The organism is Pandoraea sp. (genome assembly GCF_004297875.1).
GTDB lineage: Bacteria > Pseudomonadota > Gammaproteobacteria > Burkholderiales > Burkholderiaceae > Pandoraea.
Genome location: NZ_SCSK01000035.1, coordinates 230,120 through 287,415 on the forward strand (window position 1 = coordinate 230,120; position 57,296 = coordinate 287,415).

At 64.2% G+C, this 57,296-nt stretch carries 52 protein-coding genes and 1 tRNA gene (2 of these 53 running past the window's edge); 24 read left to right on the forward strand and 29 right to left on the reverse strand.

The features are described 5' to 3' along the window. A protein-coding gene (locus EPN80_RS10275; RefSeq protein ID WP_293026392.1) for a DUF2322 family protein crosses the window boundary here: on the forward strand, window positions 1-48 show its 3' end. Its footprint begins 285 nt before the window's first position; 48 of the gene's 333 nt are visible here — the last part of the coding sequence; its start codon lies beyond the left edge, outside the window; the stop codon is at window positions 46-48. Between the two features lie 16 nt (window positions 49-64). Here EPN80_RS10275 and EPN80_RS10280 read toward each other — a convergent pair whose 3' ends face one another. From EPN80_RS10280 to EPN80_RS10300, 5 genes are all read right to left on the reverse strand, one after another. Beyond that, window positions 65-892 (reverse strand): spermidine synthase, encoded by an 828-nt coding sequence (locus EPN80_RS10280; RefSeq protein WP_293026394.1) that lies wholly within the window; start codon window positions 890-892, stop codon window positions 65-67. A gap of 18 nt (window positions 893-910) precedes the next feature. Beyond that, complete coding sequence (locus EPN80_RS10285) at window positions 911-1,387, reverse strand: DNA-deoxyinosine glycosylase (RefSeq protein WP_293026585.1); 477 nt, start codon at window positions 1,385-1,387, stop codon at window positions 911-913. Then, on the reverse strand, window positions 1,384-1,965 hold the full coding sequence (locus tag EPN80_RS10290) for a chorismate lyase (protein WP_293026396.1): 582 nt from the start codon (window positions 1,963-1,965) through the stop codon (window positions 1,384-1,386). The genes EPN80_RS10285 and EPN80_RS10290 overlap by 4 nt, the downstream gene beginning before the upstream one ends. Window positions 1,966-2,040: 75 nt before the next feature. Next, entirely contained in the window at window positions 2,041-3,930 is a 1,890-nt protein-coding gene (gene htpG, locus EPN80_RS10295) for a molecular chaperone HtpG (protein WP_293026398.1), read from the reverse strand. Between the two features lie 128 nt (window positions 3,931-4,058). Next, window positions 4,059-5,438: a PLP-dependent aminotransferase family protein gene (locus tag EPN80_RS10300; RefSeq protein ID WP_293026400.1), complete on the reverse strand. Its 1,380-nt coding sequence runs from the start codon at window positions 5,436-5,438 to the stop codon at window positions 4,059-4,061. A gap of 157 nt (window positions 5,439-5,595) precedes the next feature. On the opposite strand from EPN80_RS10300, the gene EPN80_RS10305 reads away from it, so the two are divergent. From EPN80_RS10305 to EPN80_RS10325, 5 genes are all read left to right on the forward strand, one after another. Further along, a complete protein-coding gene (locus EPN80_RS10305) occupies window positions 5,596-5,913 on the forward strand; it encodes a DUF2917 domain-containing protein (protein WP_293026402.1) in 318 nt (105 codons plus the stop codon). 74 nt (window positions 5,914-5,987) lie between these two features. Further along, window positions 5,988-6,689 (forward strand): VOC family protein, encoded by a 702-nt coding sequence (locus EPN80_RS10310; RefSeq protein WP_293026404.1) that lies wholly within the window; start codon window positions 5,988-5,990, stop codon window positions 6,687-6,689. 21 nt (window positions 6,690-6,710) lie between these two features. Further along, entirely contained in the window at window positions 6,711-7,607 is an 897-nt protein-coding gene (locus EPN80_RS10315) for a DMT family transporter (protein ID WP_293026406.1), read from the forward strand. A 58-nt stretch (window positions 7,608-7,665) separates the two neighbouring features. Continuing rightward, window positions 7,666-8,856: a PLP-dependent aminotransferase family protein gene (locus EPN80_RS10320; RefSeq protein ID WP_293026408.1), complete on the forward strand. Its 1,191-nt coding sequence runs from the start codon at window positions 7,666-7,668 to the stop codon at window positions 8,854-8,856. Between the two features lie 44 nt (window positions 8,857-8,900). Next, entirely contained in the window at window positions 8,901-9,356 is a 456-nt protein-coding gene (locus tag EPN80_RS10325; protein ID WP_293026410.1) for a RidA family protein, read from the forward strand. A 102-nt stretch (window positions 9,357-9,458) separates the two neighbouring features. Here the strand turns inward: EPN80_RS10325 and EPN80_RS10330 are convergent, their stop codons facing one another. The 3 genes from EPN80_RS10330 to EPN80_RS10340 are packed head-to-tail and all read right to left on the reverse strand — an operon-like array spanning window position 9,459 to window position 11,818. After that, a complete protein-coding gene (locus EPN80_RS10330; protein ID WP_293026411.1) occupies window positions 9,459-9,980 on the reverse strand; it encodes a chromate transporter in 522 nt (173 codons plus the stop codon). Further along, a complete protein-coding gene (locus tag EPN80_RS10335; RefSeq protein ID WP_293026413.1) occupies window positions 9,977-10,576 on the reverse strand; it encodes a chromate transporter in 600 nt (199 codons plus the stop codon). Before EPN80_RS10335 ends, EPN80_RS10330 begins: the two co-directional genes overlap by 4 nt. Before the next feature lie 3 nt (window positions 10,577-10,579). Then, entirely contained in the window at window positions 10,580-11,818 is a 1,239-nt protein-coding gene (locus EPN80_RS10340) for an MFS transporter (protein WP_293026415.1), read from the reverse strand. A gap of 100 nt (window positions 11,819-11,918) precedes the next feature. Between EPN80_RS10340 and EPN80_RS10345 the strand changes: the two genes are divergently transcribed. Continuing rightward, window positions 11,919-12,815 carry a LysR family transcriptional regulator gene (locus tag EPN80_RS10345; RefSeq protein WP_293026417.1) on the forward strand — a complete coding sequence of 299 codons (897 nt, stop codon included), beginning with the start codon at window positions 11,919-11,921 and terminating at the stop codon, window positions 12,813-12,815. 29 nt (window positions 12,816-12,844) lie between these two features. Here EPN80_RS10345 and EPN80_RS10350 read toward each other — a convergent pair whose 3' ends face one another. Next, window positions 12,845-13,750 (reverse strand): LysR family transcriptional regulator, encoded by a 906-nt coding sequence (locus tag EPN80_RS10350; RefSeq protein WP_293026419.1) that lies wholly within the window; start codon window positions 13,748-13,750, stop codon window positions 12,845-12,847. A gap of 133 nt (window positions 13,751-13,883) precedes the next feature. Here EPN80_RS10350 and hmgA point away from each other — a divergent pair, with 133 nt between their 5' ends. Then, window positions 13,884-15,224 carry a homogentisate 1,2-dioxygenase gene (hmgA, locus tag EPN80_RS10355; RefSeq protein ID WP_293026421.1) on the forward strand — a complete coding sequence of 447 codons (1,341 nt, stop codon included), beginning with the start codon at window positions 13,884-13,886 and terminating at the stop codon, window positions 15,222-15,224. An 11-nt stretch (window positions 15,225-15,235) separates the two neighbouring features. Then, entirely contained in the window at window positions 15,236-16,540 is a 1,305-nt protein-coding gene (fahA, locus tag EPN80_RS10360; RefSeq protein WP_293026423.1) for a fumarylacetoacetase, read from the forward strand. Window positions 16,541-16,586: 46 nt separating this feature from the next. On the opposite strand, the gene EPN80_RS10365 is transcribed toward fahA, so the two are convergent. The 6 genes from EPN80_RS10365 to EPN80_RS10390 all read right to left on the reverse strand — a co-directional run bounded on the left by EPN80_RS10365 (window position 16,587) and on the right by EPN80_RS10390 (window position 24,378). Next, window positions 16,587-17,039 (reverse strand): CopD family protein, encoded by a 453-nt coding sequence (locus tag EPN80_RS10365; protein WP_293026425.1) that lies wholly within the window; start codon window positions 17,037-17,039, stop codon window positions 16,587-16,589. A 36-nt stretch (window positions 17,040-17,075) separates the two neighbouring features. After that, on the reverse strand, window positions 17,076-19,409 hold the full coding sequence (gene parC / locus EPN80_RS10370) for a DNA topoisomerase IV subunit A (protein ID WP_293026427.1): 2,334 nt from the start codon (window positions 19,407-19,409) through the stop codon (window positions 17,076-17,078). Between the two features lie 49 nt (window positions 19,410-19,458). Beyond that, window positions 19,459-21,435, reverse strand: coding sequence for a DNA topoisomerase IV subunit B (locus tag EPN80_RS10375; RefSeq protein ID WP_293026429.1), 1,977 nt, complete (start codon window positions 21,433-21,435; stop codon window positions 19,459-19,461). Between the two features lie 177 nt (window positions 21,436-21,612). Beyond that, window positions 21,613-23,544: an ATP-binding cassette domain-containing protein gene (locus tag EPN80_RS10380; RefSeq protein WP_293026431.1), complete on the reverse strand. Its 1,932-nt coding sequence runs from the start codon at window positions 23,542-23,544 to the stop codon at window positions 21,613-21,615. An 83-nt stretch (window positions 23,545-23,627) separates the two neighbouring features. Next, a complete protein-coding gene (locus tag EPN80_RS10385) occupies window positions 23,628-24,101 on the reverse strand; it encodes a GNAT family N-acetyltransferase (protein ID WP_293026433.1) in 474 nt (157 codons plus the stop codon). 43 nt (window positions 24,102-24,144) lie between these two features. After that, window positions 24,145-24,378: a hypothetical protein gene (locus EPN80_RS10390; protein WP_293026435.1), complete on the reverse strand. Its 234-nt coding sequence runs from the start codon at window positions 24,376-24,378 to the stop codon at window positions 24,145-24,147. 779 nt (window positions 24,379-25,157) lie between these two features. On the opposite strand from EPN80_RS10390, the gene EPN80_RS10395 reads away from it, so the two are divergent. From EPN80_RS10395 to EPN80_RS10415, 5 genes are all read left to right on the forward strand, one after another. Beyond that, window positions 25,158-25,313: a hypothetical protein gene (locus tag EPN80_RS10395; protein ID WP_293026437.1), complete on the forward strand. Its 156-nt coding sequence runs from the start codon at window positions 25,158-25,160 to the stop codon at window positions 25,311-25,313. Then, window positions 25,298-27,010 carry a hypothetical protein gene (locus tag EPN80_RS10400; RefSeq protein ID WP_293026439.1) on the forward strand — a complete coding sequence of 571 codons (1,713 nt, stop codon included), beginning with the start codon at window positions 25,298-25,300 and terminating at the stop codon, window positions 27,008-27,010. The genes EPN80_RS10395 and EPN80_RS10400 overlap by 16 nt, the downstream gene beginning before the upstream one ends. Window positions 27,011-27,091: 81 nt before the next feature. Continuing rightward, entirely contained in the window at window positions 27,092-27,721 is a 630-nt protein-coding gene (locus EPN80_RS10405) for a hypothetical protein (RefSeq protein WP_293026441.1), read from the forward strand. Further along, on the forward strand, window positions 27,679-28,164 hold the full coding sequence (locus tag EPN80_RS10410; protein ID WP_293026443.1) for a T6SS immunity protein Tli4 family protein: 486 nt from the start codon (window positions 27,679-27,681) through the stop codon (window positions 28,162-28,164). The genes EPN80_RS10405 and EPN80_RS10410 overlap by 43 nt, the downstream gene beginning before the upstream one ends. Before the next feature lie 102 nt (window positions 28,165-28,266). Then, window positions 28,267-28,518 (forward strand): PAAR domain-containing protein, encoded by a 252-nt coding sequence (locus EPN80_RS10415; RefSeq protein WP_293026587.1) that lies wholly within the window; start codon window positions 28,267-28,269, stop codon window positions 28,516-28,518. A 390-nt stretch (window positions 28,519-28,908) separates the two neighbouring features. On the opposite strand, the gene EPN80_RS10420 is transcribed toward EPN80_RS10415, so the two are convergent. After that, a complete protein-coding gene (locus EPN80_RS10420) occupies window positions 28,909-29,439 on the reverse strand; it encodes a hypothetical protein (protein WP_293026445.1) in 531 nt (176 codons plus the stop codon). Between the two features lie 138 nt (window positions 29,440-29,577). After that, complete coding sequence (locus tag EPN80_RS10425; RefSeq protein ID WP_293026447.1) at window positions 29,578-32,169, reverse strand: MMPL family transporter; 2,592 nt, start codon at window positions 32,167-32,169, stop codon at window positions 29,578-29,580. A 104-nt stretch (window positions 32,170-32,273) separates the two neighbouring features. On the opposite strand from EPN80_RS10425, the gene EPN80_RS10430 reads away from it, so the two are divergent. From EPN80_RS10430 to EPN80_RS10450, 5 genes are all read left to right on the forward strand, one after another. After that, window positions 32,274-32,885, forward strand: a complete 612-nt coding sequence (locus EPN80_RS10430; protein WP_293026449.1) for a phospholipid-binding protein MlaC — start codon at window positions 32,274-32,276, stop codon at window positions 32,883-32,885. 152 nt (window positions 32,886-33,037) lie between these two features. Beyond that, window positions 33,038-33,997, forward strand: a complete 960-nt coding sequence (ispH, locus tag EPN80_RS10435) for a 4-hydroxy-3-methylbut-2-enyl diphosphate reductase (protein WP_293026450.1) — start codon at window positions 33,038-33,040, stop codon at window positions 33,995-33,997. Between the two features lie 17 nt (window positions 33,998-34,014). Next, entirely contained in the window at window positions 34,015-35,136 is a 1,122-nt protein-coding gene (gene hpnH / locus EPN80_RS10440; protein ID WP_293026452.1) for an adenosyl-hopene transferase HpnH, read from the forward strand. Next, the gene (hpnA, locus tag EPN80_RS10445; RefSeq protein ID WP_293026454.1) at window positions 35,137-36,138 is read left to right on the forward strand and encodes a hopanoid-associated sugar epimerase; all 1,002 of its coding nucleotides are present in this window, start codon (window positions 35,137-35,139) and stop codon (window positions 36,136-36,138) included. It begins immediately after the preceding gene. Next, window positions 36,135-37,298 carry a glycosyltransferase gene (locus tag EPN80_RS10450; protein ID WP_293026456.1) on the forward strand — a complete coding sequence of 388 codons (1,164 nt, stop codon included), beginning with the start codon at window positions 36,135-36,137 and terminating at the stop codon, window positions 37,296-37,298. Before hpnA ends, EPN80_RS10450 begins: the two co-directional genes overlap by 4 nt. Here the strand turns inward: EPN80_RS10450 and EPN80_RS10455 are convergent. From EPN80_RS10455 to hpnD, 3 genes are all read right to left on the reverse strand, one after another. Continuing rightward, window positions 37,283-37,996, reverse strand: coding sequence for a phosphorylase (locus EPN80_RS10455; RefSeq protein WP_293026458.1), 714 nt, complete (start codon window positions 37,994-37,996; stop codon window positions 37,283-37,285). The genes EPN80_RS10450 and EPN80_RS10455 overlap by 16 nt on opposite strands. Next, a complete protein-coding gene (gene shc, locus EPN80_RS10460) occupies window positions 37,993-39,951 on the reverse strand; it encodes a squalene--hopene cyclase (RefSeq protein WP_293026589.1) in 1,959 nt (652 codons plus the stop codon). The genes EPN80_RS10455 and shc overlap by 4 nt, the downstream gene beginning before the upstream one ends. Window positions 39,952-40,125: 174 nt before the next feature. Next, a complete protein-coding gene (gene hpnD, locus EPN80_RS10465) occupies window positions 40,126-40,971 on the reverse strand; it encodes a presqualene diphosphate synthase HpnD (protein WP_293026460.1) in 846 nt (281 codons plus the stop codon). A 273-nt stretch (window positions 40,972-41,244) separates the two neighbouring features. Between hpnD and EPN80_RS10470 the strand changes: the two genes are divergently transcribed. From EPN80_RS10470 to EPN80_RS10480, 3 genes are read left to right on the forward strand one after another with little or no spacing between them, the layout of a single operon-like run. Next, window positions 41,245-42,399 (forward strand): acyl-CoA dehydrogenase family protein, encoded by a 1,155-nt coding sequence (locus EPN80_RS10470; protein ID WP_293026462.1) that lies wholly within the window; start codon window positions 41,245-41,247, stop codon window positions 42,397-42,399. 30 nt (window positions 42,400-42,429) lie between these two features. Further along, window positions 42,430-43,431 carry an acyl-CoA dehydrogenase family protein gene (locus EPN80_RS10475; protein WP_293026464.1) on the forward strand — a complete coding sequence of 334 codons (1,002 nt, stop codon included), beginning with the start codon at window positions 42,430-42,432 and terminating at the stop codon, window positions 43,429-43,431. Between the two features lie 54 nt (window positions 43,432-43,485). After that, entirely contained in the window at window positions 43,486-44,280 is a 795-nt protein-coding gene (locus EPN80_RS10480; RefSeq protein ID WP_293026466.1) for a crotonase/enoyl-CoA hydratase family protein, read from the forward strand. 86 nt (window positions 44,281-44,366) lie between these two features. On the opposite strand, the gene EPN80_RS10485 is transcribed toward EPN80_RS10480, so the two are convergent. The 7 genes from EPN80_RS10485 to EPN80_RS10515 form a co-directional block, all read right to left on the reverse strand. Beyond that, on the reverse strand, window positions 44,367-45,080 hold the full coding sequence (locus tag EPN80_RS10485; protein WP_293026468.1) for an ABC transporter ATP-binding protein: 714 nt from the start codon (window positions 45,078-45,080) through the stop codon (window positions 44,367-44,369). Continuing rightward, window positions 45,077-45,817 carry an ABC transporter ATP-binding protein gene (locus EPN80_RS10490; RefSeq protein ID WP_293026470.1) on the reverse strand — a complete coding sequence of 247 codons (741 nt, stop codon included), beginning with the start codon at window positions 45,815-45,817 and terminating at the stop codon, window positions 45,077-45,079. Before EPN80_RS10490 ends, EPN80_RS10485 begins: the two co-directional genes overlap by 4 nt. Continuing rightward, window positions 45,814-46,764: a branched-chain amino acid ABC transporter permease gene (locus EPN80_RS10495; protein ID WP_293026472.1), complete on the reverse strand. Its 951-nt coding sequence runs from the start codon at window positions 46,762-46,764 to the stop codon at window positions 45,814-45,816. Before EPN80_RS10495 ends, EPN80_RS10490 begins: the two co-directional genes overlap by 4 nt. Further along, a complete protein-coding gene (locus EPN80_RS10500) occupies window positions 46,761-47,612 on the reverse strand; it encodes a branched-chain amino acid ABC transporter permease (RefSeq protein ID WP_293026474.1) in 852 nt (283 codons plus the stop codon). The genes EPN80_RS10495 and EPN80_RS10500 overlap by 4 nt, the downstream gene beginning before the upstream one ends. A gap of 140 nt (window positions 47,613-47,752) precedes the next feature. Further along, entirely contained in the window at window positions 47,753-48,946 is a 1,194-nt protein-coding gene (locus EPN80_RS10505; RefSeq protein ID WP_293026476.1) for an amino acid ABC transporter substrate-binding protein, read from the reverse strand. A gap of 453 nt (window positions 48,947-49,399) precedes the next feature. After that, entirely contained in the window at window positions 49,400-50,734 is a 1,335-nt protein-coding gene (locus tag EPN80_RS10510; RefSeq protein WP_293026478.1) for a sigma-54 dependent transcriptional regulator, read from the reverse strand. Between the two features lie 11 nt (window positions 50,735-50,745). Next, the gene (locus EPN80_RS10515; RefSeq protein WP_293026480.1) at window positions 50,746-52,674 is read right to left on the reverse strand and encodes an ATP-binding protein; all 1,929 of its coding nucleotides are present in this window, start codon (window positions 52,672-52,674) and stop codon (window positions 50,746-50,748) included. 191 nt (window positions 52,675-52,865) lie between these two features. On the opposite strand from EPN80_RS10515, the gene EPN80_RS10520 reads away from it, so the two are divergent. Next, a complete protein-coding gene (locus tag EPN80_RS10520; RefSeq protein WP_293026591.1) occupies window positions 52,866-53,717 on the forward strand; it encodes an oxidoreductase in 852 nt (283 codons plus the stop codon). 90 nt (window positions 53,718-53,807) lie between these two features. Continuing rightward, a complete protein-coding gene (locus EPN80_RS10525) occupies window positions 53,808-54,794 on the forward strand; it encodes an aldo/keto reductase (RefSeq protein WP_293026482.1) in 987 nt (328 codons plus the stop codon). A 42-nt stretch (window positions 54,795-54,836) separates the two neighbouring features. On the opposite strand, the gene EPN80_RS10530 is transcribed toward EPN80_RS10525, so the two are convergent. Together EPN80_RS10530 and EPN80_RS10535 are read right to left on the reverse strand one after the other, a co-directional pair. Then, window positions 54,837-54,911 (reverse strand) — tRNA-Arg (locus tag EPN80_RS10530). 303 nt (window positions 54,912-55,214) lie between these two features. Then, window positions 55,215-57,296: the 3' end of a DUF4781 domain-containing protein gene (locus EPN80_RS10535; protein WP_293026484.1), read on the reverse strand. The gene runs 6,396 nt beyond the window's last position; 2,082 of the gene's 8,478 nt are visible here — the last part of the coding sequence; the start codon falls outside the window, past its right edge; its stop codon occupies window positions 55,215-55,217.

A 57,296-nucleotide genomic window follows, 5' to 3' on the forward strand; every position in this document is an offset into this window, starting at 1 on the left:
CGCGACGGCGCGCCGCCCTATACCGTGCGGGTCGTACGCGCCGCCTGAATACAGCAGCCCCGCGTCACACCTCGCAGAGATCTGAGGCGAATGCATTAGCCGCCTTGAGGCCCTTGACCCAGCGCAGCGCCGGCAAACCGGTGCTTTGCATCAGCCCGCGGGCGCGCTGCTCGAGTTGACTCCAGCCGACTTGCAGCGGCGGCCCGTTGAACGCCAGCGCGACCACGTTGCCTTCGTGCACTTCCGGAAACACCAGGACGCGGCCGTCGAAGGCAGCACGCAGGCGCCGAATGTTCTTCGGAAAGCTATCGTGATCGCCAAACAGATTCACGCTCAGCACCCCTGGCGCGCGCAGCACGGCCCGACACGCCTTGTAGAACGCAGGCGTATCCAACACCGGACCGCGCGCCGTGGCGTCGTATAGGTCGATCTGCAGCACGTCGGCGCTCGCATGTCGCGCCGGATCGGCCACGTAGTCCCAGGCATCCATTTCGAGCACCTGCAGACGGCGGTCGTCGTCGGGCAAGCCGAACATGCTGCGCGCGGCCACCACCACGGCGGGATTCAATTCGACCGCGCTCACCCGGGTGCTCGGCAAATAGCGGTGACAGAACTTGGTCAGCGCCGCGGCGCCCAGGCCGAGCTGCACGACATGGCGAGGCGACTGCAAAAACAGTAGCCAGGCCATCATCTGCTGCGCGTACTCCAGCTCGATACGCTCGGGCTTCGATAAACGCATCGCACCTTGCACCCATTCCGTACCGAAGTGCAGATAGCGCACGCCGCCCTGCTCCGAGAACGTGACCGGCGCAAAGCGCGGACTGTAGCGCGGACGAGCGTCACCGGCAAAAGCTTGGGCTTCGATGGACTTCTTCTTGATGAGGGGGGTCATTGTCGTGTCGAAAAAAACTCAGGTCAGCAAATGCTGCCATTCGCGCAGCTTTTGCTCGAAAGTAAGCGCGGCATGCGCCGGGCTCGAGGAAGGCAGTACCAGCGTCGCATAGCCGGCTGCCGCCAGCTTTGGCGCAAAACGCCCGGCGGTCTTGCCGTTGAAGCACAATTTGCGCAGGCGGGGCGCGCGCGCCCGAAGCCAGTCGAAATCGTTGGGCGCGGCCTCACGTATCGCGGCGTCCAGGCTGCCTTCGCGACGGCACGCCGCCAGTACATCCCAGATGCCCATACGATGGCACAGCACACGTTCGAGCCTGGCCTCATAAGGCAGCGCCGCCAACGGCTCGGCAAGCACTTGTTCCAGCAGACGCCAGAATTGGTTGCGCGGATGCGCGTAGTATTGTGCCGCAGCCAGTGACGCCGCGCCGGGAAAACTGCCCAGCACGACCACTTCGGTATCGCCGCGCCATACCGGCGGCAAGCCCCGCAGCTTCATCGCGCCGCCAGCCATTGTGGTGAGTCCAGCATGTCCCAGAAGCGCGGCAAAAAAGCCTCGCTCACCAGCAGCGCCGCACCGTGCCGCTGGAACACCGAGCGGCGTGCCCATAGGCGGGGCGGCAGCGGCGCTTGCGCACCGCTTTGCCAGGCCAGACGATGCAGCATGTGCCGCCGGCCCAACGCGCGGCAGACCAGGATCGAACGCGTCACCGTGGTGTCGTGATAGAGCAGGTCGGCCAGCGGCCGGGTGTGCAGACGGCGCATCGCCTGCCAGACCGAGCGGCTATGCGCCAGTCGTGTCACGCTGTGCGCGACCACCATCGGCGAGCCCTCGACCGTCAGCATCACGTCGCGCGACCACAGCGGATGGCGCGGTGCAACACCCAGGCAACCGTGTTCGTCACCATCGGCGCCGACTACCGACTCATTCAACACGACGACCTTGACCCGCCCAAAGGCCTGCAGATGCCGGGTCAGGGAACCGCCGCGCGTAAGCCAATCTTTCTGCGCCGGCGAGAGTACAGGGGGAGGATGATCGAGCCAGCGATTGCCGGCCACATGAAAACGTCGAGACATGAGGCGCGATTATACGGCCTCGCCGGCCGTCGCACGACACGGGCCGGCGCCATGCGCGCCGCCCCGTTTGTCGCCTTAGTGAAAGTGCCCCAACAGCAGCGCGTTGGTGCGTTTGACGAACGCCGCCGGATCCTCGAGGCTGCCGCCCTCGGCAAGCAGCGCCTGATCGAACAGCAGATGCGACCACTCGGCCAGTTGGCTGTCATCGACCGACAGCCGGCGCACCAGCGCGTGCTCCGGATTGATTTCCAGGATCGGCTTGAAATTCGGCGTCTTTTGCCCGGCAGCCTTGAGCAGGCGCTGCAAGGTGCCGCTCATGTCGTGTTCGTCGGCCACCAGGCAGGACGGCGAATCGGTCAGGCGGAACGTCACGCGCACCTCCTTGGCCTTGTCCTTGAGCGCTTCCTGCATTTTCTCGATCAGCGGCTTGAACGTCTCGCCGACCTTCTCGCGCTCCTCCTTCACCTGCGCGTCCTCGAGCTGGCCGAGGTCGAGATCGCCGCGCGCGACGCTGACAAGCGGCTTGCCGTCGAACTCCTGCAGGAACGACAGCATCCACTCGTCGACGCGATCGGTCAGCAACAGCACTTCGACGTCTTTCTTGCGGAACACTTCCAGATGCGGGCTGTGGCTCGCGGCCTGCCAGCTCTCGGCAGTTACGTAGTAGATTTTGTCTTGCCCTTCCTTCATGCGCGCCACGTAATCGGCCAGCGACACGCTTTGCTCGTCGCTTTCCTGCCGCGTGCTGGCAAAGCGCAACAGCCTGGCCAGGCGCTCGCGGTTGGCGTGATCCTCGCCGAGCCCTTCCTTGAGCACCTGGCCGAAGGTACGCCAGAACGTCGCGTACTTTTCTTTCTGATTCTCCGCCAGATCCTCGAGCAGGCCCAGCACGCGCTTGGTGCCGCCCTCGCGAATCGCCTTGACGTCACGGCTTTCCTGCAGAATCTCGCGCGACACATTGAGCGGCAGATCGCTCGAATCGACCACGCCGCGCACGAAGCGCAGGTAGGACGGCATCAGTTGCTCCGCGTCGTCCATGATGAACACGCGCTTGACGTACAGCTTGATGCCCGACCGCTGCGAGCGGTCCCACAGGTCGTACGGCGCGTGCGACGGCACGTACAGCAGCTGCGTGTATTCACTGCGCCCTTCGACGCGGTTGTGCGCCCACGCCAGCGGGGCTTCGGGATCGTGCGCGATATGTTCGTAGAACGCTTGATATTGCTCGTCGGTAATCTCGTTCTTGCTACGCGTCCACAGGGCGCTGGCCTGATTGACCGTCTCGTCCTCGTCCTGCGGCACCATCTCGCTCTTCTCGGCATCCCAGCTTTCCTTGCGCATGACGATCGGAAGGGAGATGTGATCGGAGTATTTCTGAATAATCGACTTGAGGCGCCAGCTCGACAGCAATTCGTCTTCGCCCTCGCGCAAATGCAGCGTGATGGTCGTGCCGCGCGCCGCGCGCTCGATCGTCTCGACCGTGAAATCGCCCTCGCCGCCCGACTCCCAGCGCACGCCCTCGTTGCTCGGCAGGCCGGCGCGGCGCGACTCGACGGTGATCCTGTCGGCCACGATAAAGCCGGAGTAGAACCCGACGCCGAACTGCCCGATCAGCGCCGCATCCTTTTGCTGGTCGCCGGTCAGACGCTGAAAGAACTCGCGCGTGCCCGATTTGGCAATCGTGCCCAGGTGCGTCACCGCGTCGTCGCGGCTCATGCCAATGCCGTTATCTTCGATGAAAACGGTCCGGGTAGCCTTGTCATAGCCCACACGGATGCGCAATTGCGGGTCGTTTTCATAAAGCGCATCGTTGTTGATGGCCTCGAAACGCAGCTTGTCGGCAGCATCCGAAGCATTGGAAATCAACTCGCGCAGGAAAATCTCCTTGTTGCTGTACAGCGAATGAATCATCAACTGCAAAAGCTGTTTGACTTCCGCCTGGAAGCTCATGGTTTGTTGCGCCATGGGTTCAGTCCTCAATCATCGTTGCCAAAAAACGGGAATCGCGCGCCGGTCGGCGCGCGTGCAAAACCTGTCAGCCCAAATGGGGATGCACGCGCCGCTTTCAAGACCCGCAGCAGGCCGGACCAGGCCTAGCCGGCCCGTTCGATTTGCCGGGCCAGGAAATCCAGCACGGCCGGGTTGTCCCCGCTGCAGGCCACATTGAAGCGCATCCACGTGCTGGGCCCCTGGGTTGGCGAGAACAGGCTGCCGGGCGCCAGCAGATACCCCTCCTCGTGGCCCGCCGCCGCCAGCGCATTGGTATCGACACCCGTATCGACCCACAGAAACATGCCGGCCGGCGGCGCCACCAGCGCGCGGATGCCGATCCGCTCGAGCGCGCGGTGCGCCTTGTCGCGCACGGCATCCAGCCGGGTGCGCAGGCGTTCGGTGTGCTTGCGGTAATGCCCTTCGGTGAGCACGCGGTACAGCAGACGTTCGTTGATCTCCGGCGTGGACGAGCCGATCAGCATTTTGTGGTCGGCAATCGTCTTGGCATGCTCCGGCGCGCAGGCGATGAAACCGGTACGCAAATTCGAGGCGAGCGACTTCGAATAGCTGCCCAGGTAAAACACTCGCTTGAGCTGGTCGAGACTGGCCAGGCGGGTCACCGCGAGCCCCGGCGGGCACAGGTCGCAATAAATGTCGTCCTCCACCACCAGGAAGTCATACTGCTCTGCCAGCCGAAGGATCTGAAAGGCGCGCGCGGCCGACAACGAAGTGCCGGTCGGGTTGTGCAGAATCGAATTGAGGATCAGCAGTTTGGGCCGGTGCGCCTGCACCAGCGCCTCCAGCGCGGTCATGTCCGGCCCGTCTGCGGTGTAGGGCACCCCGATCGCCCGGGCTCCCTGGGCAACGATACGCCCGAACACCACGAACCAGGCCGGGTCGCCGACCAGTACGGTATCGCCGGGCTGCACGTGCAGGCGGAGGATGAAATCAAGCGCCTGGGTAACCCCCGAGGTCATGACGATCTGCTCGGGCTGGGCGCCGATTTCCAGTTCCGCCAAATGCAGTTGCAGTTGCTGGCGCAGCGGCAAAAACCCCTGAGGCGTGCCATTGCCCAGCAACTGCGCGCCGTTCTGCCGGCCCAGCGAGCGCAACGCGCTGGAGAGCAGATCGCCGTCGAGCCAGCTCGGTGGCAGGTATCCCAATCCCGGCCCGCGCTCGGGCGAGACCGTATGATGCATGCTGCGCAGCAGCCAGACCACGTCGATATTGCGCTTGTCCGGCAGCACCGATTGCGCCTGAACCGGCAACGCAGGCCGCGCCCGCACGTAGAAGCCCGAGCCGCGGCGCGACTCGAGATACCCCTGCGCCACGAGCCGGTCGTAAGCCTCGACCACGGTAAAGCGTGAAATGCCCTTCTCCTGCGCCAGCGCGCGAATCGACGGCATTCGCACGCCAGGGCGGAATACCCGTTCGTCGATGCGCAGGCAAGCCCAATGCACAAGTTGGTCCACCAGTGTCATGCCCCCTTGGGAGGGGCCGACGCCGGAAAATGTGCCAAGTGATGCGGCGGGCGGTCGATCCATGGTTTACCCCGACTGTACTGAAAACTAATTGCCAAACTGTACCGTTACTGTACAGGGTTTCATCGGTAAAGTGTTTTCTCAATCGGAGAAAACCATGAGAGAAATCCGCACCTTCGAGTTAGATGACCGCCAAGCCGTTCGCTGGCTTTCGACCGACCACCAGACCCTGCAGGTTTTGCGGGGCGAGTTGTGGCTCACTGTCGAGGGTCACGCCACCGATCACTGGCTACATGCCGGCGATTGCATCGAGGTGCATCCCGGCGAGCTGCTCTGGCTGAGCAACTGGCAGGGGGCCGTGCGGTTCCGCCTGAGCCTGCCTTTGGATAACCGGCAGGTTGGCGCGCGTGGTGGCTGGTTCCGCTGGACCTCCCCATTGGTCAGGCTGTCGTTGCGCAGGCGACTGGCCCGCTGACGGCGCAAATCCGTGCGAGGGCCCACGGTGGCGGGTAACATAGGCCCCTTTGAAATTTTGTCTCAGGTTTGTGCATGAACGCGACCCAACTCGATCACCTCGTCATCGCTGCCGCCACCCTGGAGGCCGGCGAGCAGTATGTCATCGAGCAGCTCGCACTCGACGAGCGTGACCGACCGGTGCGCGGTGGCAAGCATGCGGGCATGGGCACGCATAACAGCCTGCTCAACCTGTGGGGCGGCAGTTATCTGGAGATCATCGCCATCGACCCGGTGGCGCCTCCACCGACCCGGCCGCGCTGGTTCGGGCTCGACGAGCCGGCTACCGTGGCACGCCTGCAGGACGGACCGTTCCTGGCTCACTGGGTCGTCAGGCTGGCGCGACCGCGCCAATTGACACGCTGGCAGCAGCAATACCCTCAGCGCATCGCGCCGGTCATTCCGATGGCGCGCGGCGATCTGCGCTGGCACATCAGCGTGCCGGAGAACGGCGCATTGCCCGGCTGGCCCGGCCAACCGGATCAGCCGATGCTCGACGCGCATGGCGTGCTGCCGACAGTAATCCAATGGGATACTCCGGCCCATCCGTCGACCCGCTTGCCGGCCAGCGGCTGCGCGCTGAAGTGCCTGCGCGCCTTCCACCCGCAGGCCGAGCAGCTGCGCGAGCCGCTTCGCTGGCTGGGCGCGGATCGGCTGCTGCAGCTCGACGCCACGCTGGTCGAGCCCACGCTCGCCGCCGAAATCGAGACACCCGCCGGCGTGCGCACGCTGAAATAATCTCCCCCCAGGAAAGGACTTATGAATTCACACGAATCCAAAGGCATGTTGCTCGGTTTGCTCGGCGTGCTTATTTTCAGCCTGACGCTGCCGATGACGCGCATCGTCGTGACCGAGATGAATCCGATCCTGGTCGGTCTGGGCCGCGCACTGGTAGCGGCCGTGCCGGCCGCCGCGCTGCTCTGGTGGCGGGGCGAGAAGCGGCCAACGATTGCCCAGCTGAAAAGCCTGTCGATCGTCGCGTGCGGCGTGATCCTGGCGTTTCCCGTGCTGTCGGCCTGGGCGATGCGCTCCATCCCGGCTTCGCACGGTGCGGTGCTCAACGGACTGCAACCGTTTTTCGTGGCGATCTACGCCTATTTGCTCGGCGGCGAACGCCCCTCCAGGGGCTTCTGGGTATGTGCCGTGCTGGGTAGCGCGCTGGTGATGATGTTCGCGCTGCGCGAAGGCGGCGGCATGCCGCAACCGGCCGACGGCCTGATGTTGCTGGCTGTCGGCATCGGCGCGCTCGGCTATGCCGAGGGCGGCAAGCTCGCCAAGCAAATGGGCGGCTGGCAGGTGATATGCTGGGCACTGGTGGTGGCCGCGCCGGTGCTGGCGCTGCCCGTGGGCTGGCTGGCCTGGCACCAGGGCACACCGCTGAACCTGAAAGTGTGGCTCGCGTTCGGCTATGTCGCGATGTTTTCGCAGTTTCTGGGCTTCTTTGCGTGGTACGCCGGCCTGGCGATGGGCGGAATCGCCCGCGTAGGCCAAGTACAATTGCTGCAAATATTCTTTACCATTGCGTTGTCCGCCCTGTTGTTCGGCGAAAAGGTCGACCTCACGACCTGGCTGTTCGCCGCCGGCGTGGTCGCCACCATCGCGATCGGGCGGAATATGAAGATCGGCTCCGCTCAGTTGGCTCACAAGGCCTCCTGAGCCGCCCCAGCGGGGCACCACCCCTACCTCAATAGCAACGATATCAAGCGAGACAAGCATGAACGATTGGCCTTTTTCCCAGCGCGCGCGCAATCTCACCAGCTCGGCGATCCGAGAGATCCTCAAGGTGACCGAACGTCCGGAGGTGATCTCATTCGCCGGCGGGCTGCCCTCCCCGGCCACCTTTCCCGCCGATCAAATTCGCGCCGCCGCCAATCGCGTGCTGAGCGAAGCGCCCCACGCCGCCCTGCAATATAGCGCCACCGAGGGCTACCTGCCGCTGCGCGAGTGGGTCGCGGCCCGCTATTCGACGCCGCAGCACACCGTCAAACCCGACGACGTGCTGATCACGACCGGCTCTCAACAAGCACTCGACCTGCTCGGCAAGATCCTGATCGACGAAGGCAGCCGCGTGCTGGTCGAAGCCCCCAGCTACCTGGGCGCGCTGCAGTCCTTTTCGCTGTTCTCGCCACAGTACGTTTCCGTGCCGACCGACGACGACGGGCTGGTCCCCGAGGCGCTGAGCCCGGCCCTCACCGACGGCGCGCGCTTTCTGTACGCGATGCCGAACTTCCAGAATCCGACCGGACGCCGCCTGCCGCTGGCGCGTCGCCAGGCCCTGGCAGCGATTGCCCGCGACCGGGGCCTGCCGATCGTCGAGGACGATCCCTATGGCGCGCTCGACTATGAGGGCAAGAGCCTGCCGACCCTGCTTTCGCTGGCGCCAGATCACGTGATCCACCTCGGCTCGTTCTCCAAGGTCCTGGCGCCCGGCTTGCGCCTGGGCTACGTGATCGCGCCGCCACAGGTGCATTTCAAGCTGGTGCAGGCCAAGCAGGCGGCCGACCTGCACTCGCCCAGCCTGCTGCAGCGCGTCGTCTACGAGGTCGTCAAGGACGGCTTTCTCGATGCGCACATCCCAACGATCCGGCTGTTGTACTCGGCCCAGTGCCGGGCCATGCTCGACGCGCTGGCGCGCCACATGCCGGCCGGCGCACACTGGAACCAGCCCGCCGGCGGCATGTTCATCTGGGTGACACTGCCCGGCAACATCGACACCATGCAGTTGCTCGAGCAGGCGGTCGCACACAATGTCGCTTTCGTTCCGGGTGCGCCGTTTTTCGCCAACGGAGCGCCAAGCAACACGCTGCGGCTGTCATTCGTGACCGTGCCGCCGGCGAAAATCGAGCAGGGTGTCGCCACGCTGGCCCGCTTGATCACCGCTGCGCTCGACAAGCAAGCCGCCTGAAGCGTACTCCCTTTCACCGCCATCCATTCAACAAGGAAATTCGCATGTCCGTCTACGACACACTGAAACAACTCGGTATTGAACTGCCCAGCGCCGGCGCGCCGGCGGCCGCGTATGTGATGAGCGCGCAAACCGGCAACACCGTGTTCCTGTCGGGCCACATCGCCAAGAAAGACGGCAAGGTCTGGGCCGGCAAGCTGGGCAAGGACATCACTACCCAGGAAGGCGCCGCCGCCGCGCGCGCCGTGGCGATCGACCTGCTGGCCACACTGCATGCCCACACCGGCGACTTGAACAAGGTCAAACGCATCGTCAAGGTCATGAGCCTGGTCAATTCGACGCTCGAATACACCGAGCAACATCTGGTGACCAACGGTGCTTCCGAATTGCTGGCGCAAGTGTTCGGCGAGCGCGGCAAGCACGCCCGCTCCGCATTCGGCGTCGCACAAATTCCACTGGGTGCCTGCGTGGAAATCGAACTGATCGCCGAGGTCGAATAAGCCACCAACGGCAGTTCCCGAAAAAAATGCTGCGATGTCCACCAGGACCGCAGCATTTTTTATTGGGCTGCGCGGCCGTGCAGCAGCGGTTTCGTGATCCGCTCACAACCAGCCGAGCGCGCCGAGCAGCGCACCCGCGCCGATCATCCACAACAGGTTGATGCGGGTGCGCGCCCCGACTGCGACTGTCAGCAGGGTCAGCAGCACGAGCCGCCAGTTCACGTCGGCCGAGCGCGCCAGCACGTAGGCGGTCGCCAGCAGCAAGCCGATCGTCGGCGGCGCCAGCGCCCGGCGCACCGTGATGTGCCAGCGCGAGTCCTGGTGCCGACGGCCATACCGCTCGACGGCCAAGGCCAGCAACGAGGTGGGTCCGCACATCGCGAGCATCGACACCAGTGCACCGATGACGCCCGCCACTTGCCAGCCGAACAGCGCAACGAACAACACGTTCGGCCCCGGCGAGGCCTGCGAAATGGCATACAGGGCGACGAACTGGCTGTTGGTCAGCCAGTGCATCGATTCGACCAGGAAGCGGTGCATCTCCGGCAAAACCGCGCTGGCGCCGCCAAACGAGATCAGCGAGATGAGGAAGAAGTGCCCGGCCAGAGTCAGCAGAACGTTCATGCGCGCGCCCTCCATTCGACGCCAATCGCCACCGGAATCAGTACCGCCATCACCAGCGGCAGCGACCATTGCAGCCCGCCGACACATATCAGCGCCAGCGCCCCGAATAGCAGGCCGCGCCGAGTGCGGGGCTGCTTGCGAGCAAGCTTCAGTCCCGTGACGAAAATCAGCCCGGCGGCCACGGCGGTCATACCGCGCAGGGCGCCCTGCACCGCAGGCACATCACCGTAGCGATGATAAAGCCCGCCAAGCAGCAGCACGATGAAAAACGGCAGGCTGAGCAACCCACCGACCGCGGCGCCGGCACCGCGCACCCCGCTGCATCGATAACCGAACATGACCGCCAGATTGGTGATATTCGGTCCCGGCAGAATCTGCCCCAGGCTCAGCAGTTCGGCAAACTCGCGGTCGTCGAGCCAGCGCTTGCGCTCGACGAGAATGCGGTGCGCCCAAGGCATGACGCCACCAAAGCCGTAGAGCCCCATCACCGTAAACGTGCGAAACAGTTCAGCGGCAGTGATCGACACCGCAGCCTCGCCAACGCCTTGCGCCGGCGGCGTTTCGCCCGGTTCCGGCGACGATGTCCGATGCTCCATGGGCTACCCCCTGCGCATAAAAGCGCGGCGCATCGCCAGCGACACCGCCAAAGAAATCAGTAGCGCCACGCTCAACAGGGCAACCACGCCATGCCAGCCCGCGCCGTGCATCACCACACCCGTGTAGGTACCCAGCACCGTCGACCCCATGTAATAGAAGAAAAGATACAGGGCCGATGCAGCGGCGCGCCCTTCGCGGGCATGCTGACCGACCCAGCTGCTGGCGACCGTATGGCCGCCGAAGAATCCAAACGTAAATAGCGCCAGCCCGCCGATGACCCACACCAACTGTTGCGACAGCGTGAGCAGCAAACCGCACAGGGCCAGCGCCACGAGCAGCCACAGCATGCGGTGACGCCCGAGCCGGTCGGACAGCGGCCCGGCAATGAACGAGCCCATCACACCGATCAGGTACATCGAAAAAATCATGCCGATCACTGCCTGCGGCAGAGCGAACGGCGGCGCCGCCAATCGAAAGCCGAGATAGTTATAGACGCTGACGAAACTACCCATCATCAACCCGGCGAACAGGTACAGGCCCAGCAGTGCCGGGTCTTTCAGATGACGCCGGGCCTGGCGCACGATGTCGCTCACCGGCGCGCGGCGCGGCGCAAAGCGCTGCGACGGCGGCAGGCTGCGCACGAACTGCAGACTCATCAGAAAGCAGCTCACGCCGATCACAGCCACCGCCACACGCCATGAAAATACATCGGCCAACAGCGCTGAACCGACGCGCCCGACCATGCCGCCAAGGATATTGCCGCTGATGTACAGGCCCATCGACATACCCAGCGAGCCGTGCTCGACCTCTTCGCTCAGATAAGCCATGGCAATGGCGGGCAGCCCAGAAAGCGCCAGCCCCTTGAGTCCGCAAAGGGTGATCAGCGAAGCGAAACCGGGCGTAAAGGCCGACAGGATAGTCAGCAGCGACGAGCTGAACAGCGCCGCGCACATCAGGCGCTTGCGGCTGATGCTGTCCGCCAGCAGGCAGGTCACGAGCAGCCCGCCGGCCATGGTCAGCGTGGAAGCCGACACCGCCAGGCTGCTGCGCGCCGGCGTGATATCGAAATGGGCCGACAGCAGCGGCAGCAGTGACTGCATGCAGTAGAGCTGCGCGAAGGTCGCGAAGCCACCGAAGAACATTGCCCAACTGATGTGGGTATAACGCCGCGAGCCGCGCGTGACCCCGGCTGACGGCGTCGCGCCGGACGGAGCAAACGAATCGGTGGGGAGGGACGACATGCGCGCGCTGCGATGAAGACGATAACGAACTATATTAAAGTTGTACTTAATTCCAGTCCAATATATATTTTCACCGCTTTTCAATATATAAAAAATATCAATGGAACTGCGCCATCTTCGCTATTTCGTGACCGTGGCCCGCGAGCTGCACTTCTCCCGCGCGGCGGCCAAGCTCAATATCGGCCAACCGCCGTTGAGCATGCAGATCCGGGCGCTGGAACAGGAGCTGGGCGTGACGCTGTTCGAGCGCACGCGCCGCCGGGTATTCCTCACGGACGCCGGCCGCATTTTCCTGGCGCGAGCCGAGGCGATCCTGGCTGACGTCGAGAGCGCCGCCCACGAAGCGCGCAGCATCACCGGCTGCGAGAGTGGCGAATTGCGCATCGGCTTCACCACCTCGTCACCCTTCACGTCGCTGCTACAGCAGGTGCTCAGCGCTTATCGCAAGCGGTTTGCCCAGGTGACGCTCACGCTGCATGAAATGCCTTCGTCGCTTCAGGTCCAGGCGATCGAGCAGCGCCAGCTGGATATCGGCCTGGTGCGCCGCCCCGAGCACATCGGGCCCGCGCCTTCGGTGCAATTCTCGGTGCTGAGCAACGAGGCGCTGGTTTTGGTGCTGCATCGCGATCATCCGCTGGCCGGTCGCCGGACAGTGGCGATTCGCGAGCTGCGCGCAGAGCGCTTCATCCTGCATCCGCGCGGCTCAGGCACCGCCATCCACCATAAGATCGTGCAGATGTGCGAGCACGCCGGGTACACGCCGACCATCGTGCAGGAAGCGCGCGAATCCACCACCATCGTCGCGCTGGTGGCCACCGGGCTGGGAATTTCGATTTTGCCGGCCGCCATCCAGTGCATTCAGATCGACGGGGTGCGCTACGTCCGGCTGTCCGATGCCGACGCCATATCGCCGTTGCTGCTTGCACACCGGCACGACGATCCGAGTCCACTGGTGCGGGCCTTCGTCGAGCTATGCGCGGAACACGCGCCTCATTGACACCGCCGGCCGCGCCGCGGCGGCTGGTGTCATTCGGCGAAGCTGTCCGCCAGCAATTGCCGCAACCATTGATTACCCGGGTCCTGGTGCGCGCGCCGATGCCAGAACACATGCGTCTGCAGCGCCGGCAGCGGAATCGGCGGCGCCGCGTGGCGCAGTCCGAACGGTTCGGCCACGCGTTCGGCCAGCTTCTGCGGCACGGTCACGACCAGATCGGTGCTGCCGACAATAAACGGCACGGCGATCAGGCTCGGCACCCGGAATTTGGCGCTCGCGGCAATCCCGATTTTCTCCAGATGGGCATTCAGGCGATCGTAGGGATCGTCCTGCCCCGTGACGAACAGATGCTCGGCCGCGGCAAACGCCTTGCGGGTCAGTGGCTTGCCATCGAGCGGATGGCCCGCGCGGAACAGGCTCAGATAGGACTGCTTGAACAGGCGGCGCTGGAACAGCGCGTCGGAGCGGCGTTCGAAAGCGCCGATCGCCAGATCGATCCGGCCGGCCGCCATCGCCTCGCCCAGCGCCTGACTGGCCACCCGCACCGTCTGCAGACGCACGCCAGGCGCGCTGGCGCGGCACAGCTGTGCCAGCGCCGGCATGAAATAAATCTCGCCGACGTCGCTCATGGCAAGGGTGAATTGCCGGCGGCTGGTGCCCGGATCGAAACGCTCCTCGTGATTGAGCGCGCACGCCACGTTCTCGAGCGCGACCGCGATCGGATCGGCCAGCGTGACCGTCAGCGGTGTCGGCAGCATGCCCTGCGGCGAACGAACGAACAACTCGTCGTTGAATGTTTTACGCAGCCTCGCCAGCGCGTTACTGACCGCCGGTTGCGACAAACCGAGGCGACGCGCCACCAGGGACACCTGTCGCTCCTGATAGAGCGCCTGGAACACCACCAGCAAATTCAGATCGAGGTCCCGGAGTTCGCGCATGACCATTATTCATGAAATCAATAAGAGTTATTTTCTCATTTTTTGCACGAAGATGGATCAACTGGACGAAAATAGCGTCATCGACGTCCGGCGCGTGCCGGGGAGTCTCTATTTTTGATCAGGAGAACCGCTGATGAATCAGGTCTCACCGAACGAAGTGGCATTGCCCGTGGCAGCGCAGACCGCCGGCTATCAGTCCGGCTTCGGCAACGAATTCGCGACCGAGGCACTGCCGGGCGCGTTGCCGGTCGGGCGCAATTCGCCGCAGCAAGCCCCCTACGGTCTCTACGCCGAGCAGCTCAACGGTGCCGCGTTCACCGCGCCGCGCAGCCATAACCGCCGCTCGTGGCTCTATCGCATCCGCCCGGCCGCGATGCACCAGCCGTTCGTCCAGCTGGCCAACGATCGCATCGTGAGCCGCTTCGGTGACTTGGCCACCCCGCCCAATCAACTGCGCTGGAACCCGCTGCCCATCCCCGAGGCTCCGACCGACTTTATCGACGGGTGGGTCACGATGGCCGGCAACGGCGCGCCCGAAGCCATGAGCGGCTGCGCGATCCATTGGTATGCCGCCAACCGTTCGATGCAGGACCGCTTCTTCTATAACGCCGACGGCGAACTGCTGATCGTGCCCCAAGAGGGCCGCCTGCATATCGCCACCGAACTCGGGCGGCTCGACATCGAGCCGCTCGAAATCGCAGTGATCCCGCGTGGCGTACGCTTTCGCGTCGAATTGCCGGATGGCGCGGCGCGCGGCTACATTTGCGAAAACTATGGCGCGCTGCTGCGCCTGCCCGACCTGGGCGTGATCGGCTCGAACGGCCTGGCCAATCCGCGCGACTTCCTCACGCCCCAGGCCTGGTATGAGGATCGTGAGGGCAAATTCGAACTGGTGGCGAAATTCAGCGGCAATCTATGGCGCGCACAGATCGACCATTCGCCGCTGGACGTGGTCGCGTGGCACGGCAATTACGCTCCCTACAAATATGATCTGCGCCACTTCAACACGATCGGCTCGATCAGCTACGATCACCCCGATCCGTCGATCTTCCTGGTGCTGCAGGCGCCCAGCGACACCCCGGGCGTCGATACCATCGACTTCGTGATTTTCCCGCCGCGCTGGCTGGCCGCCGAAAATACCTTCCGCCCGCCCTGGTTCCATCGCAATATCGCCAGCGAGTTCATGGGTCTGATCAAGGGCGCCTATGACGCCAAGGCCGAGGGCTTTGTGCCCGGCGGCGCGAGCCTGCATAATTGCATGAGCGGTCACGGGCCCGACGCCGAGACGTTCGAAAATGCCAGCCGCAGCGATACCAGCCGGCCGCACAAGGTCGACAACACCATGGCGTTCATGTTCGAGACGCGCGCCGTGATTCATCCGACCCGCTTCGCACTCGATACCCCGTTGCGTCAGCAAGATTACTTCGAATGCTGGCAAGGCTTGCGCAAGCACTTCAACCCGAACGCGAGATAAGAGACGCGCCGATGACATCGTTGAACGAAACCCACGACCCCAAACTGAAGAGCTGGATCAGCAGCGCCAACGATCCGGCCTGCGATTTCCCGATCCAGAATCTGCCGTTCGGCATTTTCTCCACTGCCGACGACCCGCAACCGCGCGTCGGCGTGGCCATTGGCGAAGTCATCGTCGATCTGGCCGCACTCGAGGCCGCCGGGCTCGTGAGCCCCCCCGGCGCCGAGCAACCGGTGTTCGCAGCTGCCACGCTCAACCCCTTCATTGCCCTGGGCCGCGCCGCCTGGCGCGACACCCGCCTGCAACTGAGCCGCCTGCTGCGCGAAGGCACCGCCACGCTGCGCGACAACAGCGCGCTGCGCGAGCGTGCCCTGGTCAAGCAGGCGGTGGCCACCTTGCATCTGCCGGTGGATATCCCTGGCTACACCGATTTCTACTCGTCGAAAGAACATGCGACCAATGTCGGCGCGATGTTTCGCGACCCGAAAAACGCACTGCTGCCGAACTGGCTGGAAATCCCCATCGGTTACAACGGTCGGGCCTCGTCGGTGGTGGTCAGCGGCACGCCGGTGCGACGCCCCAACGGGCAGATCAAGTTGCCGGATCAGGAGCGCCCGGTATTCGGCCCCTGCCGCCGCCTGGATATCGAACTGGAAACCGGCTTCATCGTGGGCCAGGGCAATGCGCTGGGCGAGCCGATCGCGTGCGAGGACGCCGAGCAGCATATTTTCGGCATGGTGCTGCTCAACGACTGGAGCGCGCGCGATATCCAGCAATGGGAGTACGTGCCGCTCGGCCCATTCAACGCCAAGACGTTCGCCACCACGATTTCGCCATGGATCGTCACGCTCGACGCGCTCGAGCCATTTCGCGTCGCGCAACCCGAGCAATCGCCACAGCCGCTGCCGTATCTGCGCCATGCCGGCCAGCACGGCTTCGACATTCATCTCGAAGTGCGCATGCGCCCGGCGCAGGCAGCGCGGGCAAGCACCATCTCGCGCACGAATTTCAAGTACATGTACTGGACCATGGCGCAGCAGCTCGCGCATCACACGGTCTCGGGATGCAATACGCGAGTGGGCGATCTGATGGGTTCGGGCACGATCAGCGGCCCGACCCCTGATTCCTACGGCAGCCTGCTGGAAATAACGTGGGGCGGCAAGCATCCGATGACGCTCGAGAGCGGCGAAACCCGCACTTTCATCGAGGACGGCGACGAATTGACGCTGGTCGGCTGGTGCCAGGGCGATGGTTATCGCGTTGGCTTTGGCGAATGCCGTGGCCAAATTCTGCCGGCGCTGTCAGGCGCCCGCTAGCACCACTGCGCCGGCGCCCCGTGGCGCCGGCGTCTGTTTTCCCCGCTCAGCCGCGAATGGCTGCCGCCAGCGCAATCACGATAAAGCCCAGCGCCAGATTGAAGGCCACGATCCGGCGCACGCCGTCCAGTGCGCGGGCGCCGTCCGGCCAGTTCTGCGCCTGTACCGCGCGGCGCAGGCGCGGATAGGATGCAAAGCGGGCATGCCCGAACGCCAGCATCATGACAATCCCCAGGCCCGCCATCGCATGAATCGGCCAGGGCGTGTTGGCGGGCCCCATCGCCATCATCATGTAGAGGCCTGAGAGCAGGATCAGCAAGACGGCAATGCCGACCCAATTCAGAAATCGACCCAGCGCGGCCTCCCATAGCGGCAAGCGTTGCTCCGGCGTCAGGCTCGATGCTGCGGGGCGCAGACAGAGGTAAGCGAAGAACATTCCGCCGACCCAGACGGTGACACTGGTGAGATGCAGAAAAAGACTCAGCGCGTACAACTTCATGACATGCCTCCGAAAAATGGGGGGTAGGGTCAAGCATCAGGGCGTGGCAGTCGTCCCCGGTGTCATTTGCGGCAACACCGGCATCAGATCCGTCACCTTGAATTTTGTTGCCGGAGCGCGGCCCCGGCGCGCGCGCTTGCCGAGGTGCGGGGTCAGCGCTTCGCCGGCGAGCGTCGCCTGTTGCGGCTTGCCGCCACGGCCCACGCCAAACAGCACCAGCCCGCCCGGGCCGATCGGCAGAGCCTGCAGCAAGGTCTCCTTGCCGCCGAGGTCAATGAGCGTGAGCCCGCGCCCTCCGCCACTGAGCGACTTGATTTCATCCAGCTCGCATACCAGCACGCGCCCGTCGGCCGACAGGCACGCCAGTTGATGCGCGCCTTGCCAGACAGGCGCCGGCCGCAGCGGCGCGGCGCCGTCGTCGATCGTCATGAACGCCTTGCCGGCCTTGACGCGGCTGACCATATCGCCGATCCGCGCGGTAAAACCAAAGCCGGCGCTGGTCGCCAGCATCAGCACCTGTTCGGCCGGTCCAGCGAAATAATGCGTCAGATGCGATCCTGGCTCCAGCTCGACCAGCGACGTCATCGGCACGCCATCGCCGCGCCCGCCGGGCAACGCCGAGACCGGCACCGAGTAGACCCGGCCGCTGCTGCCCCAGGCGATCAGTTGATCGACCGAGCGGCACTCGAATGCGCCATACAGGGCGTCGCCGCTTTTGAAGCTGAATTGCTGCTGATCGAGACCATGCCCTTTTTGCGTGCGCAGCCAGCCCTTTTGCGACACCACCACGGTAACGGGTTCGTCGACTACGCGCGTCTCCAGGGTGGCGCGCTTTTCCTCCTGGATCAACGTGCGGCGGGCGTCGCCGAATTGCTTGGCGTCCGCCTCGATCTCCCTGATGATGAGCCGCTTCATGGCCGTCTCGCTGGCGAGCAGTTCTTCGAGCTTGGCCTTTTCGTCACGCAGCGTTGCCAGCTCCTGTTCGAGCTTGATCGCTTCGAGACGGGCCAATTGGCGCAAGCGGATTTCGAGAATATCTTCGGCTTGCCGCTCGCTCAGACCGAACGCTTCGATCAACGCCGTCTTGGGTTCGTCCGATTCGCGAATAATGCGAATCACCTCGTCGATATTGAGGAAGACCGTCAGACGCCCTTCCAGGATGTGAATGCGATCGTCCACCTTGCCGAGTCGATACTGCGTGCGGCGCGTGACCGTGGCAAAGCGAAAGCCGATCCATTCGCTCAGGATGTCGCGTAGCGATTTCTGGCGCGGCCGGCCGTCGGCGCCGATCATCACCAGATTGATCGCCGCGTTCGACTCCATGCTGGTATGCGCCAGCAGCGCATTGACAAACTCGGTCTGATCGATCCGGCTCGACTTCGGTTCGAACACCAGCCTGACCGGCGCGTTCTTGCCAGATTCGTCGCGCACCGCGTCGAGCAGCGCCAGCACGCTTTGCTTGAGCTGCGTCTGCTCGGGAGTCAGCGACTTCTTGCCGAGCTTGACCTTTGGGTTGGTGATTTCCTCGATCTCTTCGAGCACTTTCTGGCAGGAGGCGTTGGGCGGCAATTCATGCACCACCAGTTGCCACTGACCACGCGCCAGCTCCTCGATTTTCCAGCGCGCCCGCACTTTCAGACTGCCGCGGCCGGCCTCGTAGGCGGCGCGGATGTCGGCCTGGCTCGAAATGATCTGGCCACCGCCTGGAAAATCGGGTGCGCTGATGTGGTCGAGCAAGTCGCCCGAATCGAGCTTCGGATTGCGAATCAAGGCGATCGCCGCGTCGGCCACCTCGCGCAGATTGTGCGACGGAATCTCGGTCGCCAGCCCCACCGCAATGCCGGAAGCGCCATTGAGCAGCACGAACGGCAGACGCGCCGGCAAGGTCCTGGGCTCTTCGGTCGAACCGTCATAGTTAGGCACGAAATCGACCGTGCCGGCATCGATTTCGTCGAGCAGCAGGCGAGCGATCGGCGTCAGGCGTGCTTCGGTGTAGCGCATGGCCGCCGCACCATCGCCGTCGCGCGAGCCGAAATTACCTTGCCCGTCGATCAGCGGATACCGCATCGAGAAGCCTTGGGCCAGACGTACCAGGGCGTCATAGGCCGACTGGTCGCCGTGCGGGTGAAACTTGCCCAGCACGTCGCCGACCACGCGCGCGGACTTGACCGGTTTGGCGTCGGCCGCCAGCCCCATCTCGTTCATCGCGAAGAGGATGCGGCGCTGCACCGGCTTTTGCCCATCGCAAACGTCGGGCAGCGCGCGCCCCTTGACCACGCTGACCGCATAGTCGAGGTAGGCGCGTTCGGCATAGGCGCCGAGCGTCAGGGCATCGGCATCCGGCTCGAAAAGAATGTCTTGTTGTTCCATAAATCAGCTGTGCATTTTCAGAAATCGGAGAGAAGATTCGGCCAGTCGCTCAGATGTCGGCTTGCGCCTCGTTGCCTTTCTCTTCGAGCCAACTGCGGCGCGCCGCCGCTTCGCCTTTGCCCATCAACATATTCATGCGCGCGACGGTCGTATCGAAATCGAGCTCGCCGAGCTTGACCGGGCTCAGGCGGCGGGTGTCGGGATTCATGGTGGTCTCCCACAATTGCTCCGCGCTCATTTCGCCCAGCCCCTTGAATCGGCTGATCGCCCAACTACCCTCGCGCACGCCTTCCTTGCGCAGCTTGTCCAGAATCGCCTCCAGCTCGCCTTCATCAAGCGCATACAGCTTCTGGACCGGCTTCTTGCCGCGCGCCGGCGCGTCGACCCGATACAGCGGCGGGCGTGCGACGAACACATGACCGCGCGCAATCAACTGCGGGAAGTGACGGAAGAACAGCGTCAACAGCAATACCTGAATGTGCGAGCCGTCCACGTCGGCGTCCGACAAAATGCAGATTTTGCCGTAACGCAAATTCGACAGATCGGCGTCCTGCCCCTGGCCGTGCGGGTCGACGCCGATCGCCACGGCGATATCGTGCACCTCGTTATTGGCGAACAGCCGATCGCGCTCGGTTTCCCAGGTATTGAGCACCTTGCCGCGCAGCGGCAGGATGGCTTGGAACTCCTTGTCGCGGCCCATCTTGGCCGAGCCGCCAGCCGAATCGCCCTCGACCAGGAACAGTTCATTGCGCGCGATGTCTTCCGATTCGCAGTCGGTCAGCTTGCCAGGCAGCACCGCCACGCCCGAACTCTTGCGCTTCTCGATCTTTTGTCCGGCGCGCGTGCGCGCCTGCGCCTGGCGTATCACGAGTTCGGCCAGCTTCTTGCCATGCTCGACGTGCTGGTTGAGCCACAGTTCAAGCGCCGGCCGAGTAAAGGCCGACACCAGGCGCACCGCGTCGCGGCTGTTCAAACGCTCCTTGATCTGCCCCTGGAACTGCGGATCGAGCACTTTGGCCGACAGCACGAAAGACACGCGCGAGAAAACGTCTTCCGGCAGCACCTTGACGCCCTTGGGCTGCAGGCCATGCAACTCGACGAAGCTCTTGACGGCCTGGAACAACCCGTCGCGCAGCCCGGCTTCGTGCGTGCCGCCAGCCGGCGTGGGAATCAGGTTGACGTACGATTCGCGCACCAGCGCGCCGTCTTCGCTCCAGGCCACGACCCATGCCGCGCCCTCGCCTTCGGCGAAGCTATCTTCGTTCGCATCGGCGAACCGCTCGCCCTCGAACAGGGGAATCAGCGGTTCAGCGCCATTGAGCGCCTCCAGCAGATAGCCACGCAGACCATGCTCGTAGCGCCACTCCTGCTGGTCGCCATTTTTTTCGTTGCGCAGTCTCACGCACACGCCGGGCAGCAGCACGGCCTTGGAACGCAACAGGCGTTGCAAGTCGGGCAACGGAATGTGATTCGCGTCGAAATACTTGGGGTCGGGCCAGACCGTCACGCGCGTGCCGCTTTTTTTCTCGCCGCGCGCGATGGGGCGCGAGCGCAGGGGCTCGCTCACATCGCCGCCGGAGAAGACGATATCCGAGACCTGGCCATCGCGCCAGACCGTGACCGCCAGGCGGGTCGACAACGCATTGGTGACCGAAACGCCGACACCGTGCAAGCCGCCCGAGAAAGTGTAGGCACCGCCGGCGGCCTTATCGAACTTGCCGCCGGCGTGCAACCGGGTAAAAACGATTTCGACCACCGGCACCCGCTCCTCCGGGTGCGGGCCGACGGGGATGCCGCGTCCGTCGTCCTCGACGCTGACGCTGCCGTCTTTGTGCAGCGTGACGTCGATCTGATTGCCGTATCCGCCCAGCGCCTCGTCCGAGGCGTTGTCGATCACTTCCTGAACGATATGCAGCGGATTTTCGGTACGCGTGTACATGCCCGGCCGCTGCTTGACCGGCTCGAGCCCCTTGAGCACCTTGATCGACGCTTCGCTGTATTGCGCGGATGACGTTTTCTTCGACATGTTTTTTCTTGACTGACGGTCCGGATCTGCCCGCACTTTTCCACAGCGGATGTGGACAAGTGCGGGGAAAACCCGTTGAAATTTTTCAAAAACATCATGGAATCAAAGCGTTCCATGTTGCGCCCGGAATCTGGGCAGATCCGGCGCCCGGTTCGGCGCGCCTATTCTACGGGAGACTCAGCCGTTTTCCCCACGCCGCTTGGCTTCGAGCGCCTCCCAGCGCTCGAGCGCCTCGAGCAACGCCAGCTCGATCGCTTCGTGCCGCTCGCTCAACGCGGCCCCGCGCTGCGGATCGACGGCAAACACGCTGCCGTCCTCCAACTGCGCGGCAATCGTCTTTTGCTCGCTTTCCAATGCGGCGATCTGTTCGGGCAGCGTGTCGAGTTCGCGCTGCTCCTTATAGCTCAGCTTGACCGTGCGATTGGCGCCACGCGACACCTTGGCGTCTTCCTTCGCAGCGGGTTTGGCATTGGCCCCGCCGGCCGCGGCCAGCGCCTGGGCCCGCGCCGACTGCACCTGCCAGTCGCTGAATCCACCGACATATTCCCGCCACAGGCCCTCGCCTTCGGCGGCGACGACCGAGGTCACGACATTGTCCAGAAAGGCGCGATCGTGGCTGACCAGAAACACCGTGCCGGCGAAATCCTCCAGCAGCTCCTCGAGCAGCTCGAGCGTCGGAATGTCGAGGTCGTTGGTCGGCTCGTCGAGCACCAGCACGTTGGCGGGCCGGGCGAACAGCCGGGCCAGCAGCAGGCGGTTGCGCTCACCGCCCGAGAGCGAGCGCACCGGCGAGCGGGCGCGCTCGGGCGAGAACAGAAAGTCACCCAGATAGCTCATGACATGCTTGCGCGCGCCGTTGATCTCGATCCAGTCGCTACCGGGACTGATGGTGTCGACCAGGGAGCGCTCCGGGTCAAGCTGCGCGCGCATCTGATCGAAATAGGCAATCTGCAGATTGGTGCCGTTGCGCACTTGGCCCGTATCAGGCGGCAACTGCCCCAGAATGAGCTTGAGCAGGGTAGTCTTGCCGGCACCGTTCGGGCCGATGATGCCGACCTTGTCGCCGCGCATGAAGGTGGCTGAAAAATCCCGCACCACGCAGCGCGCGCCGAAAGACTTGCTGATATCGGTAAGCTCCGCAATGACCTTGCCTGAGCGATCGGCCTGCGAGATATCGAGCTTGACGTTGCCCTGTGCCTCGCGACGCGCGACGCGCTCGCGTCGCATCTGCAGCAAACGCTCGATGCGCGACACGCTGCGCGTGCGGCGTGCCTCGACGCCCTTGCGGATCCACACCTCTTCCTGCGATAACAATTTATCGAACTTTTCGTTCTCGACCTGCTCGGCTGCCAGCTGTTGCGCCTTACGCTCCTGGTACTTGGAAAAATTGCCCGGATAGGACAGCAGCCGGCCGCGATCGAGTTCAACGATGCGAGTCGCCACGCGATCGAGAAAGCTGCGGTCGTGCGTAATGAACAACAAGCTGCCGCGAAAGCCCAGCAGCAGCTCTTCCAGCCAGCGGATCGAGTCGAAGTCGAGGTGATTGGTGGGTTCGTCAAGCAGCAGCACGTCGGGGCGCGCAACCAGCGCTTGCGCCAGCGCCACGCGCTTTTGCAGCCCGCCCGAGAGCGTACCTACACGCGCATGGCCATCGAGCTTGAGCTGCGCCAGGGTGGTCTCGACCCGCGTCTTGAGCTGCCAGCCATCGCTGGCATCGAGTGAAGCCTGCAATGCGGTGAACTCGGTGAGCAACGCATCGTGCTCAGGGCCCTCGCCGCTGCGCGCCAGTTCGTCGGCGATCCGCTCATAAGCCGAGAGCGTGACATGCATCTCACCGAGCCCGCTGGCGACCGCGTCGAATACCGTCTGCTGCGCATCGAAAGACGGCTCCTGCGGAACGTAGACGGTGCTGATGCCGTTTTGCCGGGTGATCTGACCGTCGTCAGGAGCGATCAACCCCGCGACGATTTTCAGCAGAGACGACTTGCCGGCGCCATTGCGTCCGATCAGGCCAACGCGCTCGCCAGCCTCCAGTGAAAACTCGGCATGGTCGAGCAGCGCAACGTGACCGAACGCCAGTTGCGCGGCGGAAATGGAAAACAGGGACATAGGTAGGGATGCGTGCGGAACTGCAAAAAGGGCTATTGTACGCGCGGCCCCCTGCGGCGTCGCGCAGTCTGCCGCGTCCGGCCTCAGGCGTGCCGCAGCATTTCCAGGTGGGGAATGCCGTCTTCATCGTAGGGTTCGCCGACCCTGACGAAACCAAACGATTCGTAAAAGCGCTGCAAGTACATCTGGGCACCGATGCGAACCGTGCTGCGAGGCCAATGCGTCTGGATGCAATCGAGTCCGTAAGCCACCAGCCGGCGCCCCATGCCAGTGCGGCGGTAGGCGGCGGCGGTCAGAACACGGCCAAGCGACGCCTCGGGATAGGACACGCCAGGCCGCAGCAAGCGTGCGTAAGCGGCAATGATCACCTGTCCGGATTCGCCCGGTGCCTGTGCAAAGACATGCAGCGCGCGCTCATCCTTGCCGTCGATATCGGCATAAAGGCATCGCTGCTCGAGCACGAATACCGCGGCGCGGGCGGCCAGGATGCCGTACAGCTCATCGGCTTGGAGTGATTCGAAGCGTTTGCAGTGCCATTGCATGGGGGCGAGGAGCAAAAATAGGGGCTCGATATAAGGGGGGGGCGCCGCGCTAGCCGGCTCAGTGAAAACGCACAATCCCTTGTTCGATGTCGGCCCGGGCATTGCGCTCGGCGTCGTCGAGCGCCGTATGCCGGCTCTCGAAACCGTAGGCGGTCTGAACCTGATACGTGCGAACCTTCTTCAGGCCGGTGTCAGTCGGCTGCAGAATTTCGTAGAACGCGTCCCAGCGCGCATTGTCGCGCTGCACCGCGCTGACGTGGTAATGAAGATCTTGGTATTTGGTGTATTTCATCTTGTTCAAATTTCTCGCTTGATTCGGCGCATCTTCGCAGCTGTGTTTTGCAAATGCGTGACGAAGGTGGCATCCGGTCGATAAAACGCCAGGCCATGCTCGCCACCCGAGCGGCATCGAGCCGTAACGGGCGCACTGGCAGGCCGGGCCTACCGCAATCAGGCACGGCATCCGATGGAGCTGCGTGCCCGCTGAAAATCTACCTCGGCCGGTCGACGAAAAATCCGTCAACGCGAACGAAAAATGCAAACCGGGTAATGGGCTGGCAGAGGAAAAAGCGCGCGAAAAAACTTGTTATGCGTGAAATGCGAATATGCAGGGGAACTGCAGAAACCAACAAGATGGCGCGCAAAAACTTTCTTTTAATTAGGCAAATGTCATGCGGCTAGGGGCGGATTATACATCAAGCCGCCGCCAACGGCCAACCTCGCCCGCCGCGCTACGTCGCGAAACCACGAAATATTCAGGTCTGCGGCAGGCCATGGACCCGATTTTAGGCGTCGCGAGCAAATCCATTGCCCGGCTCCGCATGGCGCCGTGTCTCCGCCGGCGGCCAACGCCTTCGGCCGCTCACTTTGACAACCGCACCCCTCCCGCGGGTGAATCGGCCATTTCGGGTACACCGCCCAGGGATACAAAAACAAAAAGCTTTTTCAGGCGATTTTTGGGCTAACTCCTGCTTCGCGACGCGAGTAAAACGGTTATGGTTTCCCCTTGCTTCCGAGTTACTTTGCATAACGAAGCTTTTGTCACGCATCATGCCCGCCAGAGATGGATCCATGCCGAGCCGCTTCGATCACGCCACCGTCGCCCCGCCAGACCGCTCGCTCTATTCCTTCGAAATGCCGGTCGTGATCGCCCAGCGACAAGGGTTCAACACGGAAGGCATGACCGCCGGTTTTCCAGCCCTGAAGATTCCATGGAGTATCGAATGACTACCTCAGACGATGCAGTACGCTATGCGCCGGGCTCCATCACGGCCGACGGAGACTATATCTTTTCCTGGCATTTGACCTCGTGCCAGCGCAAGGATCCGGTCATTCTCGAAATACCTCCCGAGGAGGCGCTGCCGGTGATCTTCGTGCCGGGCATCATGGGTTCGAATCTGCGCAGCAACGACAACAACGGTGCTCAGAAAGAGGCGGTCTGGCGACTTGACAACAGCTCCCTTTGGAACTGGGTCCCCATTGCCAAGGATAAGCCAATAGATTTGCTCAAGGAAATGATCACGGCACTTGCAGGGGACCGCCAACAGTCGCTACATCCGGAGAAAGTCGACGTCGACCCTGGTGGAGCCACCCCTCGACAGGCGGGCGGCTCGGTATACGATCCGGAGCAATACGGCGAGCGCGGCTGGGGCGAAATCGGCGAAGGCAGCTATCACGGCTTTTTGCTGTGGCTGGAGCAAACGCTCAACGGCCAGGGATACAACCCGGCCACCTGGCCTGAGTTCCATTATCCCGCCATGAGCGCGGCGCCCGCACCCGGCCAGAAGCCGTGCGTCCCCAGGCTCCCGCCGGGCATCCGCATGAGCCTGCGCGGGCTGCCGGATAAATGCGATGCCGGCCCGCTCGAGCTGTATTCCGACGATCTGCTTGCACGGGCCGGCTATCGCATGCCCGTCTACGCGTGCGGCTATAACTGGCTGGACAGCAACCTCGCCGCCGCCGAGCGGCTCAGGCAACGCATTCTCACCATCATCCAGGCGAACAACCACCGGCACTCCCGCTGCTCGCGGGTCGTTCTCATTACCCATTCGATGGGCGGGCTGGTGGCGCGCGCCTGCCAGCAACTGGCGGGCATGCGCGAGGCGATTGCGGGCATCGTGCACGGCGTGATGCCCGGCGTGGGGGCGGCCGTGGCCTACCGCCGCTGCAAGATCGGCATGTGGGACGAAGGCGGCGTGCCGGCCAAGGCGGCCAGCCAGGTCATCGGCCGCACGGGCCAGGAAACCACCGCCGTGTTTGCCCAGGCGCCCGGCGCGCTGCAACTGCTGCCTACCCGGCAGTACCGGCCGGGGTGGCTCACCATCGCCGGGCCCTGCGGTAAAGCGCTGAAGACCGAGCCGCGCTCCGGCGATCCCTACAAGGACATCTATTTGCGCGAGGACCGCTGGTGGGGATTGATCCGCAAGGAATGGCTCAATCCGCCAAACGGGAGTGGATTGGATTGGGAGCAATACACGAAAAACCTTGGCAAGGCCGCGAAATTCCACGACGGGCTTCAAGACGACTATCACCCCAATACCTACATCTTCTACGGCAACGCCCCGAACCTACATCTTCTACGGCAACGCCCCGAAGGCCAACAGCTTCGACGGCGTGCACTGGCGGAATCAACCCGGCCTGCGGCCCGAAGGCGAGCCCTCGCCAACGGCCGATCAGGTCAGCCGGATGAGCTTTGCGCAGGTGCGCGACGACGGCAGCAACCCCCAGTACGTCGGTGGCAAGGCGCACATCGTGCCCGCGCCGATGCACCCCGTCGTCATGCAAAGCAGCCACTGGGAGCTGGTATGCGCCAGTCAGGACAGCGGCGGCGACGGCACCGTGCCCATCAGCTCAGGCGCCTTTGCGCTGCACAGCGGCGGTGCGGCGATCCAGCATCAGCTGGGCATTCCCACCATCGAGCATGAAAGCGCCTATCACGACGAGACGGCGCGCCGGTTCGTGCTGTATGCGCTGCAGAAAATCGCCAGCCGAGCCAGGGCCAGCCAATGAGCCGGCTGTTGCGATATGCCTGCGGCGCGCTGCTCGCCGCCTCGATGAGCGCATGCGGTCCGACCGCCAAGGAGAAACAGGTAATGAGCGAATTGACCTCCCGGATGAAGCCGGTGTGCATGGGCCGGTTTGTCATGGACGTGCCCGAGGGAATGCGGTTCGGCGGCCACGTGACGCTGTACTATGGTCTCGGCATCAACTTCAAGAAAGTCGAAGCATTCATCGAATCGCATGACGCGAGGCCCGAGTCGATGCGTGAGCAGATGGATGCTCGGGCCAGGACGATCGATCAAGGCGACAAGAACTGGAGAACCAAGCGATCGATGCTCCTGGAATACCGACCGGTCAACGAGCACATGATCTATCTTCGCAAACAAGATGATCTTGCTGGTGCTGCCGCCAGCAATCACGAACTCCACGTTCTGGTGGGCAAAACCCAACTGGTCCTGAAGCCGGACGTTACTCGCCCGGCGGCAAGGTGGAGACGCCCGAGCAGGTGGCGGCCCGGCTATTCAAGATTGCCGGCCAGATCCGCCCCTACGACGACCCACACAAGGCCGGCCCGGGCTTTTGCCTCGGGTCGGTGGTCATCGACAGCAACAACGACGAGGAGACTGCCTCGATAGGATTTCGCATGGATCAATATCCCGATCTGGGTCTTCGCATCTACAGCAAAGCCTTGACTCCGGACGGTTCGGACAAAACATTGCTTGAGCGTGCCGCTCAAGTCGAGAGTCAGTTTAGTGTCGATGTACTGCGCAAAGGTAATGTTGCCTTGGCCGACATGGCAGCCCAAGAATGGCTGACCACGGGGAGCGATAAGCACGACAATCTCACTCTGCTGTTCCGGGTCGAATCCATGCGCGCCGATCCGTCGTTTGTACGGCCGCTTATATCCATCAAGTTAAAAACCGGCGGACAACTCACCGGAGGCCCCGGCGAGGGGAAATACGTCGCGTCCTCGCTCACACCACGCGAAGCCATCGCGCTATGGGATGCCATCGTCTCGTCCATACGCGTGCGGCCAAACGCGGTCAGATCTGCCTCGTCTTCCGATCAATCCGTGTAGTCCCGGCAACAAGGCAGCGATTGAATAAGCCTCGACATTCGCCTCGACAGCACTTGTGTTTTGAACCGTCAACGGCCCACGAGCATCGCGAACCAGGAAAAGATCATGGATTTCTTACGTCTGGGCGATGCCACCGATCACGGCGACAGAGTCATCGCCGCCGCCTCCGCGATGAATTATGACGGACGGCCGTTGGCGCGCATGGGTGATGGCATGACTTGCGGCAAACATTCCAATGCTCGCCCCAATCGCATCACCGACGGCGATCCAACGATGACGGGCGACGGTGTCCCGTTTGCACGCCACGGTCGCCGCGTCGAATGCGGGCGCCAGTTGATCCCCAGTGTCATATAACGACACGCTCGCGCCGGTTGAACTGCCCAGCCTCCAGGGAGGTCTCCTCGCCGCCCCGGTCGCCGCGACATATTCGCCGGGTAGGCAAGACTGTTGGAACGCCGCCGTCCCACGCGCCGTCGAGGCCTCGCCGCTACCTGCTGAAAATGGTGTGACGAGGTTCGGCACCCGACTGCACGTGCACAGTGGTCTCGAGCGTGAAAAAATCTGAAAACAACTGCTGCACGGCGTTCCCGCCCTGCCGGGCGCCATATGATGCGGTCCAGTCCAGTGTGGCGCCGATGTCGAGACAATGAAGGCGCGGCAAGTCGGCTCTTCGATGCGACACCGGGAACGTCAGTCCGAACGACCACTCACCCCGGCAAGCGAGCGGGTAGCGCACAATCCGCGCTAGCGCCGGGCGAAGGCCTGCGGGCTGGTTTGCACATCGAGTTGTGCAAGCAGCCAATACATGTAGCCGGCAAACGCGCCGAACACGAGATGGCCGGCCAGCATCAGCCAGCCGCGCGAGGCGGCGAACCACGGAAAAACGTCGGTCATCACGTAGAAATTGAACAGATAGACCGCCAAACCGAACACGGCGCCGGCAATCGATACGGTTGCCACGTCGGAGTCGAGCCGGAACGGTGCGACGATCGCTCCCAGGATCAGCCCCAGGCCGACGCCAAGCGCGAAATGCACGGCCAGCGCAGCGGCCACGACGGTCACGTCGAAGGTGGCCGGCGGCGGCAGGACGCCCGTGCCGAGCAGGATGGCCGCCACCATGCGCGACGGTATCCAGGGACTTTGTCCTGTCACCAGCAGCACCGCCAGCATTTCCACCGCGGAAAAGAACGCGCAGGCAGCGAATCCGGCCGTCGCGGCGGCGGCCCAGTCAGGTTTGCGATGGGTGAAATGATGCGTGTCCAGATGAAGTTCCATGCCATCCTCCTTGCCAAGGCGCCATCGAGGTGCGTCATCCCTAGCATAGGTCGGGAGCGGCGATTCATCCACTCGACGCTTGCCGCAGCGCATCATGGCGGCCATGCCGGGCGTGTTGGCCCGGCATGGCCGCCCGGTTCAGCGCCGTGCGCGCGGCTTGCCCATCAGCACGGGCTGGAAAAACACCGCACCGATCAGCGTGCAGGCCAGCGACAGCGCCAGCAGCTTGCCCATGCTGGAAGTCCCCGGGTGATGGGACAGCCACAGGCTGCCGAAGGCAATGGCGGTGGTCGCCGCCGACAGGATGACCGCCTGCGTCAGGCTCGATTGCAACAAGCCCGTGCCACCCGCGCGCCAGGCGATCACGTAATAGATTTTGAATGCCACGCCTACGCCAAGCAGCAATGGCAGCGCGATGATGTTGGCGAAATTCAGTGGCAGGCCGGCCAGCACCGAGATTTCCAGCGTGACGGCGGCTGACACGAGCAAAGGTACGAGCGTGCGCAACACGTCGCCAAAATTGCGCAGTGCCAGCCACAGCAGGAGCGTGATGGTAACCAGGGCCAGGATGCCCGCTTCGATGAAAGCGCGAATGATGGTGTTGGCCGAGTAAAGAATCGAGATCGGGCCGCCGATCGCGTCGGGCATCGCCCGCAATACCGCCTGGCTGAACGCGCGCAGCATTGCATCATTGTTCGGATCGGCACCGGGCGCTACCTTCGGCGAGACATTGACCAAGGCGCGCCCGTCGGCCGCGAGCCACTGCCTGGCAAGCGCTGGCGGAACGCCGCCCAGCGTCACCGGCTGCGGCTCGAGGGCCAGGCGCAAGTCGGCCAAGGCCAGGCGCAACGAGCCGGCAATCGCATGGTCGGCCCGATCACGTGCCGCAGCGTCGGCGCCCGCCAGCTTGCGTAACCCGGCAGCCAACCGCTCGGCCTGCGCGGCGCCCGGCCCCGGATGGTCGAGCGCGGCGTTTTCCAGCTGGCTGGCGGCCACGCGCAGCGCCGCCACGCGTGCCTCGTCCGGCGCGGGCGATGCGGGCGGCTGATCGAGCACGGGTATGAGCTGCGCGGCAACCGACTGAATCTCCGCCAGTTTTTCCGGCTGGTCAGGCGGCACGAAGCTGCTTAGCGTCACGACCCGCCCCACTTGCGGCAACCCGCGCAACTTGGCTGCGTCTGCGTCGGCGGCGGCCAGCGACGGCGCCAGGATTTGCACGTCGTTGACGCCGGTTTGCGGCGAATTGGCCAGCTTGAGCAACGTCGCCATCGATTCGGTATGCGGATCTTTCAGATGCAACGGATTGAAATCGAAGCGCAGATGCAACAGCAGAGGCAAGCCCGCCAACACCAGCGCCAGCGTGCCAAACAGCAACGGGCGGCGGTAGCGCTGTGTGAAATCGTCGACCGGCGCAAGCCAGCGAAACCCAGGCGCGGCCCGTTCGCCGGCAGGCCCCAGCACGCGAATGAGGGCCGGCAGCAGCGTGATGCTCGACGGGAAGGCGACGCACAGGATGCCGACGCCCGCGATCTGCCCCAGTTCGGCGACCCCCCGGTAGTGAGTCGGCAGAAACGAAAAGAAACTCGCGGCGGTGGCCGCTGCGGCCAGCGACAGCGGCATCGCCAGCGATCGTCCGGCGTGTGCCAGCGCCAGGTCGAGATCCTGGTGCAGATGCCGCTCCTCGCGGTAGCGCACGCCGAACTGAATGCCGAAATCGACGCCGATGCCGACGAAAAGGACGGCGAATGCCACCGAAATCATGTTCAGGGCGCCCACCATCCACAGGCCGAGCGCGGCCGTCACCGCCAGGCCAGCCAATAGCGTGATGAATACCGCGATAACCATCTTGCCCGAGCGCACCGCCAGCCACAGCACCGCCAGCACCGCCAGCAAGGTGGCGATGGCGTTGGGCACCGCACCTTGTGCTACCGAGCCGAATTCTTCATCGGCCAGCGGCTGGGAGCCGGTCAGGCGGACCGTCGCGCCGTATCGTTGCCGCAGTTGCAACGCCTCGGCAGTAGCGCGAATCCGCTCGGATGCGGCGGCGCCGGCCTCGAGCGCGGTATAGTCCAGCACCGGTTGCACCTCGACGAAACTGAGCGGCACCGCGTCGGGCTCGACCAGCGTGCGCCATGACAGGCCCGCCGGGCGCCCGGCCAGCACGGCGTCGACCGTATCCGCGCTGTGCGAGAGCAGCCCGGCCATATCGGCCAGGTGCACCTGGCCGGTCAGCAAGGGCGTTTGCAGCGTGACCGACAGCAAATTGGCCAGGCCGGTCAGGGTCGGGTCGCCGGCCAGCCGGTTCAGCAAGGGTTTGGCATCGAGCAGCTTTTTGCTCAGGCTCGCCAAATCGTCGCGCGAGGCGAACAGCAGCGCGTTGCGCGCGAAAAACTCGCCCGCGCCCGGCCGGCTGACGGACCGGAAGAACCGCGGCTCGCCGGCTAGCCTGGCGGCCAATTCGGCCGCCGCGCGGTCGGCAAATTCTGCGGATGGTGATTCGATCACCGCGAGCGTGGTATCGGAGCGTTGTGGAAAAGCCCTATCGATGGCCTTGTCGCGCTGGGCCCACGGCGTGCGACTGTCGATCAGGCCGGATACGTCGGTATTGATGGCAAAGTGCGAGGCCACATAAAAGCAGCTCGCTGCCGCCAGCAACAATGAGGCGGCGATGACCAGATACGCGTGCCGTGTCGAGAACCGAACCACGCGCACGATGATCGAAGTCAGCATGCAGAATCCTGATGAGATAGGGAATCGCCGGTAGTATACCGGGCGGGCACTGCCGCGCGGCGGCTGAGGCGCCCAACACAACAACGATGGTACAAGGCAAGCGGATGAAGAAATTTCTAATGGCATTGATGACGGCGTTGACCATGACCGGCGCGCTGGCGCAACCCGGCGCCGCCAGTCCGGACACGGCAGTCAAGCAAGCGGTCGAGACCGTCGTCAAGGCCGCCAAGGCCGACCCGGCCTCACGTGCGGGGGACGTTCTCGCCACGGTCAAGGTCGTGGAGCGCGATTTCCTCCCTTACACCGATTTTCGTCGCACCACCCGACTGGCGGTCGGCGCGGCCTGGAACAAAGCGACGCCAGCCCAGCAGCAGCAGTTGTTCGAGCAGTTCCAGACAGTGCTGGTGCATACCTACGCGTTGCAATTGACCCAGTTGCGCGGCCAGACGCTGACATTTCACTTCTCGCCGGCCACCCTCAGCGCCAACGGAACCGACGCGGTCGTCAATACCCGCGTCAGCGGCTCGGGCGATGATCTCGAGGTCGGCTACCGCCTGGGGCGCACCAGCGACGGCTGGAAGATTTACGATATCGATATGATGGGCGCCTGGCTGATTCAAATCTACCGCCAGCAATTCGCCGACCAGATCGCGCGCAACGGCATCGACGGGCTGATCAAGTACCTGGCGGCGCACAATGCGCGCTTCGGTAAATAAGTGCCAGATCGACGGCGCCGGACCGCCCCGGATCGAGCAATAATCCCCGGCGGAGGTTACAATCGCTGCTGCCCTTAATCCAGCGGGCATGGTCGCGAGCGCCCGACGCTCCAGCAGACTACCCAACGGGTCGCCCCAAGTCGGAGAGCTACATGCAAGTCATTCTTGCTCAACCTCGCGGTTTTTGCGCAGGCGTCATTCGCGCAATCGAGATTGTCGAGCGTGCATTACAGAAATACGGCGCACCAGTCTATGTGCGTCATGAGATCGTCCATAACCGGCACGTCGTCGAATCGCTGAAGGCCAAAGGCGCACGTTTCATCGACGAACTGTCCGAAGCGCCGGCTGGCGCGGTCACGATTTTCAGCGCGCACGGCGTGGCCAAGGCGGTCGAGGTCGAAGCGCAGGAGCGCGGCCTGAAAGTGCTCAACGCGACCTGCCCGCTGGTCACCAAAGTGCATATCCAGGGCAAGAATTATGTTGCCAGCGGACGCGATGTGATTCTGATCGGACATGCCGGCCACCCCGAAATTCTCGGCACCATGGGACAGATCGACGGACCGGTCCACCTGGTGCAGACCGAGGCCGACGTCGACGCGCTGGATCTCGCGGCCGACACCCCCGTGTCGTACGTGACGCAGACCACGCTCTCGGTCGACGAAACGCGGGGCATCATCGCCGCGCTCAAGCGCCGCTTCACCAACATCGTCGGCCCCGACACCAAGGACATCTGCTACGCGACGCAAAACCGCCAGACGGCGGTGCGCGAGCTGTGCGCGCGCGCCGATGTGCTGCTCGTGGTCGGCGCGACCAATAGCTCGAACTCGAATCGACTGCGCGAAATCGGTGCCGAAGTCGGGGTGCCGAGCTATTTGCTGGCCGACGGCAGCGAGCTCGATCCCGACTGGGTGCGTGGCGCCCGCACGGTGGCCATCACCGCCGGCGCCTCGGCCCCGGAGCGCATGGTCGAAGACGTCATCGATGCTTTGCGCAAAATCGAGCCGGTCGAAGTGACCACCATGGACGGCATCGAGGAAACCATTCAGTTTCGCCTGCCGACCGAACTCACCGAAGATACTCCCGCCAAGGCGCCGCGCGCGGCGGCGGGTTAAGGCAATAGGAGCCGAACTTGGCAATTCCATTTCTGCAACAGGCGTATGTCGGCGCCTACCTGATGAAGCAGCGCATCAAGCGCACCAAGCGTTACCCGCTGGTCTTGATGCTCGAACCGCTGTTCCGCTGCAACCTGGCCTGCGCCGGCTGCGGCAAGATCGACTATCCGGACCCGATTCTCAATCAGCGCCTTTCGGTAGCCGAGGCGCTGGAAGCGGTCGACGAATGCGGCGCGCCGGTGGTCTCGATCGCCGGCGGCGAGCCGCTGCTGCACAAGGAAATGCCCGAGATCGTCAAGGGCATCATCGCGCGACGTAAATTCGTCTACCTGTGCACCAACGCGCTGCTGCTGGAGAAGAAGATCGACGACTACGAGCCGAGCCCGTTCTTCGTCTGGTCGATTCACCTCGACGGCGACCGCGAAATGCACGACAAATCGGTCTGCCAGGATGGCGTCTATGACCGCGCCGTCGCCGCGATCAAGCTCGCCAAGGAGCGCGGCTTTCGCGTCAATATCAACTGCACGCTGTTCAATGACGCCCAACCGGCACAGGTTGCCGCATTCTTCGATCAGACCAAGACGCTGGGCATCGACGGCATCACGGTCTCGCCCGGCTACGCCTACGAGCGTGCGCCGGACCAGCAGCACTTCCTGAATCGCGAAAAAACCAAGCAACTGTTCCGCGACATTCTCAAGCGCGGCCGCGGCGGGCGCGAGTGGTCGTTCAGTCAGTCCAGCCTGTTTCTCGATTTCCTGGCCGGCAACCGCACCTATCACTGCACGCCGTGGGGCAACCCGACGCGCACCGTGTTCGGCTGGCAACGCCCGTGCTACCTGCTCGGCGAGGGCTACACCAAGACCTACCGCGAGCTGATGGAGTCGACCGACTGGGACAAATACGGTACCGGCAACTACGAGAAGTGCGCCGACTGCATGGTGCACAGCGGCTACGAAGCCACCGCGGTGAACGACACCATGGCGCATCCACTGCGCGCGCTGGGCGTGGCGATGCACGGCGTACGCACCGAGGGGCCGATGGCGCCCGACGTGTCCTTCGACCAGCAGCGGCCGGCCGAATATGTCTTTTCCCGCCACGTCGAGATCAAGCTCGCCGAACTGGGTCATCACAAAGCGTAAATGCCCGATTCCGCCCGTGTGCTGATCACCGGCGCATCCGGTTTCGTGGGTTCGGCGGTGCTCCGCGCAGCGCTCGCGCGCGGTCATCGCGTGCGGGCGCTGGTGCGCGCCGCCAGCCCGCGCGATAACCTGCAAGGCCTCGACGTCGAACTTGTCGAAGGCGACATGCGCGACGCCACTTCGATGACCAAGGCGCTGTCAGGCGTGGGCGTTCTGCTGCACGTCGCCGCCGACTACCGCCTGTGGGCGCCAGATCCGGCCGACATCATGCGGGCCAATCTGGAAGGCACTCGCACCGTCATGCACGCTGCGCTGCGACAGGGCGTCGAGCGCATCGTCTACACCAGCAGCGTCGCCACGCTGCGCGTGCAGGGCGCAAGCGCCCCGGTGACCGAAGCGGCGCCGGCCGACGAACAGCAGACCATCGGCATCTACAAGCGCAGCAAGGTCGCGGCCGAGCGTCTGGTCGAGCAGATGATTGCCCGCCAAGGGCTGCCGGCGGTGATCGTCAATCCGTCGACCCCGATCGGCCCGCGCGACATCAAGCCGACGCCAACCGGGCGAATCATCGTCGAGGCCGCGCTCGGCAAGATTCCCGCTTTCGTCGACACCGGCCTGAACCTGGCGCACGTGGACGACGTCGCCGAAGGACATCTACTGGCGCTCGAGCGGGGCCGCATCGGCGAGCGCTATATTTTGGGCGGCGACGATGTGCTATTGCGCGACATGCTCGGCGAAATCGCCCGCATGACCGGCCGCAAAGCCCCGACGCTGACGCTGCCGCGTTGGCCGCTGTACCCGCTGGCGCACATAGCGCAAGGCGTCGCGCGCCTGAGCGGCAAAGAGCCCTTCCTCACAGTCGACGGGCTGAAAATGTCGCGCTATCACATGTTTTTCAGCTCGGCCAAGGCTCAGGCCGAACTGGGCTATCGCGCGCGCCCCTACGCCGAAGGCTTGCGCGACGCTCTCGACTGGTTTCGCGGCACCGGTTATCTGACATGAATGTACTCACCCTGCTCGGCGCCCTGGCGCTGGCCATCTGGATCTATCTGCTCAGCGCGCGCGGCGGCTTCTGGCTCACCCGGGAACGCGATACCCAGCCCGGCGACAGCCCGCTGATCGAGCCCGACGCCTGGCCGGCCGTCGCGGTAGTCATTCCGGCCCGCAACGAAGCCGAGTCGATTGCGCAGACCGTCGAGAGCCTTTGCCGGCAGGATTACCCGGGCGCTTTCCGGATCGTCGTGGTCGACGACCAGAGCGACGACGGCACCGCCGAGCTCGCCCGCGCCGCCGCCGCGGCCGCTGGCGCCGCGGCGCGTCTGGACGTGCTGCCCGGCGCCCCCCTGCCGGACGGTTGGACCGGCAAATTGTGGGCCGTGCATCAGGGCATCGCGCACGCCTGCGCCGGCGAGGAGCCACCTGCCTGGCTGCTGCTGACCGATGCCGACATCGCTCATACGCCCGACAACCTGCGCCGCCTCGTCACGCGGGCCGTGTCGGATAAGCGCGTGCTGGTCTCGCTGATGGCCAGGCTGCGCTGCGAGGCGTGGTTCGAGCGCACACTGATTCCCGCCTTCGTGCTGTTCTTCCAGATGCTGTATCCGTTCGCCTGGGTCAACCGGCGTCGGCATCCGATGGCGGCCGCCGCTGGCGGCTGCATGCTGGTGCGGCGCGACGCCCTCCAGACCGCGGGCGGCATTCAGATGATTCGTGACGAAATCATCGACGACTGTTCACTCGGCGCGCTGATGAAAAAGCAAGGCGCGATCTGGCTCGGACTGACCGAGCGCGCCGTGAGTCTGCGGCCCTACGATAATCTGGGCGAAATTCGCCGGATGGTCTCGCGCACGGCCTATGCGCAGCTGAAATATTCGCCATGGCTGCTGGCCGGCACGATCGCCTCGCTGCTGCTGACCTTCATCGTGCCCCCCGCACTCGCGCTGTTCGGCAGCGGCGCGGCGCAATTGATGGGTTCCCTGGCCTGGCTGGCCATGATGGTGGCCTATTTGCCAATGCTGCATTTCTATCGCTGCGCCCCCGGATATGCGCCGCTATTGCCAGGCATTGCGGCACTTTATACGCTATTCACTTTCGATTCCGCGTTTCAGCACTGGCGCGGGCGCGGCGGCATGTGGAAGGGCCGCGCTCAGGCGCGGCAATAAGCGAACTCGCGACCAAGCAACCGGCGCCCGGCCGCCATGGCCCGCCTGGCGCGCCGCGCATCACCGGCCAGGCGCAGCAAGTCGGGCAATTGCCCCGGATCCCGCGCCAGCGAGCACAACACGGCCCACACATCCGTCGAGCCGTCGGTGCGCAAGCCCGCCAGCGCGGCCTCCGGCAGCGAGCGCTCGGCCGGATCGATCACTACCCGGCAAACGACGAATGGCAATGCGCGTTGGGCGGCCAGACGGGCGACGATATGCGACTCCATGTCCGCCACGAGCGCTCCGCTCGCGTCATGCAACGCGCGCTTGGCCGCCACCTGCGTCACCGGCTCGGGAACACCGGCGAAATCGCCGTATGACGCACCCGGCAGCGCACGGCACAAGGCTTTCGACCAGCCCGGATGGGTCTCGAAATATTCCGTGTCGGTCAGCACTCGGCGCGCGACCACCCAGGTTCCGGGGCGCAGCGCATCGACCAGGCCGCCCGCCGTACCGAAACTGACCACGCCTCGGCAGCCCTGCGCCAGCACCGCGTCGAGCGTTTCGGCCAGCCCGGCATTCTGCTGGCAGACTACCCGCACGTCCGGCCCGGCGGCAATGCGTGCCTCGAACGGCATGCCGGTCACCACGACCACCGGCCGGTCGTCCTCCATGTGCTGCTCGCTGCCGCCCAATGCCGGCGCGGCCGGGCTCACATTCCCCCCGGCACCGGACACAGGTTGCGCACCGCCAGGTTGCGGTATCGCGCCAACGCCCACAGCGGAAAGAATTTGCGATACCCGTGATAGCGCAGGTAGAACACCCTCGGGAACCCCGTCGCCGTGAACAGCGCCTCTTCCCAGAGTCCGTCGCCCCCCTGGGTCTCCAGAAGGTAGGCGATGCCGCTGGCTACCGCCGGATCGTCCACATAGCCGGCAGCCATCAAACCCAGCAGCGCCCACGCCGTTTGCGAGGCCGTGCTCGGCGCACGCTCATAGCCGTGGTAATCGAGCTTGTAGCTCTCGCCGTCCTCGCCCCAGCCGCCGTCGTCGTTCTGAATTGCCAGCAGCCACTGCGCGCCGCGCTGCAGCGGCGCGCTGCCAGGCGCGAGGCCGGCCGCGCGCAGTCCGCACAGCGCCGACCAGGTGCCGTAGATATAATTCATGCCCCAGCGGCCATACCAGCTGCCGTCGGCCTCCTGTTCATCGAGCAGGTACTGGCGAGCCCGCGCGGCGGCGACCTCCCGCTCCGGCGAGAGCGGTAGCTGCGCCAGCATCGACAGGCAGCGGGCCGACACGTCGGCAGTCGGCGGGTCCAGCAGCGCGCCATGGTCGGAAAACGGGATGTTGTTCAAATACAGATGGGTGTTTTCCGGTTCGAACGCGCCCCAGCCGCCATTGCCGCTTTGCATGCCGATGACCCACTCGCAACCGCGGTCGATCGCTTCGCGAAACCGGTCATCGCCGCGCAGGCGCGCGACGCGATCCATTGCCATGGCCACCACCGCAGTGTCGTCGACGTCCGGATAATGCGGATTGGCAAACTGGAACGCCCAGCCGCCCGGGCGCACGTGCGGCCGGCGCGAAATCCAGTCGCCGCGCGTCTCGAGAATCTGCAGCGGCGCGAGCCACGACAAGCCGCGCTCGGCCTGCTCGATGGCTCGCGCGTCGCCCGTCTCGAGCAGCGCCTGCGCGCTCAGTGCGGTATCCCAGATAGGCGACAGGCAAGGCTGGCAATAAGCCTCCTGCTCATGCACGACCAGCAGTTTGTCGAGCGAGCGGCGCGCAATCGCACGTCGCGGGTGATTTTCCGCATAGCCGAGCACGTCGTACATCATGACCGCGTTGGCCATTGCAGGGAAAATCGCCCCCAGGCCGTCCTCGCCATTGAGGCGCTCGTCGACAAAACGCACTGCCGCATCGATGGCGCGCTGCCGCAGCCGCTTGGGAAACCACTTGTCGGTCGCACGCAGCAACGCGTCGACGCCGGCAAAGAACGTGAACCACAGCCGGCTCTGATGTGCAGCCCGCGATGGCGGCCCCACCTCGCGCGGCGAGCCGATGAACAGTTCGTCGATCGTCACGCCCTTCGGGTTGCGCGCGCGGGGCCGCTTGGCCTGCAGCACCAGCAGCGGGACGATCACCGTGCGCGCCCAATAGGAAATCTTCGATAGATGGAACGGAAACCAGGTCGGCAACAGCATGATTTCGACTGGCATCATCGGCACGGCCCGCCAGTCGACGACCCCGTAGAGCCCGAGCAGGATGCGGGTGAACACATTGCTGCCGGCGGCACCGCCGCGCGCCAGAATGGCCTCGCGGGCCCGAACCATGTGCGGCGCATCGACCGGATCACCGATCATTTTCAGCGCGAAATAGGCCTTGACGCTGGCGCTCATGTCGAACGCACCATCGTGAAACAGCGGCCAGCCGCCATGATTGCCCTGAATGCGTCGCAGATAGACGGCGATTTTCGCCTCCAGCGCGGCATCCGGCGCCTCGCCCAAATAATGGCGTAACAGCACGTATTCCGCCGGAATCGTGGCATCCGCCTCGAGTTCGAAAAGCCAATAACCGTCGGCATGCTGCAGCGCCAGCAGCGCGTCGCGCGCGCGCTCGACGCCGGTCTCGACCCGCTGCGCAAATTCGCCCGGCAGCGACTGCCGTGTCATGTCCGGCGCTGACTGATCGTGTGCCGTTTGCATGATTGCTTGATCAGACAAGAGAACTCCCAACAAAATATCAAAGCCCGCCTGAATGGCGGCCACGCTGTGTCTGCGATCCGGTCAGTGCGCGCGTTCGCCTGCGGCCAGCCCCGCTACCGGGCCCATGAATCGTGCCGCCCATCAGAACAGCATCTGCCGCAACAGCAAAACGCCAACGCGCAAACGCGAAACCCGTACGCGCTCGCGCGGGGCGGCGAACCCGCGTGCGATCAATTTCTGCAGAATCGCTCCGTAAGCCTGCGCCATGATGCGCGGGGCAATCACCATGCGGCGCGGATAGCGCGCCATGATCGTGCGCGCAACGGCGAAATGTTCGCGCGCCTGCGCGACCAGCGGCGCACAGGCCGCGTCGAGAGAGGCGCCGGCCAGCGCGGCCGGCTGTGGCGCGGTGATGCCCGCGTGCGCCAATGTCTCGCGAGGCAGATAAACCCGACCGATAGCCGCGTCCTCGTCGATATCGCGCAGGATGTTGGTCAATTGCAGCGCCCTGCCGAGATGATGCGCAAGTTCGCGCCCGTCGGCCTCCGGCAGGCCGAAAATTTTCACCGACAGGCGGCCGACAGCGCTCGCCACCCGGTCGCAGTACAGATCGAGGGTCGGCAGGTCGGGGGCGACAATGGTCGTGTGCACGTCCATTTCCATGCCGTCGATCACGGCCAGGAAATCCGCCTTTTCGAGCGAGAATTCTGCAACAATGCGCGCCAGGTTGGTCAACGCGGCGGGCGGGTTGCCCGCGTACAGCGCTTCGATGTCATCGCGCCAGCGCGCCAGTCCGGCCAGCCGGCTGGCGCTGGAGCCCTCCCCATCGGCGATGTCATCGACCTGGCGGCAGAATGCGTAGATCTCGAACATACCGTCGCGCTGGGCGCGCGGCAAAATGCGCATGGCTGCATAAAAAGTGCTGCTGGCGGCAACGCGCTGGCTGGTTTCCACGGCTTGGATTTCGATTGGTTCGGCAACGCCCACGGAGGCTCCTCAATGCTCAATGAACGTGTCACAGGCAGGGTTCGGCTTGGCGGGAAAATCGCGGAACATGGCCGGCCCCCGCCGTTGGTTCGCACGATAGCATAGAATCTTCCGACTTGGCTCCTGGCGTCGGGCGACGGGCAGCCCGGCGCCACGCATAGCGCTGGCCGGGCCCAGGCGACGCGCTTGCGCCGACGGCCGCCGACGGTATCGGGCATTGCATGGCATTATTTACCCCTGAATCGCCACGCGTCCAATAACAACGGAGACAAGATGATCGAGCCGCTCGCCCTGGTTGGCGTTCCCGCCGAAGATCAAGCCCTGCGCGACGAAGTGCGCGCCTTCTTGCAGACCACGCTGCCCGCCGTGCCCGCCGATGTGCGGGCGCGCTCCTGGATGGGTTTCGATGCCGATTTCAGCCGCGCCCTGGGCCGGCGCGGCTGGCTCGGACTCACCCTGCCGCGCCAGTATGGCGGCAGCGAACGCGGCGCCTTCGCGCGCTTCGTCCTCGCTGAGGAGCTGCTCAACGCCGGCGCGCCGGTCGGCGCACACTGGATCGCCGACCGGCAAAGCGGTCCGCTGATCGCCGCCTACGGCACCGCGGCGCAAAAGGCGTTCTACCTGCCGAAAATCTGTCGCGGCGAAGCCTTCTTCTGCATCGGCATGAGCGAACCCAACGCCGGATCGGATCTCGCCAGCGTGCGTACGCGCGCCGAGAAAACCGCGCACGGCTGGCGCCTGTCGGGACAGAAGATCTGGACTACGCAGGCGCATCGCTCGCACTACATGATCGCACTGGTGCGCACCTCGGGCAGCGCGGCCGAGCGCCATGCCGGGCTGTCCCAACTCATTATCGATCTCAAGCTGCCCGGCATTACCGTGCGTCCGATCACCGACCTGGCCGGCGATCAACACTTTTGCGAGGTTTTTTTCGATAACGTCGAACTCGCCGACGATGCGCTGATCGGCAACGAAGGCAGCGGCTGGCAGCAAGTGACCGCGGAATTGGCGTTCGAGCGCAGCGGCCCGGAACGAATTTACTCGAGCATCGTGGTCCTGAACGAATGGATCGACTTGCTGCGCCGTCGCGGTCATGTCCGCGAGCCGGCGCGCATCGCTGCCGGCCGCTTGCTGGCGCAGCTCGCCACCTTGCGGGCGATGTCGGTGGCCATCACCGCGAAACTCGCCGCCGGGCAAAGCCCTGTCACAGAAGCGGCCCTCACCAAGGATCTCGGTACCGAGTTCGAACAGGCCATCCCGATCGTGATCGGCGACCTGCTCGGCAGCGATGCCGATGGCGCGGCTGCGCCGGCCGAATTGCTGCGCGCGCTCGCTTACGTGACCCACGTGGCGCCCTCCTACTCGTTGCGCGGCGGCACCCGCGAGATCTTGCGCGGCATGATCGCGCGCGGGCTGGGCCTGCGTTGACCCTCGAAAAATAGGTACGGAGATCGCCTGATGGAAGACATGCTTGTCGACGCCCTGGAACGCCTGCTGGCGGATGTCTGCCAGCCCGAGACAATACGCGCGCTCGAAGCGGGCCAGTCCAAGGATTCGCTGTGGGCGGCGCTGGCCGACTCCGGCTTCGCCGATGTACTGAGCCCCGAAGCAGCCGGCGGTGCCGGACTGTCCCTGCGCGAGGCCGTGCCGCTGATCGAGGCTTGCGCCCACCACGCGCTGCCACTGCCCCTGCCGTTCACCATGGTCGCTCGCGCGGCACTGGCGGAAACCGGCGCGCATCGCGTCGATGGCGCGATCACGATCGCGGCTGGCGCACCGCAAGCCGGCAGCGACAGCATTCGCTGCGCGCGGGTGCCGTTTGGCGCGCTCGCCGATTGGGTCGTGGTCGACAATGGCATGCCGGCGCTGTGGCCGGTGCATGGCGCCGCGATCGAACGCGATGGCATTCACGGCAGTCTCGACGCCGATGTCGTCTGGCCCGCGCCGCCCGGCAACGCGATCCCGCTGCCGCTGGCCGACTGGCAAGCCATCGCCGCATGCGTGAGCGCCGTGCAAATGGCCGGCGCGATGACGCGGCTGCTCGAGATGACCATCGCTTACGCCAACGACCGCAACCAGTTCGGCCGGCCGATCGGCAAATTCCAGGCGTTGCAACAACAAATCAGCGTGCTTGCCGAGCGTGTGTTCGCCACTCGCATGGCCGCGCGCATCGGCTGCGCCGCGCAGGGCTGGCGCGTCGAGCGCTGTGCGGCGGCGGTCGCCAAAGGTTACGCCAGCGAGGCCGCAACGCTGGCCGCCGGCATCGCGCACGCCGTGCATGGCGCGATCGGCATCACCGCAGAGTACGCACTGCAAAACTACACGCGGCGGCTGCATGCGTGGCGCCTGGCCTATGGCGCCGAGTCCTATTGGCATGGCGAGCTCGGCGAGCTGTGGCTGGCCGGCAAGGTCAGTGCGCTCGACTTCGTGCGAACCACACTGTCGCCCGATGCGATCTGACGCCCGGCGCTTTCGAGCTCGCCATTACCCCCACTCTTTGCAAGGAAATCGCCGATGGAAACGTTTCTGAGAATCGAACGAGATGGCCCTGTCGTCACCTGGTCGATGCATGCACCGCAAGTGCGCAACGCCCTGACAGGCAACACCGCCGCGGCCGAGTTCATCGCCGCGTGCGAAGCCGTCAATGCCGACCCGACGGTGCGGGCGGTGATCATCACCGGGTACGAGGGCATGTTTTCCTCGGGCGGCAACGTCAAGGACATGCGCCGCTTTTTCGACGATGCGATGACGCCCGAGCGCATCGCGCAGGAATATCGCACCGGCATTCAACAACTGGCGCGCGCGGTGTATGGGCTAGAGGTGCCGTCGATCGCCGCGGTCGGCGGGCCGGCCATCGGCGCGGGCTGCGACTTGAGCTGCATGTGCGACATCCGCATCGCCTCGGAAAACGCCAGCTTCGCGGAGAGCTTCGTCAAGGTCGGCATCGTGCCGGGCGACGGCGGCGCCTGGCTGTTGCCGCGCGCGGTCGGCGCTTCGCGGGCCGCCGAAATGGCCTTCACCGGCGACACGCTGAATGCGCAACAGGCGCTGGCGATCGGGCTGGTCTCGCAGGTCGTGCCGGCCGGCGAGCTGCTGAACGCGGCGCGCGAACTGGCTGCACGCATTGTCAAGAATTCCGGGCCTGCGCTGCGCATGACCAAGCGCCTGCTGCGCGAAGCTCACACAGCGCGCCTGGACACCGTGCTGGAAATGTCCGCCACGATGCAGGCGATTGCGCACAAGACGCCACAAAATCGGGAAGCAGTGCAAGCTTTCATCGAAAAGCGCGCGCCAAAGTTCGGCAATTAGCCGGCCGCCAAAAAAGAAGACGGCGCGGCGCACCGTCCGAAAACGATGCGCCGCGCCGTGCCGCGGCCAGCCAATGAACCGGCCGCTCAGATGCCCAGGTACGCCCGCTTGACCTCCGGATCCTCGGTCAACTCCTTGGCGGTGCCCATGCGGGTGATTTCACCAAGCTCCAGCACGTAGCCACGATCGGCCACTTGCAGCGCGGCGAACACATCCTGCTCGACCAGCAGGACTGTCACCCCTTGCTTGCGGATTTCCGAGAGCACGTCGAGCAACTGGTCGACGATGACCGGGGCCAGGCCCAGGCTCATCTCGTCGACCATCAGCAGCTTGGGTTGCGCCATCAGGGCACGCCCCATCGCGCACATTTGCTGCTCGCCGCCGGACATGCTGCCGGCGCGCTGCTGCCGCCGCTCGCGCATGCGTGGAAACAACTCGTATACATGCTCGAGCGTGGCGGCGATCCCGGCTTTGTCGCGACGCCGGTACGCCCCCATCAGCAGGTTCTCCTCGACCGACATCTGGTCGAACAGCTGACGGCCCTCGGGCACCTGCACCAGACCCAGCGCAAACGCCTCGTCGGGGGTGAGCCCGGTCAGGTCCTGACCGTCGAGCTCGATCTTGCCGGTGCTGCCGAGCATGCGCGAGAGCACGCGCAGCAGCGTCGTCTTGCCGGCGCCGTTGCTGCCGACCATCGCCACGATCTCGCCCCGGGCAACCGTCAGATCGAGGTTGCGCAATACCGGCATGGCGCCATAGCCGGCGCTCAGGCCTTCCACTTTCAACAAAATATCGCTCATGCGCGCCGCCGTCCAAGATACGCTTCGATAACCCGCGGGTCGGCCAGCACTTCGGCCGGCGGCCCCTCGATGATCTGCTGCCCGTGATGCAGCACCAGCAGGCGATCCGACAGGCTTTGGATCGCCTTGATCACGTGCTCGATCACCAGCACCGTGATGCCGCTCGAGCGCACTTTCTTGATGGCCTCGATCACCTCGTCGATCTCGACGTGGTTCAGGCCGGCCATCACTTCGTCGAGCAGCAGCAGCTTGGGCTTCATCGCCATCGCCTTGGCCAGCTCCAGGCGCTTGCGGTCGGGCCCGCCGAGCTCGTCGGCGCGGTGCCCGGCGTGCTTGTCCAGATCCATCAGACGCAGCCATTCACGCGCTTCCTCGCGCGCCACGCGCAGTGCCTTGGCCGACGACGCGGTGCCGAACAGCGCGCCGACAGCGACGTTGTCGAGCACGGTCAGCCCCGGAAACGGCTTCATGATCTGAAAGGTCCGGCCGATACCCTGGCGCGCCCGCTGGTAGGCCGACTCGTGCTTGACCGAGCGGCCCTCGAACAGGATATCGCCAGCGCTGGGCGCGGTGGTACCGCTGATCAGGCTGATCAGCGTCGTCTTGCCCGCGCCGTTGGGGCCGATCAGGCCGAGCGTTTCGCCGCGCTGCAGGCTGAAATTCACCTGGTTGACGGCCACCAGGCCGCCGAAACGCCTTGTCAGGTCGCGGACTTCTAAAATAGGAGCGGTGGTCATAGGCGGTGCGATTTGACGTTTTCACTGAAATAGCGCCAGCCGGTCTTCCTGATGCGTCGCACCAGGTCGGCCAGGCCGCGCGGCATGAATACCACGGCAACGATCACCACAGCGCCGAAGAACAGGCTCGCGATGGTCGACACCTCGGTCGACAGTACCTCGGAGATCGCCGAAAGCACGAAGGCGCCGATGGCCGGTCCGAGAATCGAGCCGGGTCCGCCGAATACCGCCATGATGATCATCTTGACGTTCAGGCTGATGTCGAATGCACTGACAGGATCGATAAAAGTGATCCAGTAGGCATGGATGCCGCCGGCCAGGGCACTGAACACGCCCGCCAGGGCAAAGGCCAGGACTTTGTAGAGAGTCGTGTTGACGCCCATCGACGCTGCCGCGTCCTCATTCTCGCGGATTGCGATCAGGCCAAAGCCGAACCGGCTGCGCGAGAGCCAGAACACCGTCAGCGTGGCGAGCACCAGCAATCCCAGCGACAGCTCGTAAAAGAGTTTGTCGCCATTGAGCAGCGGCAGCACCAGGCCGGTGTTGCGCCCGGCGATTTGCAGGTTCGAGACCACCGCCGTCATCACCTGCGCCAATGCCAGCGTGGCAATCGCGAAGTAATGGCCGCGCAGGCGCAGCACGGGCAAACCCAGCAGCAGCGCGAACGCCACCGACAGGACCACGCCGAACGCCAGACCCACGCCGAACGGCAGGTTCCACTGCACCATGGCGATCGCGGTGCCGTAACTGCCCAGACCGTAGAACACCGAATTACCGAACGAAGCGTAGCCGGTGTAGCCGCCGATAATGTTCCATCCCTGCGCCAGCGTGGCCAGCAGCAACGTGGTGATGCCGAACTGCACCAGCACGGGCGATGCCACCCAGGGCACCAGCGCCAGCAGTGCGGCTACCGCCAGCGCGATAATCAAACCAAAACGAGCTGTCATGCCGTCGCCCCCAAAATGCCGTTCGGCCGGAAAATCAAAACCAGCACGAGAATCCCGAAACTGGCCACATCGACGTAGGTCGGCCCGACGTAGAGCGCCGTGAGCGATTCGACGATGCCCAGGAACATGCCCCCCACCACCACGCCCAGCGGGCTTTCAAGGCCGCCGATGATGGCAATCGCGAACGACTTGGCGGTCAGCGTCGCGCCGATGTACGGGTTGATTTGCGACACGACGCCGTACAGGTCGCCGGCGGCGCCGGCCAGGGCCGCGCCCAGACCGAAGGTCAACGCATAGATCAGGCGCGGCTCGACGCCGTACAAGCGGGCTGCGCCAAGATTCTGCGCTGTCGCCCGAATCGCCCGGCCCAGCCGCGAACGGCTGAGGAACAGCCAGAGCGCGACGGTCAGCGCCAGCGCGATGCCGCAGGCCAGCACGCGCACCAGCGGCAGCGTGATGCCGGCCAGGGCGAAATTGTCGCCCGCATACACCGGATTGGTGGTGCGAAAGTCCGCGCTGAAAATCATCTGCGCCAGATACGTCAGCACCACGTCGATACCGAACGTGATCAGCAACGTATTGAACATCGGCGCGCGCGCGATCAGGTTGAGGATATTGCGTTGAATCAGATAACCGACGCAAAACAACGACACCATCGAGATCGGCAGCGCAACGAAGGGGTCGACACCCAGTTTGGTGAACAGGTAGTACCCGGCATACGCGCCCAGCATGATGAACGAGCCATGCGCCAGGTTGACGATGTTCAGGACGCCCCAGACCAGCGCCAACCCGAGGGCCATCAGCGCATACAAGCCGCCGAGCAACACCCCATTGGCGAGAATTTGCAAGAGCAAATGCATAATGATTAGGCAAACCGCCTTTGACAAGAATTGATCGATCCGGCACGCGCAGCCCTTCGCTGCGGCCGTGCGTGCCGGCAATGCCAGGCGTTATTCCGGGGCCCCCTGCAGGGCCCCGGCAACCCGCATCAGCGCTTATTCCACGCCGGCATCGGGTACTGGGCCTTGCCCAGGAAGCCAGTGCGATCGTAAATCGGCACCACGTTGTCGTTTTGCACCTGGATCACGGTCTGCGGCAAATTGATCTGCCCGTGTGCATTGAAAGCGACATGCCCGTACAGGCTTTCGAAATTCACCTTGGCGATCTCGTCGCGCACCTTCTTCGGGTCGAGCGAGTTAGCCGCGCTGATTGCCTTGGCAAATGCCTCGACATCGGCTACCGCGGAAGCGGCGTGGTAATCCGGCGCATAACCGAACTGCTTCTGGTAAGCAGTTGCGAAGCTGGCGCCATCGCCAAAGTACTCATCCTTGGCTTTCGCCGACGGCAGCCAGGGCGTCATGCCGAACGCGTAGTTGGCGTCCTTGCCCAGCGCCTTGCGGAAATCCGCGGTCGGCACGCCCACCGTGAACGAGTACAGCTTGGGACTCAGATTCAGGGCCTTGGCCTGGCGAATGAAGTTAAGCACTTCGGTTTCGTGGCCAGTAACCAAAATCGCATCGGGATTGGTCGATTTCAACTGCGAGACCAGCGTGCTGAAGTCCGACGTGTTGCTGCTGTAGCGCTGGTCTTGCACCACTTGCATGCCATACGCTTTCAACAGCTTGCGCGTGCCTTGGGCAACCGACACGTCGAACGCGTCATCCGCGTACAGCAGCGCCGCCGTCTTGGGGGCCGGCTTGAGCTTGCCCATCATCTGCAGCGTGCTGTCGAAATACTCGGTCGCTGCCGGCAGCGTGCCGAAAATGTATTTGTAACCGCGGCTGAAGATCTGGTCGGAAGCGCCGCCGCCCTGAATCATCGGCACTTGATACTTTTCCGCAACCGAGGAATCCGCCAAGGCGAAATCGCTGGCGAACGGTCCGAGCAGGAAGTTGACCTTGTCCTGCGTGAGCAACTGCACGTATTGGCGAACGCTCAGGTTCGTGTCGGACTGGTTGTCGAGAATCTTCAGCGCCAGCTTGTAGTGCTTGCCATTGACGGTCACGCCGCCCTTCTCGTTGATCTTGTCGATCGCGAAGTTGTAGCCGTCGCGATAGTAGCGCCCGGTGTTGGCCAGCGGGCCCGTTTCCTGTACCGATGCCCCCAGCGTGATCGTATCCTGGGCCATCGCCACGCCGCTCAATGCCAGCGCAGCGGCAATCCCGATCATCAGACGTTTCATTCCAATCTCCTGTTTTCATTAAAAGAAACTGCGGTACTGCGTTTTCGACCGATGTGGTCGGCCCGTCTCGCCAGGCCGAACGCATCGGTCGCGTCGGCCGGGGATGTGACATCCCGACCGGCGCTTGCTGCCTGGTACACTCCGCCCCGGTTCGGCCCGGCGCACAGGCGCCGGCCGGCCAAAACCGGGCGGATACACAATTCAATTCAAGGGGACGCAGCGCGATGGCTTGCCAAGGGGATTGGCGGTTTGGCCTTGTCTCCAATTTTGTGAATTGTTATTTCCAAGACTTATGCAAACTCCGTGCCTACCGCGACTACTTTTTAACTTATTGATTTATATGAGATAAGAATCGGACACCCAAGCTCGCCTGGCGAAATTCCAGACAATCGCAGCGCGGCGTGTGCGGAAATCGTGTCAGTTCGGCGCGACCGGCAAGCTCACGTGAGCACCCTATTTGAAATCGTCCGACGCGATACCCAGTCGTCGCATCTTGTCGTATAGCGTCTTCTTTGGCAACCCAAGCTGCTCGCAGGCCAGCGCGGCCCGACCGCCGCACGCGCGCAAGGCGTCCTCGATCAGATGCCGCTCGAACAGATTCATCTGCTCCTCAAGACTGCGCGGCGCCGCCGGATCGGCCGTGCCGCCAGCATCCTGCAGTCCGAGTGTGAGCCGCTCGGCCGCGTTGCGCAACTCCCGGACGTTGCCGGGCCAGGGTCGCGACATCAAGTCGTGCATCAGCGCCGGCGACACGGTCGGCACCGGCCGTCCATAAGCCACGGCCGCTTGCAGGACAAAGTGCTCGAACAGGATCGGAATATCTTCGCGGCGCTCGCGCAGCGGCGGAATTTCGAGCACGATCACACCAAGCCGGTAGTACAGGTCGTCGCGAAACCGCTGCTGCCGGGCCAGTTCGAGCAAGTCGGCCTTGGTGCCCGCAACGATGCGGCACTCCATCGGCAGCAGTTCGTTGGAGCCGACCCGCTCGAAGGTGCGCTCCTGCAGCAGGCGCAGAAACTTGACCTGCAGCGACATCTGCATCGTCTCGATCTCGTCGAGGAACAGCGTGCCGCCGCGGGTATGCTCGATCTTGCCGATGCGGCGCTTGAGCGCGCCGGTAAACGAGCCGGCCTCGTGACCGAACACCTCGCTCTCGAACAGCGGTTCGGGAATGCCGGCGCAGTTGATTGCGGCAAAATTCGCGCCGCGCCGGCGGCCATGCTCGTGCAGGCAACGCGCCACCAGCTCTTTGCCGGTCCCGGTCTCACCGAGCACCAGTACGTTCGCGTCGGTATCGGCGAGTTCGAGAATGACGCGCCGCAGCCGTTCGATGGCGGGAGCGCGTCCCAGAATCTTGGTCTCGATGCTGTCGCGCCTATCGAGCTTTTGGCGCAGGCTCTCGAGCTCGAGCGTCAGGTGGCGCTTTTCCAGCGCGCGCTGGACCACGTCGACCAGTTGCTCCGATGAAAATGGCTTCTCGATGAAGTCATATGCGCCGCGTCGCATGGCCTCGACCGCGATCGAGATGTCGCCGTGCCCGGTCACCAGAATGACCGGCAGGGTGGGATCGATTTGCGAAAGCTCCTGCAGCAACGTCAGTCCGTCCAGCCCAGGCAGCTTGACGTCGCTGACGACAACGCCCGGGAACCCCATCTTGACCTGCCGCAACACCGGTTCCGCGCGCTCGAACGATTGCACCTCGATACCGTGCAACTGCAGCGCCTGGACGCTACCCAGGCGCACAGCCGGGTCGTCTTCCACAAAAAGTACCTTCAACGGCTCATGCATCTTGCCAACCCTTATTCTGTCTCCAACGCGTCATTCTGTGCGGCGGTGCGCAGGGTAACGATGAACTCGGCCCCGCCGTCCCAATTGGCTCCTCTGAGGGTACCGCCGAATTCGCGCAAAATGCCCGCCGAAATCGCCAGCCCCAGGCCAAGCCCTGCTCCCTGGGCCTTGGTGGTGAAAAATGGCTCGAACAAATGCGCCTGCGCCGCCTCGCTCAGTCCATCGCCAGTATCCCGCACGGTGATGGTCGAGCGCTCGCCATCGGTTCGGACGATAACGCTCAGTTGCCGATGCTCGCTGTGCGCCATGGCATCGAGCGCATTGGCGAACAGGTTGACCAGCACCTGCTCGAGCCGATTGGCGTCGGCCAGCACATGGATCGGGGCCGACGGCCTATCGTAGTCGAGCGTCACCGACTCCTTGCGCAAGCGGGGCTCGATCAGGAACAGCGCGTTCGAGATCGCGGTATCGACCGATACCGCACGCATGTCGGGCGGCGACTTGCGCGCGAAACGCTTGAGCTGCGCGGTGATCTTGCCCATGCGCTCGATCAGCTCGCTGATCATGCGCAGATTGTCCTGCGTCTCGCCGGTGCGGCCGCGCTCGAGAAACATCAACGCGTTGTCCGACAAGGTGCGCAACGCCGCCAGCGGCTGGTTCAACTCGTGCGTGACGCCGGCCGACATCTGGCCCAGCGCCGCCATTTTGCCGGCCTGCACCAGTTCTTCCAGCGTCGCCTTGAGCGTCTCCTCGGTCTGCTTGTGACGGGTGATCTCGCTGCGCAAGCTGTTGTTCAAGCGACTCAATGCCTCGGTACGACGCGCAACCTTGCGCTCGAGCTCATCGTTCAGGCGCTGCAGGGTCTCTTCCATCGCCAGCCGCTGGGAAATGATGCGCCGGCGCTGCAACACGTACAGCACGGCGATCGACACGAACGCCAGCCCCAACGCGGTATCGAACGCGGCGTTGCGCGCCGCCACGCGCGCGGCGGTGATGTTGGAGAGGATCATGATGTGCCAGTCGGTGCCGGATACCGGCCGGCTCACCAGCAAATATTCTGGCCGGAACGGATTCGAGGCGCTGGCGGCAAAGCGGCTGTGGGCCGGCAAGGCGACGATGCTGGCGTTCTCGCTGAGCCGGTCGATCTGGCGCAGTCCGATCAGCTCGAGCGCGCCGGGCGCGTTGTATTGACGGGTCGCGGCAATCTCCTCGCGCGCTTGCGGCGCAAGAGGATGCAGGGCCTTGAATTTCCAGCCGGGAAACGAGGTCAGGAACACCACTCCATTGGCATCGGCCACCATCACCGTCTCGGTGCTTTGCTTCCATACCTGCTCGACTTTATCGAGGTCGATCTTGGCGGTGGCTACGCCGATCGGCTTGCCGCCAGCATAGATGCGCTCGGCATAGAAGTAGCCGGCCTGCTTGCTGGTGGTGCCAAGGCCGTAGAACGTGCCGCGACCGTTTTTCATCGCATCGATGAAGTACGGCCTGAACGAAAAATTGGCCCCCACGAAGCTGATGGGTGTGTTCCAGTTGCTCGCCGCCAGGGTGGTCCCCTGCAGATCCATCACATACAGCGTGTTGGTGCGCGCATCGGCATTGACAGCCGCCAGATAACGATTGACCTTGTCGATCAGCACCGGATCGTTCGGGTGCTGCAACAAGGCGATCACATCCGGGTTGAGATTGAGCAGCCCGGTCAGGTAGTCGTAGCGCGCGATCGCGCCAGTCACCGCGCTCTCGTAAATGTCCAGCCGATGCTTCGCGCTGTCGCGCATATCGCCGATCTCGGTACGTTCGGCGTACAAATAGACACGCCACGCGCCAGTCGTGATCAACGACAGCAGCAGGACGACCTTGATCCCCTGGATCACCCACGGACGGGCCGACAGCCTGGCGGCCAGCCGCCCGGCGCGCGAGGCTTGCGTCGATGGAGTCATAGGATTTCGTTCATGTGAATCGTGCCGCGGCGGTCTCCGGTATGCGTTTTTGTACGGCGGCCATGTCGTCTTCTGGAGGCGGCGGCGCCGGCGCCCGCGCGCTGCGAGCATGGGCTTCGTGCGCTATTATAAAGTCAGTGTCATGCCACTGCGCCGGCCGCGCGCGCCCCCCCCATCCCAGGAGTCCAATGATGATGAATCGAGACAACCCCGTTTGGCTGATCACCGGTTGTTCCGGCGGCTTCGGCCGCGAGCTGGCCAGACAGGTGCTCGCGCGTGGCTGGCGCGCGGTTGTCACCGCGCGCCACAGCGCCACGGTCGCGGATTTGCTCGAAGGGCACGCAGATCGAGCGCTGGCGCTCGATCTGGATGTGACCGACCGGCGACAGATCGATCACGCGGTGACGCAAACGTTGCGGTGCTTCGGACGCATCGACGTGCTCGTCAACAATGCCGGCTACGGCTATCTCGCGGCGATCGAGGAAGGCGAGGACCATGCCGTGCGCGCGATGTTCGAGACCAATGTATTCGGCCTGGTCGACATGACCAAGGCCGTGCTCCCCGCAATGCGCGAGCAGCGCAGCGGCCTGGTGATCAACATTTCCTCGATCGGCGGGCTGCGCAGTGCTCCCGCCATTGGCTATTACAACGGCACCAAATACGCGGTCGAGGGCATTTCGGAAGCGCTCTTCTACGAGCTCAAGCCGCTGGGCATCGACGTGCTGATCGTCGAGCCGAGCGGTTTTCGCACCAACTGGGCGGGCGCCTCGCTCAAGCAGTCGGCCACGCACATCGACGACTACGCCGACACGGCCGGCGCGCGCCGCCGCCAGACCATGGGCCGCAGCGGGCATCAGCCGGGCGATCCGGTGCGCGGCGCGCAAGCGATCATCGAGGCGGCACTGTCGGACACGCCGCCGCTGCGGCTGCTGCTGGGCAAGGACGCCCTCGAACTCGCGCACAAGAAGCTGGAAATGCTGCGCAACGATTTCGATGCATGGCAAAGCGTCACGCTGGCCGCCGATTTTCCGCCCGGCGAATAACGGCTGACCGATGCCATCAACGCCGCGCGCGGTCACGGCCGCGCCGGCTCGCCATCTCATCTTTCGAAAATTCAATTAACGGGAAAGCATATGCAAACACGTCGACTGGGACAGCAAGGTCTCGAAGTTTCCGCCCTGGGCCTGGGCTGCATGGGCATGTCGGAGTTTTACAGCGGGCGCGACGAGGCCGAATCCATCGCGACGATTCACCGGGCGCTCGAGCTTGGCATCAATTTCTTCGACACGGCCGACATGTATGGGCCATTTACCAACGAACTGCTGGTGGGCAAGGCGCTCAAGGGCCTTCGCAACGAAGTGATACTGGCGACCAAATTCGGCAACGAGCGCGGCACCAATGGCGAGTTTCTCGGCATTCGCGGCGACGCCGCCTATGTCAAGCGCGCGTGCGACGCGTCGCTGCAGCGCCTGGGCGTCGATCATATCGACCTGTACTACCAGCACCGGGTCGATCCGAAAGTACCCATCGAAGAAACCGTCGGCGCCATGGCCGATCTGGTGAAAGCCGGCAAGGTGCGCTACCTGGGCCTGTCGGAGGCGGCGGCGCAAACCGTGCGGCGCGCCCATGCGGTGCACCCGATCACCGCCTTGCAAACCGAATACTCGCTGTGGAGCCGCGACGTCGAGGCCGAAATCCTGCCGACGCTGCGCGAACTGGGCATTGGCTTCGTTGCCTACAGCCCGTTGGGACGCGGCTTCCTGACCGGCCAGATCAAGCGCATTGCCGATCTGGCGGCCGACGATTACCGCCGCAACTCGCCCCGCTTCCAGGGCGACAACTTCCAGCGCAATCTCGACCTGGTGGCCGAAATCGAGCGCATGGCCGCGGAAAAGGGCTGCACGCCGGCACGGTTGGCACTCGCCTGGGTGCTGGCGCAAGGCGAAGACATCGTGCCGATTCCCGGCACCAAGCGGCGCGCCAAGCTCGAAGACAACGTCGGCGCGCTGGAAGTGACGCTCAGCGACGAAGATTTGCAGCGCATCGACAGCATCCTGCCGCCGGGCGCAGCTGCAGGTGAACGCTACGCGGCGCCGGCTATGCAGGCGCTCAATCGCTGAGAAAAACGGGGGAAGAGAGACTGTCGGGCGGGTAAATTGGGCTGGTCCCCCCGACAGGAATCGAACCTGTATCTAGCGCTTAGGAGGCACTCGTTCTATCCATTGAACTACGGGGAGAGCACATCTTCCACTGGATAGCGCGGAGCCCCGATCAACGGGGCTTTCATCATATCCAGCCTGGGTTTCCGGCATATTTGCTCCACCCTAAATGAAGCGCCGTGACCCATGGTGCAACGCCGTGAAGCGTCATCGCCGCAGTGGGTTCGCCAGATTTCATCTGGCAGCGAACCCGGCCTGGCCGGCAACTGGCGCAGTTTACCAGATGCGCGATCCGTGCTGCCTGATTTCTACGCCGACATCGCTGGCGCGCAACGGGGCGTCGATCGACAAGGAGATGCTGTTCTCCGTGAGTTCGGTTACCTAAACGACCTGCGTATTCGGCGCGGGGGTGAAACGATACCAGCTGCCGTCTCCGGTCATATTGACTGTCTGGTCTTCGCCGAGGCTCAGCGCAAAGTCGGGTGCGAGCACCTCCGAGCCAAGGATGTCGGCCAGCTGTTGCGCGTAGGCTTGCGGCCCGCCGAAGCCCGCATAGTCGGACGCCAACAGAACTGGCAAACGCCGCAGACTGCCCCCGTCGAGATTGATGTCGTGCGCGAGCCGATCCGGAGACAGCTCGTCACCGTTCTGGTCGAACACGGTCCCGGCGTGTGCGCCAAGCGCCTGCACCGTGTAGTAAGCATCGGGCCCGCCCGGCACAGGCAAGCGCGCGGGGATCCAGCTCGGCAGATAGCTCAGGTTTGGACTGGACAGCGGCGCGTCGCGCCACGGCACCTCGACGCGCAGCGGCAGCATGCCCGGCGTGCCCGCATTGCGTAGTTGGGCCACGAGAGACAGGCTCCCGTACTTATCGGTCTCGAACCGGAACTGTTCAACATCCAGCCCCCAGGCGCCCAATGCGCGCGTCAGCGAGATCGCCAGAGGTGTTTGCGCCGGATCGGTGCCGTTCGCGAAAGCGTCCTCCGTCAGCTGGTTGGTCACGCCATCGACTACGATCCGGCCGCCTGGCGCCGGCGCAAGATTGAAGTGATCCAGCAACGACACCAGCAGGCGGCTGCCGGTGCCCTTCGGCAAATCACCGCGATAGAAAGAGAGAATGTCGGTCGCCCGCGCCCAATTGTCGGATCGCGCGCCTTCGCGGTGATCTACCGCGACATAAAGACCGGCGACGTCGTCAGCACCCGGATACGCTGTCAGCCATGACTCCTCGCTACGCCCATATTCCAATCCCAGATCGGCGTGCTCCTGGGGACCGAACGGCATGGCCCAGCCGGGGGTGTCGGCGGTCGAAACATTGACGGGCCGCACCAGTGAACCGACATCGCTGCCGTGCGCCGCTGGTTTCAGTTGCGCGGCCAATGCCAGCGCGGTGTCCTCCGATACGCCGGCATCGAGCAGCGCGTTCTTCATCCTGACAGGATCAAGCGCGCTGACGGCGGCTTGTGTGCCTGTCGCCGAACCCGCCGCCCGCGTATCGCCATCCTTCACGATTGGCAGCGACGGGTAAAAACGCGAGAAGCGCAGATCCCCGGTGTCGATGATCGAATACTGCTGCTCACGCCAAGACGCCAACTCCGCTCCGTTTTGCCATTCCTCCCTCGGCGCGACACGCACGTCGACCGAATAGCCACCTTCGTCCTGCAACAGATAATAGATGACCGGACTGTTCGCCGCGATCGTGTGAAAACCCGCATCGACCGGCTTGCCGCGCATCAGCGGATATAACTGCTGCAAGGCATCGGTGACCCGCTGAATGACCGGCGCCAGTATCATTTGACCGCCACCTTCGTCAGTCTGCGCGCCCGGTCCGCACGAATAGAACAGGATCGGCGCCTTGCCGTCCCATCCCGCGCCGATGATCAACGCCGCTTCGTCCTCGGGCGTCAACGTCTGCGCCGGGTCATGATAGAAGAACTCGTTCGGGTTCGCGTGCTGACTCACGACGAAATAACCCGGCGGCGCCGGCAGCAGCAACGGGTTGGGGTTGCCCGATCGATCGCGGCCGACCATCCAGTTCTCCAGAAACGTATCGAGAGTGACATACACCGGGAGATCCGGCTCGCGGCGGGGATAGCTCGCGAGTTGCGTGCGGCCACCGCCGGCCGATGCGTTAATGGCGTCGATGTCATTGCCGCGAATGAGCGGCTTGCCCGCTTCGAAGTTGCCGGGATACGCAACCGATACGTTGCCCTCGTAATCGTCCATGAACCTTGCCACCCAGCGATTCCCAGCGGTATCGCGGTAGGCGCTCGCAACGGTCTGGCCCGAGCCGTCGACGACCGCAACGGTGGGGTTCGATTGATTTCCAATATTGTTTGCGCCGTATTGCCCGCCGCTTGCTCCGGGTTGCCGTGACGCATCGATCGTCCGCGCGAGCGCATCGAGTTCGTCGACGTGTTCGGTGTCTCCCGCCGGGTCATCGAGGGCGTAGTGCGTGCCCGC

Excerpts from the sequence above, each read along its gene's own strand:
- EPN80_RS10280 (WP_293026394.1), bottom strand. The coding sequence starts at position 892 with ATGACCCCCCTCATCAAGAAGAAGTCCATCGAAGCCCAAGCTTTTGCC.
- EPN80_RS10285 (WP_293026585.1), bottom strand. The coding sequence starts at position 1,387 with ATGAAGCTGCGGGGCTTGCCGCCGGTATGGCGCGGCGATACCGAAGTG.
- EPN80_RS10290 (WP_293026396.1), bottom strand. The coding sequence starts at position 1,965 with ATGTCTCGACGTTTTCATGTGGCCGGCAATCGCTGGCTCGATCATCCT.
- htpG (WP_293026398.1), bottom strand. The coding sequence starts at position 3,930 with ATGGCGCAACAAACCATGAGCTTCCAGGCGGAAGTCAAACAGCTTTTG.
- EPN80_RS10300 (WP_293026400.1), bottom strand. The coding sequence starts at position 5,438 with ATGACACTGGTGGACCAACTTGTGCATTGGGCTTGCCTGCGCATCGAC.
- EPN80_RS10305 (WP_293026402.1), top strand. The coding sequence starts at position 5,596 with ATGAGAGAAATCCGCACCTTCGAGTTAGATGACCGCCAAGCCGTTCGC.
- EPN80_RS10310 (WP_293026404.1), top strand. The coding sequence starts at position 5,988 with ATGAACGCGACCCAACTCGATCACCTCGTCATCGCTGCCGCCACCCTG.
- EPN80_RS10315 (WP_293026406.1), top strand. The coding sequence starts at position 6,711 with ATGAATTCACACGAATCCAAAGGCATGTTGCTCGGTTTGCTCGGCGTG.
- EPN80_RS10320 (WP_293026408.1), top strand. The coding sequence starts at position 7,666 with ATGAACGATTGGCCTTTTTCCCAGCGCGCGCGCAATCTCACCAGCTCG.
- EPN80_RS10325 (WP_293026410.1), top strand. The coding sequence starts at position 8,901 with ATGTCCGTCTACGACACACTGAAACAACTCGGTATTGAACTGCCCAGC.
- EPN80_RS10330 (WP_293026411.1), bottom strand. The coding sequence starts at position 9,980 with ATGAACGTTCTGCTGACTCTGGCCGGGCACTTCTTCCTCATCTCGCTG.
- EPN80_RS10335 (WP_293026413.1), bottom strand. The coding sequence starts at position 10,576 with ATGGAGCATCGGACATCGTCGCCGGAACCGGGCGAAACGCCGCCGGCG.
- EPN80_RS10340 (WP_293026415.1), bottom strand. The coding sequence starts at position 11,818 with ATGTCGTCCCTCCCCACCGATTCGTTTGCTCCGTCCGGCGCGACGCCG.
- EPN80_RS10345 (WP_293026417.1), top strand. The coding sequence starts at position 11,919 with ATGGAACTGCGCCATCTTCGCTATTTCGTGACCGTGGCCCGCGAGCTG.
- EPN80_RS10350 (WP_293026419.1), bottom strand. The coding sequence starts at position 13,750 with ATGCGCGAACTCCGGGACCTCGATCTGAATTTGCTGGTGGTGTTCCAG.
- hmgA (WP_293026421.1), top strand. The coding sequence starts at position 13,884 with ATGAATCAGGTCTCACCGAACGAAGTGGCATTGCCCGTGGCAGCGCAG.
- fahA (WP_293026423.1), top strand. The coding sequence starts at position 15,236 with ATGACATCGTTGAACGAAACCCACGACCCCAAACTGAAGAGCTGGATC.
- EPN80_RS10365 (WP_293026425.1), bottom strand. The coding sequence starts at position 17,039 with ATGAAGTTGTACGCGCTGAGTCTTTTTCTGCATCTCACCAGTGTCACC.
- parC (WP_293026427.1), bottom strand. The coding sequence starts at position 19,409 with ATGGAACAACAAGACATTCTTTTCGAGCCGGATGCCGATGCCCTGACG.
- EPN80_RS10375 (WP_293026429.1), bottom strand. The coding sequence starts at position 21,435 with ATGTCGAAGAAAACGTCATCCGCGCAATACAGCGAAGCGTCGATCAAG.
- EPN80_RS10380 (WP_293026431.1), bottom strand. The coding sequence starts at position 23,544 with ATGTCCCTGTTTTCCATTTCCGCCGCGCAACTGGCGTTCGGTCACGTT.
- EPN80_RS10390 (WP_293026435.1), bottom strand. The coding sequence starts at position 24,378 with ATGAAATACACCAAATACCAAGATCTTCATTACCACGTCAGCGCGGTG.
- EPN80_RS10395 (WP_293026437.1), top strand. The coding sequence starts at position 25,158 with ATGCCGAGCCGCTTCGATCACGCCACCGTCGCCCCGCCAGACCGCTCG.
- EPN80_RS10400 (WP_293026439.1), top strand. The coding sequence starts at position 25,298 with ATGGAGTATCGAATGACTACCTCAGACGATGCAGTACGCTATGCGCCG.
- EPN80_RS10405 (WP_293026441.1), top strand. The coding sequence starts at position 27,092 with ATGAGCCGGCTGTTGCGATATGCCTGCGGCGCGCTGCTCGCCGCCTCG.
- EPN80_RS10420 (WP_293026445.1), bottom strand. The coding sequence starts at position 29,439 with ATGGAACTTCATCTGGACACGCATCATTTCACCCATCGCAAACCTGAC.
- EPN80_RS10425 (WP_293026447.1), bottom strand. The coding sequence starts at position 32,169 with ATGCTGACTTCGATCATCGTGCGCGTGGTTCGGTTCTCGACACGGCAC.
- EPN80_RS10430 (WP_293026449.1), top strand. The coding sequence starts at position 32,274 with ATGAAGAAATTTCTAATGGCATTGATGACGGCGTTGACCATGACCGGC.
- ispH (WP_293026450.1), top strand. The coding sequence starts at position 33,038 with ATGCAAGTCATTCTTGCTCAACCTCGCGGTTTTTGCGCAGGCGTCATT.
- hpnA (WP_293026454.1), top strand. The coding sequence starts at position 35,137 with ATGCCCGATTCCGCCCGTGTGCTGATCACCGGCGCATCCGGTTTCGTG.
- EPN80_RS10450 (WP_293026456.1), top strand. The coding sequence starts at position 36,135 with ATGAATGTACTCACCCTGCTCGGCGCCCTGGCGCTGGCCATCTGGATC.
- shc (WP_293026589.1), bottom strand. The coding sequence starts at position 39,951 with ATGACACGGCAGTCGCTGCCGGGCGAATTTGCGCAGCGGGTCGAGACC.
- EPN80_RS10470 (WP_293026462.1), top strand. The coding sequence starts at position 41,245 with ATGATCGAGCCGCTCGCCCTGGTTGGCGTTCCCGCCGAAGATCAAGCC.
- EPN80_RS10475 (WP_293026464.1), top strand. The coding sequence starts at position 42,430 with ATGGAAGACATGCTTGTCGACGCCCTGGAACGCCTGCTGGCGGATGTC.
- EPN80_RS10480 (WP_293026466.1), top strand. The coding sequence starts at position 43,486 with ATGGAAACGTTTCTGAGAATCGAACGAGATGGCCCTGTCGTCACCTGG.
- EPN80_RS10485 (WP_293026468.1), bottom strand. The coding sequence starts at position 45,080 with ATGAGCGATATTTTGTTGAAAGTGGAAGGCCTGAGCGCCGGCTATGGC.
- EPN80_RS10490 (WP_293026470.1), bottom strand. The coding sequence starts at position 45,817 with ATGACCACCGCTCCTATTTTAGAAGTCCGCGACCTGACAAGGCGTTTC.
- EPN80_RS10495 (WP_293026472.1), bottom strand. The coding sequence starts at position 46,764 with ATGACAGCTCGTTTTGGTTTGATTATCGCGCTGGCGGTAGCCGCACTG.
- EPN80_RS10505 (WP_293026476.1), bottom strand. The coding sequence starts at position 48,946 with ATGAAACGTCTGATGATCGGGATTGCCGCTGCGCTGGCATTGAGCGGC.
- EPN80_RS10510 (WP_293026478.1), bottom strand. The coding sequence starts at position 50,734 with ATGCATGAGCCGTTGAAGGTACTTTTTGTGGAAGACGACCCGGCTGTG.
- EPN80_RS10515 (WP_293026480.1), bottom strand. The coding sequence starts at position 52,674 with ATGACTCCATCGACGCAAGCCTCGCGCGCCGGGCGGCTGGCCGCCAGG.
- EPN80_RS10520 (WP_293026591.1), top strand. The coding sequence starts at position 52,866 with ATGATGAATCGAGACAACCCCGTTTGGCTGATCACCGGTTGTTCCGGC.
- EPN80_RS10525 (WP_293026482.1), top strand. The coding sequence starts at position 53,808 with ATGCAAACACGTCGACTGGGACAGCAAGGTCTCGAAGTTTCCGCCCTG.